This is a genomic window from Marinicrinis sediminis (assembly GCF_042685085.1).
Lineage (GTDB): Bacteria > Bacillota > Bacilli > Paenibacillales > KCTC-33676 > Marinicrinis > Marinicrinis sediminis.
This window is the reverse complement of sequence record NZ_JBHUMM010000045.1, coordinates 79974-137644: the sequence shown is the minus strand read 5'-3', so window position 1 is coordinate 137644 and position 57671 is coordinate 79974. Positions and strand designations below refer to the sequence as shown.

The following is a 57671-nucleotide window of genomic DNA, read 5'->3' as shown; positions in this document are numbered from 1 at the left end:
TCATACGATCGGGACATCCATGCGTTGTTCATTGAGAAGTATCAGACGCTGTACAGCATGTGCAATCTCCATAAAGGGGAAGACTTATACCGAACTTATGAACAGTCGGTGCGCCGACTGTTGTTTCCAAATCAGAACAACCGTAATACGGCGAGCGCGGAAAAATTCATCCGTGCATGGTACAAGCCGCAGTTGCAGAAGCTGGAAGAATTCATGGAGCAGCTTATGTTTGATCAGATCAGTAGAGTGGAAAAGCAGCCAGAACGAGACAATGAATATTACGTTTTCCCAGCAGCCAGGGACGCCAAGCTCGGCCAATACCCTCATCCATTTGAAGCGTTTGGAACTCGGTCGGTGAAGAACAGCCTTCGTGTATTAATGATGGCAGGTGTTCGGACAGCGGACAACATTCTTGATGAGGTAGTGCAAAAAGGAGCCAATGATGGATCGGCGACCATTGTTATTTTAGACTATGCTTTGCCACTGGCGCAGCGCCGAGCTTTAGCCAAATCAATCAAGCTTCGCTCTATTCCAGAAATAATTGTAGTTATTGATCGAGTGATGGCGTTATTTTTGGCTGGCTACAATCAGATCGAGAGGGGAAATGCCTTCCTGATGGCAGCACTGCCTTCGAGCAAAATCCAGCCTTATATTCCGGAGGGGGTTATTCCTTCCGAAATGTTTATTGGACGAACGGAGGAACTTGCGAAAATCCAGAACACGAACGGTCCAGTATTTGTTTACGGGGGCCGGCAGTTGGGGAAAACGGCCTTGCTCAGGGAGTCGAAGCATCGAGATCATGATCCGGATAACGGCAAATATGCGTATTATATTGATTTGAAGAAAAGGAACGTCAGCCAAGCGCTTGACAGAATCAGTGAAGAACTTGTTGAAAATCTGAGCTTGAATCAGCCGTGCAGGACATGGGAAGAATTGACGTCAACTCTGCGCAAGCGGCTGGCTGATCAAGAGCGACCTATTCGCAAGCTGATGCTTCTGCTCGATGAAGCGGATTCTTTTATTGCTGATTGTGAGGCTTACGATTACCGCCCGCTTGAAATGCTGAAAGAACTGAAGGATGCTTATAACGATCGGTTCAAATTCGTGTTGGCAGGACTTCGCGATGTCGTGCGGTTCAATAAGCAACGATTGAGTAGAAACAGCGTGCTTGCCCATTTGGGTCATATTACGATTCGACCTTTGAAGTACCTTGATGCTCGAGATCTGCTGTTGCGTCCATTGCAGTATCTTGGATTCCGGATTGCCTCAAACGGAGAGGATATCATTAGTCTAATCCTGGCCAAGACGAACTATTATCCGGGGCTTGTTCACTTCTACTGTCAAAAGCTGATCGAGGTGATTGCCGACAGTTACCGGAACGGCAACTACAGCGAGGGAAATTGCCCACCGTATGTTTTAGACGAGAAGCATATCAAGACATTGCTTGGGCAATCGGAATTTCTGGCTGAGATTGATGAAAAGTTCCAGATTACGCTGCAATTGGACAGCGACAACTTGTATGATATTTTAGCTAATGCATTGGCATTTCACTATTATGAAAAGGGGATCGGAAAAGGAGCTGCAGCTTCGGATTTCATTCAAATTTGCAAGGAGTTCGGCATCGAGAAAATTAATCAGATGTCGGTTCAAAACGTAAAGGCATTGCTAGATGAAATGGAGGAGTTGAATATTTTTAGCAGGGAAACTCCAGATACCGAGCAGTATGTATTCAACCGGTTCAGTTTTTTCCAAATGCTTGGTAATCAGGAATTGGTATGGGAGCATCTTTTCAATTATAGCGAAGCGGGAGAGAACTGAGCATGGACATTGCATCTCTCTGGTGGAATTATGTTTCCGGAGCAGCTCGGTATTTGCATGATACGATATCAGCCAACATGCAATATCGTGTTTTGCTTATAGAGGAAGCACCTTATCCGGAATCCTATCTTCAAATGTATGAGGAAGCACTGATGCAATCCGACAGCAACCTGTTATTCGAAAAAGGTTTTGCGGACGATTGGACAGAGGGACAGGAGCTAAGTACTGTGATCATGAACCGATACGCGCCTCATGCGGATTATCATCCGATGGACGGCTCGCGGGCAGCGTTTATTGCAAAAAACCAGGTATTGGAAGGCAGAGTGCTGATCATCCGTCAGATTGAGGAGAGACAAGATTGGCTGGACTTTTCCGTCGAATATGCCAGACACTGCCCGATGTCTGGCGGACTGATTATTCTGACATATCGCGGTTCCACCCCTCTGACTTCTGCTCGCAAAGGCGTATCCGTGTTTAAGTGGAATTCGTACATTTCTAAATACGATATACAGTTGTTTGCTTCGAATTGTGTAGCTGATCAACTTGGGTTATCCGATCCGGAGCGCCATTATATTACGCAAATTGCCTCACGCCTGACGGGAACCGATCCAGAGTTATGCGAAGCGCTGGCAACCCGAGAACTGTTAGATTGTCCTCTCACATTATGCCAGCGCCTATCGGATGATTATGAAACCGCGAAACAATGGACTAATAAACCTCGGCTCGTCGATTCGATCGTCTGGGAAGCGCAAATCCATGTCGTTTTTCCAATCGTTGAACGAATGCGCAAGTATTATATCAAAACATATTACGACCGTTTACTTGCCGTTCTTCCTCAATTGGATGAATTCGAGAAAGAACTGTGCGAACCAGAGGATATGGAGCTACGTCATATGTGGTATTATTATTTTAAAACGAATGGCTTTCAAAGTAAGGAAGAACAACGAACATTCAACATGTTGTATAAGGCTCGCAACAGTTTGGCGCATCTTGATGCCCTAAGCTGTGATGAAGTTTTGGAAATCTTGAGGTTATGGGAACAACGTTGATTTTGTAAGTTTAATATTCCGCATCAACTGCGTTTATCTGTTCGAGATCATATTCATTGATGATTATAGTTTTGCATAGACGTCCGATACTCGAAGCCGTAGATATTTAAAAGAGAAATTTTCCATATTCTTGACTAGTAGAGAAGGCTTTGACTCGGATAGAATAAGGATGAACTAGTACAGCACTGCGATCTCTGAGTTGACTCCATAACGTGAGACAAATTAAAACTCCTTCAAGAAAAGACTACCATATCGTATGATGTGGAGGACAACTTGGAGGTGTTTTTGCGTTGGCAACTAGAGTTAGTTATTGGAATGAAGCCGCAAAATATGTACAGAAAAAACTTTTTGTATTCATTATATGCAGCTTCTAATATTTACAAACCGTTGGTCGGTATGTATAATAAAAAATAAACTGAAATAAACAACTGAAAAAATACGAAAAATCAGGCGGATTGGAAATGGATATGTAATAGCTTGGAGATGGATAGGAAGCAGCATGGAACAATGGTATGAAGCAGAAGGGAAGACGGATATCTGATGAAGCAGGAAGATCGAAGAAGGCAGACGACAGCACGTATACTCGAAACCACTTTAACACTGATCAAGCAAAAAGGGTGCGAGGCGGTAACTTTGAAAGATATTGTGGCGCATTCGGGCTTGTCCAAAGGAGCTATTTTTCACTATGTAAAGAGCAAGGAAGAAATATTCGCCTGGATTTTAAGGGAGCAGATTGAACAAACCAATACACGATTCCTGAACGAAGTCCATGAGGGTGGAAGCAGCTTCGCAGGACCGATGGAGAGGATCACCGAAGCGTTGCAAGCGATGGATGATCCCCGTAATCTGAGCAGTCAGGTGCTGATGTATTTGCTCGGCAAGGAAAAAGACCCCAAAGTCACCGAAGTGCTAAATCAGTTCTATGACACCCTGCTGAACATGGCGAAAAGTTGGATTGAAATCGGACAGCAGCATGGGGTGATTCAGCCCTCTGTAGATGCTGACACCACCGCCGAGATGTTCGTGCTGCTGGGATTCGGTATGCGGATGCGCGCTTCATTTTCAGCACAGGCCACACATTTTAATGCAGACAGATTGGCCCGCTTTATCGCACAAACGCTTCAATCTTAACGATACACATATGCACAAATCGACAGGAGAAGGAGGCAGTATGTATGATTCCATTTTTTGTACTGGTCATCAGTTTTGGTGTATGCCGTGCGATGGGGTATATCGGATGGACGTTCTTTGACGGCTGGCACCCCTCTTTGCAGGGTGCAGTGGCAATTATGTTATTTCTGACCGCCAGTGCTCATTGGGGAAAAAGAAGAGAGGACCTTATCAGAATGGTTCCCAGCCGTTTCCCAAATCCTGGTATGATCGTCACCCTTACTGGCCTGCTGGAGATCGTTGGCGCGCTGGGACTTCTGTATTCAGCAACCTCCCAGGCCGCGTCGATCGGTCTCGCTGTCCTGCTGGTTGCCATGTTTCCGGCGAATGTGAAAGCCGCGAGGGAAGGATTGACCATAGGCGGCAGACCGGTTCCATCCCTGCCTGCCCGCACGCTCTTGCAGCTCGTGTTTATCGGGGCCGTCTTACTGGCTGGCTGACACAAGTGCACGTGACGGTCATAGAGACAAAAATCACTTTTACAAAATTGGTTAAATCCGTTAATGTGAGAAGGAGATATCCAATGGGATAGAACAGAAACTTGGAAAGGACGAAATCTCATGAACCCCTTTTCGGATGCAGATAAGCTGGAATCGAAGCAATCTTTGGAATCGACAATCCGTAAACTGGAGAATGCCTGGTCCGGGATGACTCAACAGGGAGTCAATACGACCTTGGTGAAGAAGCGGCTTGATGCTATTCGCATCGGCTTGGCGATGCTGGAGAACAGTTGGCATGCATCTCCCCCAGTAACTCCCCATCCATACACGCAGCAAGATGTAGCAGAAGCCAGAAAGGTGATCGCTGGCTTGCTTCCATCCATTGAAAACCAATATGCCAAGGCCAAAGCGGGCAGTCCCCAGCGCACACTGCTGGAAAAAAGATTGAAATCGCTGGGACGAGCCATCCAAGCGCTGGACGAATGTTCTACCTCCTGAAGCCTGATATACCTGATATAAACGAGATGATGCGATGCGATAAGATGAGATAAACATGAAAGTATGTAGCGCCAATCCTAACAAAGAGGAGGAGGTTCTCAGGTGACAGACCGTCTTATGAATCCGAAGGTCGATGGATTTTTGAGAAAGGCCAAGAACTGGCGGGAAGAGTTTGAATTATTAAGACAGATTGTTCTGGACTGTGAGCTGACCGAGGATTTTAAATGGATGCATCCCTGTTATACGTATGAGGGGAGCAATGTCGTCCTGATTCATGGATTCAAATCATACTGTGCCCTGCTGTTTCACAAAGGAGCACTGCTGCAAGACCCGCACGGCATGCTGATTCAGCAGACCGAGCATGTTCAGGCAGCGCGGCAAATCCGCTTTACCCATGCAAACGAAATTGAAGAGATGGCTCCAGTCCTTAAAGCGTACATATTGGAAGCGATCAACGTTGAAAAGAACGGTTTGAAAATAGACTATAAGCAGACGAATGACTACGCTATGCCTGAAGAATTTCAACGCCAGCTGGATGACAATCCGGCACTGAAAGAAGCCTTTCAAGCTTTGACGCCAGGGCGACAGCGCGGCTACCTGCATCACTTCTCTCAGCCCAAGCAGTCCAAGACACGGGCATCAAGAGTCGAAAAATGGATACCGTCCATTCTTGAGGGAAAGGGATTGCAAGATGACAAAGGCAAGAGCAAAGTTTAGTTCTACTCTGATAATCATTGAATAGAGGAAGGAAACGGATGATCAGTTACAAGCCATTTCAAAAAATGCTGATAGACCGGGAAATAAAGAAAACAGAATTAATGAAACGGGCGCGCATATCATCTGCAACGATGGCAAAGCTCAACAAGAATGAGTATGTATCGTTAGAAGTCATTGATAAACTATGTGAAGTGCTGGATTGTCAGCCCGGAGATATGATGGAGTATGTGAAACGAAGCGAGGAAGAGGAAAGTGGATAGCTGTATACCAGTTGCAAAAGGGGAATACAGATGAAATCGAACAGGCTTCTGATCGTGGGAACCGTTCTTCTTGCAGCCTCTGTGGTATTCAATATTGTGCAGTGGATGGCTGAAGAGGACACGATACAAAATGAGATTGAGACCCGTTGAATGAAGAGCAGGCCAATCAATTGTTTATCCTGTTAAAGTCATCCTGAATCAGGATGTCATGGCGGCATATGCTTGGCAAGGGAGGATCACACTTCGATGTGGTCCTCTTTTTTTTATGCTTTGATAAGCCAGGCGCAAGGCTTCACTTTATTCCCAAACTTCCGTCAATATTGTCCGTATGATGAGATTTGTCACACTTTTATAATAAAAACAAATACAAGGCGAGGAGGTCAGGTGTGAATATCATCTATATCCATACGCATGATACCGGAACGTATATTCAGCCGTACGGTCACCAGGTGCCAACGCCTAATCTGATGAAGCTGGCGAAGGAAGGGCTGGTATTCAGGCAGATGTACAGCGCGGCGCCGACCTGTTCAGCCAGTCGCTCCGCTATGATGACCGGCATGTCGCCGCATTCATGCGGAATGAATGGACTCGCCCACCGCGGCTTTCGCTTACATGACTATGAGCAGCATATGGCCTCCTGGTTCAGGAAGGCAGGAGTAGATACGGTACTGTGCGGCATTCAGCACGAAGCGCCAGACCGTGAGATGATCGGCTACAGCCAGATCCTGAATGCGCCCTATAAACTCGATCAATCTGTCGAGTCTCTGGCGGAGATGGACCGGCACCATGCCAGCCTGGCGGCCGATTTCATCCAGCAGTCGCATGAACGGCCTTTCTTTCTCTCTCTCGGTCTGTATCAGACCCATCGGGAATTTCCACAAGTGAGCCCGGCATCGGCCCACTATGTGACACCGCCGTTTCCGCTCTATGATTCTCCGCAAAATCGGACGGATATGGCGGCATATATCGAATCAGCAAAAGGCATGGATGATTGCGTCGGCATTGTCCTTCGGGCACTGGAGAGTGCCGCTTGCCGAGCAGACACCCTGGTCGTATTCTCGACCGACCATGGTCTAGCCTTTCCTCGCATGAAGTGCAACTTGCTGGATACCGGCATTAAGGTGGCTTTCATGGTACGGTTCCCGGATGGACACCGGCAGGGCGAAGTCAGTGATGCCCTCGTATCACAGATCGATGTCTTTCCGACCTTTTGCCAGTGGCTGGGTGTGGATTCCCCACCGTGGCTGCAGGGCTCGTCCATGATGCCTCTCATGAACGGGGAGGTGGACGTGATTCGGGACCATTGCTTTGCAGAGGTGAGTTACCACGCGGCCTATGAACCGATGCGCATGATCCGATCCAAGCGATACAAGCTGATCCGCCGCTATGACCATTTGGCGCATCGCATCGCAGCGAATATCGATGACAGTGTGAGCAAGGATTTTCTGGTGGAACATGGTTATCTGAAAGGCACGGAACCTTCAGACATGCTGTTTGACCTGTATATGGACCCGGTGGAGCGTGTCAATGTGCGGGAGCAGGAAGACTATCGGGAGGTTTATGAAGATTTGAGCCAGCGCCTGGATCGATGGATGGAAGAGACAGCAGATCCGCTGCAGTATCACCCGGTTGTGCCATTGCCGAAGCAGGCCGTTGTCAATCGGCAGGATGCGATCAGTCCAAATGAAAGGCTGACCGATGTGTGGCCGGAGGAATCGGCATATTCCGATAAGTAGCATATGAGCGCTGAACCGATCCAGTCAAACGATCGGCAAGCTACAATCAACGAGCAATAGACCAGCTACAAACAAGTGAACTTTATAAAAGGAGTGATGGGGAATGAAGTTGTATTGGGGAGATTTGCATAATCATTGTGGCATCAGTTATGGATACGGGAGTCTGGAGAATGCGTTGAAGGCAGCGAAAAGTCAGCTGGATTTCGTATCCATTACCGGACATGCCTCCTGGCATGATATGCCGGAACGGACTGAGGAGCTTGAATTTCTCGTCGATTTTCATGAAAAGGGCTTTGCCAAACTGGCCGATCATTGGGAGCAGGTACGAAATACGGTAGCCGAGGCGAATGTACCGCATGAGTTTGTCACGTTCCAGGGGTATGAAGCGCATTCCAGTGAATATGGGGATCATCATATTGTTTCCTTGCATGATGACTTTCCGTTGATGGAAGGGGATTCTCCTGCTCACATTATCGAGAAGCTCGGGAGCAAGGAGGTCATCGCCGTTCCGCATCATGTCGGTTATACACCGGGCTACCGCGGAGGCAACTGGGAGTCCTTCAATCCGGAGATCAGTCCGATTATTGAAGTGTATTCCAAGCACGGCTGCGGCATGTCGGAGGATGCACCGTATCCGTATTATCACGATATGGGGCCAAGAGACCCGCGAAGCACGATCTTTGAAGCGATTCGTCGCGGACATCGCTTCGGCTTCGTCGGATCGACGGATCATCACGCTGGTTACCCGGGCTCTTACGGGGATGGCAGGCTCGCTGTACTGGCCGAAGAAAAGACGCGGGAAGCGATCTGGGAAGCCATTCGGGCGAGAAGAACCTATGCGATTACCGGAGACAAGATTCAGGCAGATTTCCGGATCAATGGGGCTCCATTTGGCAGTGAGATTCAGGCAGCAGATGCCCGCAAGCTGGAGCTGGACGTGCGAGGATGCGATACCATCGACAGAATCACCGTGTACAAAAATCTCAAGCCTTGGAAAATCATCAATGGCGATGAAATGAACGTGTCCAAACCACAGTCCGGCAAGTTCAAGATCCGCCTGGAAATGGGCTGGGGCAACGCCAAGGACGGTTATATCTGGAACGGACAAGTTTCCCTGGAAAACGGCGTGCTTCATGATGTGGAAACATGCTTCAGAGGAAGAAGCGTACTGGCACCGTCACCGGATATGAAGGAAGATCCGACGCTGAATGAACTGGCCAATGAGATCCTCGAACAGTCCGAGCAGCAAGTGTCATGGACTTGCACCAGCTTCAAAAATCCAACGACCCTGCATGCCCATACCGCAGCGCTCATTCTGGAGGTCGAGGGAGATGTGTCCTCGAAACTGCATATTGTACTGAACGGCAAGGAAATGTCTCTGACAATCGGTCAACTGCTGGAGGGCGGCATCAGCACCCATTTGCAGCCGCATAATTCCGAAGCATTCCTGGTGCACCGTGCAGTGCCGGAGCAAGCGTATACGTATCAGGGGGAATGGACAGACGAGCAGGCAGAGAATGAGACAGACGTCTATCATGTGGAGATTCGTCAGAAAAATCATCAGTTTGCCTGGATTTCTCCGATTTTTGTTAACGCATAAGCCTGTCCAAGCAAATGAAGCAAATGAAGCAAATCAAGCAGAGCAAGGTAAAACCACATACACAATCGATCTGATGGGAGAGAGTGCAGATGAGTAGAAAACTGAAGATTGGGATCATCGGGTGCGGGGGCATTGCGAATGCGAAGCATATGCCCAGCCTGTCCAAGCTGGATACGGTAGAAATGGTTGGTTTTACCGATCATGAGCAGGCCCGTGCGCAAAAAGCGGCCGATGAATATGGCAGTCTGGATGCCAAAATCTATCCAACCTATATGGACTTGTTGGCAGATGAGGCGATTGAAGTGGTACATGTGTGTACGAGCAATGCCAGTCATGCCGAGATCACAATCGCTGCCCTGGAAGCGGGTAAACATGTGATGTGCGAGAAGCCGATTGCCAAGACGGTCGCGGAAGCCAAGTTGATGGTGGAGACCGCCAAACGCACTGGAAAGAAACTGACGATCGGTTACAACAACCGCTTCCGTCCGGACAGCCAGTACTTGCACCGCTTGTGCCGAAAAGGAGAGTTCGGAGACATTTACTTTGCTAAGGCGCACGCGATTCGAAGACGCGGCGTTCCGACCTGGGGACAGTTTCTCGATCAGGAGGTGCAAGGAGGCGGACCGCTGATCGATATCGGGACGCATGCGCTCGATCTGACGCTATGGATGATGAACAATTACAAGCCGAAGGTTGTGCTCGGCACTTCTTACCACAAGCTGGGTCAGCGGGCGAATGCGGCGAATCCCTTCGGGCCGTGGGACCCGGAAAAGTTCAAGGTGGAAGATTCGGCATTCGGGATGATCACGATGGAGAATGGCGCAACCATCATGCTTGAATCTAGCTGGGCACTCAATATGCTGCAGGAAGGAACTGCGAAAGTGACGCTGTGCGGAACCGAAGCTGGAGCGGACATGTGGGACGGTCTACGAGTGAACGGAGAGAGAGACAGCGAATTGTATACGACGAGTATCGAGCTTAATCACGAGGGTGTCAATTTCTACAATACGCAGCAGCAGCCACCGGGCGAGCTGGAAGCCAGACTGTGGATCGAGGCGATACTGGAGGACAAGGACCCCGTCGTGACACCGGAGCAGGCGCTGGTTGTATCTCAGATTCTGGAAGCGATCTATGAATCATCGCGAACAGGCAAAGCGATATATTTCGATGAGAAGGAGTGAGCCGCAAGCATGAGAATCGCAGCTGTAGGAGCTGGCGCAGAAGCCAGCGCAAATCTGAATAAATGGGCCGCAGTAGACGGGATGGAGATCGCAGGCATTTACGATGAAAATGAGGCAGTGGCCAAACAGGCCGCTGCTGCTTGCCACACAACACCTTACACATGCATGAACACGATGCTGGAGGAAGTCAAACCGCAGCTCATCCTCGTACAGGGCGGGTCAGCATCAGGGATGGCGGAGCAGATACAGGCTGCCATCCGCTCAGGCGTCGATGTTCGCTGTGCTTCTGTGCTTGCCGAAGACTTGGAGCAGGCACAAGCACAACTGGATCAATGGCAACAGGCAGCAGGTCGTGTGATGGTCTTGTCATCCTCCCGGTTTGATCCGCGGTTTATCGATCTGAAGCAGGCTATTGCAGGCGGGAAGATTGGCCGATTCGGGGTCATGAACACGACGTGTTATATGCCAGACAATAACGCTAACCTGATCGAGGCGATGATTCGGGAACTGGGTATGGTGCTGGATCTGCTCGGAGAGGTGAAGACGATCTATGCGATGCAAAGACAGCAGGCGGGCGTCAACATGATGCTCATTACGCTGCGTATGGCATCAGGGGGCATCGTCAATATGGAAGTCTGTAGCGGTTATCCGGGTGAAGCAGTCAGAAAGGGCGAGATTGCGGGTAACAGAGGTGTACTGCGCTACAATGACAGCAAACATACGATGCAAGTCCAACAACACAACAGCAAGGTGGCGGTGACCCCGACCAGATTGGACATCCGGGCCCTGGAAGCTGACCAGCTTGCAGGTATCCTGACAGATGGGGAGCGAGCACAGCAGCTTCGTGCTCATGTGGATGAAGCCGTACGTCTCGCTTCAGCCGTACTGACATCCGTCGCACAGGGACAACCGGTAAAGTGGGGAGGGAATCACGATGAATAAGATCAAAATCGGCATGCTCAGCTTTGCACACATGCACGCATTCAGCTATTTTGAGGTGTTGATCGAGCGAGAGGATGCAGAGATTGTCGGCATATGGGATGCAGACCCGTCGCGCGTGAAGGACATCTGTGACACCCATCAGGTAACATTCTTTGATCGCTACGAGGATTTGCTGGAGACGGATTGCGATGTCATCATTATCAATTCTGAGAACGTCTTTCATGCGGAGCATACGATTGCCGCAGCCAAGGCGAAAAAGCATGTCATGTGTGAAAAGCCGCTGGGCACGAAGGTCGCAGACATGGAAGCCATGATTGAGGCATGCAAGGAGAACGGTGTCAAGCTGATGACGGCTTTCCCGAACCGTTATGTCCCGACCGTCGTAGAAGCGAAGCGCCTCATCGATCAGGGAGAAATCGGGGAGCTGGTCGCGGTCAAGGGAACGAACAAGGGAGCTATGCCCGGTGGATGGTTTGTAGATGCCTCCCTTTCCGGCGGCGGTGCGATGCTGGATCACAGTGTCCACGTAATGGATATCATGAACTGGGTCATCGGTTCGCCAGCGGTAGAGGTCTACGCGGAGAACGGCACGCTCTTCTATGATGAGCTGAATATCGACGATTCCGGGATGGTCAATGTGAAGTTCGCAAACGGTGTGATCGCTTCGCTCGATACGAGCTGGTCCAGAATTGAGCCCTACCCGTACAAGCGGGACCTGACCATCGAATGGATCGGAACGAAAGGAACGATTTCCATTGATTATTTCCAGCAAATCAATGAAATCTATAGCGGGGAGATCGGTCATGCGGAGTGGAGTTACTGGGGAGACAACAAGGACGATCTGCTCGTATCCGATCTCCTGCATGTCCTGAAAACAGGTGAAGACATGCCGATTACCGGAGAAGACGGCCTCCATTCTACACGTGTTGCGATTGCGGCTTATGAGTCAGCGCGAACCGGTCGTGTGGTCAAGATATAGCAAAATAGTGGAGCCTTCCTATCAGGAGGCTCCGCAGTCAAATCCGAAGTAAGCGCTTTATTTATTCACAAAAGTACCAAGAATAGATCAATTTCGTTCGTACAATGACATCGATCACACTTCTATAATAAAAGAAAGAAGGGAGGGAACAGCCAGATGAAAACCAAAACCAACTACAAGAAAATCGGAGAGTACTGGCTCTTTACCGGCCCTGCTGTATTCTTTTTCTTCCTGATTGTCGTCATCCCTTTTGTGATGGGGATGGGCTACTCCTTCACGGACTGGAACGGCGTATCCAGTGATCCGAATATGGTCGGTTTATCTAATTTCACACATATCTTCACGGACGATCCCTTGTTCCGGGACTCCTTCTCATTTACACTTCGGTTTACTGTGACGGCCGTGATCCTGACGAATGTCATCGGCTTTGGCCTGGCCTTGCTGGTGACGAGCTATTTGAAAACGCAAAATATGCTGAGAACCGCCTTTTTTATCCCGAATGTGATCGGGGGGCTGATTCTCGGATTTATCTGGCACTTTATTTTCACGAAAGGCTTTCCGAGCTTCGGCAACCTGACGGGGATCGAAGCGCTGAAAACCCCGTGGCTCGGTGATGCATCGACAGCTTTCTGGGGACTGGTCATCGTGTTTGCCTGGCAGTTAAGCGGATACATGATGGTCATCTATATCGCGGCCCTGCAAGGCATTGATCAGAGCCTGCTGGAGGCAGCCAAGATTGATGGAGCCAACAGTGTACAGCGATTGCGTGTCATCGTGATTCCGTTGATCGCACAGGCATTTACCATCTGCTTGTTTCTGACCATTTCACATGCGTTCAAGATTTTCGATATCAACTATGCGCTTACGGGTGGAGGTCCGTTCCAGTCTACGGAATCGCTGACGATCCACATTTACGAAGAAGCATTTCGCAACAATCGCTATGGCATCGGAGCGGCAAAAGCCTTTATCTTCTTCCTGGCTGTAGCGGCTATCACGATCATTCAAGTCTCGTTAACGAAGCGAAAGGAGGTTGAGATGTAATGGGTGAATCCAGATATTCCTGGAGCAAGCTGTTGCTGGAAATCATGGCGATTGCGCTCGCACTCGTCTTCCTCATCCCGTTTTACTTCGTTGCTGTCAACTCGGTCAAAAGCTTTGCCGAGATTCTCATGCATACCATCTCGTGGCCGAAGGAATTTGTGTTCAGCAATTATGCGGCTGCCTGGGAGCAGATCCAGTTTGCCTCGGCCTTTCGCAATTCTCTGCTGGTTACGTTCTTCAGTAATCTCGGCCTGATTATTATCAGTTCCATGGCAGCATGGAAGATGGCCCGAACGAAACGCAAGGCGAACCAGATTCTGTTTTTCATCTTCGTGTCTGCTATGGTAATCCCGTTCCAGTCACTGATGATTCCACTTGTGAAGTGGGGCAATACGCTGGGACTGATCGATACGATTTACGGTCTCGTGATCATGTATTTTGGATTCGGGGTTTCCCTGAACCTGTTCCTGTACCACGGTTTCGTGAAGTCGGTGCCACTGGAAATTGAGGAATCGGCCATCGTGGATGGCTGTAATCCGATGCGACTGTTCTGGAGCATTGTGTTTCCGCTCCTCAAGCCGATTACCGTTACGATCATTATTCTGAATTCATTGTGGATCTGGAATGACTTCATGTTGCCGCTCCTGATCCTGCACAGTCCGGAGTATCTCACGATTCCGCTGGTCATTAGCAAGCTGTTTGACCAGTTCATGAATAAATGGGATCTGGCTTTGCCGGCAATGGTCATGAGTGTCACCCCGGTTATCCTGTTGTATCTCGTTTTGCAGCGCTACATTATTCAGGGTATTACTGCTGGCGCACTAAAAGGTTGATTTATAGTCATTCCTATAGAATGATTGATAAATAAAATGATGAATGCGGGAGGTCATGAATATGAAAAAAGGTTGGATCGTTTCTTTGGTACTGGTGATGCTCGTCTCGCTGGTTGCAGCTTGTGGCGGCGGCAATGAGAATGCAACAAACAACAAAGGCAATAATGCGTCGAACAATGGCGCAGCCAGCGGCTCTGACAGCGGAGCAGACGCAGGAAATGGCGAGAAGAAGGAACTGCATGTCTTCCACTTCAAGGCAGCGATTGCCGAAGAGATGGAGGAGATGGAAAAAGCGTATGAAGCCGAACATCCGAATGTGGATCTTACCATTGAAACCGTCGGCGGCGGTGCGGATTGGTTGGCTAATCTGAAAACCAAGTTCGCGGCAGGCAAAGGACCGGATGTCTTTGTTGTCGAAGGAATTTCGCAGCTGGAGCTGTGGAAGGAATATTTGACCGATTTGTCTGACCAGCCATGGGTGGAGCATTCTCTCCCGTTTGCCAAGGAACAGATGATGCTGGATGGCAAGCTGTACGGCATGCCGATGAACATTGAAGGCTTCGGATTTATTTATAACAAAGACCTGTTTGCACAGGCTGGCATTGAACAGGCGCCAACGACGATGACGGAGCTGAAAGCAGCAGCTGCCAAGCTTCAGGATGCGGGTATCCTGCCATTCTCCAATGGCTTTGCTACCTGGTGGGTAGTCGGTTTGCATATGCCAAATGCGGCTTTTGCCCAGCAAGATGATCCGGCAGCTTTCGTTAAAGCGCTGAATGAAGGAACCGAAACCATTGCGGCGAATCCTAAATTCCAGGAATTTGGCGAGTTGATGGATTTCGTACTGGAAAATGGCAACCCGAGTCCGTTAACGACAGACATGGAAACACAGCTTACCTTGTTTGCGACAGGGGAAGCAGCCATGATGCACCAGGGGAACTGGGTGGAGCCGAAACTGGCTAAAATGAATCCGGATTTGAACCTGGGTCTGCTGCCAGTGCCGCTAAATGATGATCAATCCAAGACAGACCGGATTCAGGTCGGCATTCCAATGAACTGGGTCGTGAACAATCAGTCCCAGAATCTGGACGGAGCGAAGGAATTCCTGAACTGGCTGGCAATGTCGGAAACTGGTAAAGCATACATCACCGACAAGTTCAAAATGATTCCGGCTTTTGACCATATGGATGCAGTAGATCCGATGGGAGTCAGCCAAGACGTCATTCAATATTCCAAGGACGACAAGACACTGCGCTGGGTATTCCCGACATGGCCGGATGGCGTAGCCAACCAGTTCGCGGATAACGTGCAAGGATATATTGGCGATCAGCATGACTTCAATACGATGCTGGAGAAAATGGATCAGTCTTGGGAACAACTGAAGAAGTAAAGATCGCAGGACAAGCGGAAACAATAGAGGGATCGTGGATTCAGCTCTAGGGTATGATGCGCAATTCCGTTGATCCATCGCACAGGCGGGCAGGCTTCCCGGTCCTTTCAGGGCCGGGAGCTTTTTGTCACTGGACAGTCGGTCGGATTCGTTCGGCCATGAACCGATGTCTCCCTTTCGTTGCACCCTGGTGAAATGGACCGGTTAACGATTTTACGGGATGTGTTACGATAGAGGGGTTACATCATGACGAACAGGCAGGTGCATGCAGATGCCGGAATTTATGAGAAAGAGTATTCGCCTCAAGATGATTGCCTTATTGCTGATGATCACGATCATTCCGTTTGGTTCCTCCATTGTATGGACATACCACCATACGAAGGAATCGATGAAGGACACCTCCATTCAGGAGAATCTGAATCTGATTTATCAGGGCAAGACCAATCTGGAAAATTATATGGACAACATGAATCGATTGACCTTGTCCATTTACCATAACTCCAGATTGATGAATATTATGAAGACGAGCACGAGTGAAGAATATGCGTCCTTTGATGAAATACGCAATATGCTGGCTTCTTTTTCCCATTTTAATGATCATGTGGAGCAGGTGGTCTTCTATATTGAAAGCCGCAAGCAGGCTTTCTCCACCTCCAAGACCTATCATATGAATGCGAGAGATATGAACCCGGATCAGTATGCAGTCTACAGCGAAGCCAAGGAACAGCCTGGACATATGCTGATCGAATCGAATCATTTGCTGCATACGTACGGCTTAACCGAATATGAGTACCATTCCAACACGGTGGTGTTCTCGATCCATCGCGCCATTTTCGATTATCCGGATCGCACTTTTCTCGGCTATTTGTCGATCGATCTGGATACGAGGCAGATTGCCAAAATGACCAAGAAGCTGTTCAATCCGGGTCAGGAGCAATTTTATCTGGTGGATGTCGATGATGATGTCCTGATCTCGTCCAGTTCAGCCACTGGGGGCGATCCTTCCAAGTGGGCCAAGGCGGTAGGTTGGCAGGAAGCGTCCAGCGGATATTTGGATTGGGAGGATGAGGACTTCCAGGGCGTGATCGTGTATGACCGCTTGGCGCAGGAACTCGGGGGATGGACGTTGATCAAGATGATTCCCTACGATTTCCTTTATGAGGATGCGCGGGCCGTCGTGCTGATGAATATTGCTATCGGTTCGCTTGTGCTTCTGCTGGTCGTGCTGGCGACGCTGTTCGTCTCGTTCAAGATTACCAATCCGATTCGTATCCTGTCCGGTCAGATGGAAGAGGTCAAGCAGGGCGACCTGCAAATGCGCTTCAAGTCGTTTGGAGACGATGAGATCGGCAGACTGGGCAGAACCTTTCAGTCGATGGTCGAGACGATTAACGATTATATCAATCGGGAGTATCGCTGGAAGCTGCAGAACAAGACCAATCAGTTGAAGGTGCTGCAATCCCAGATCAACCCGCACTTTTTGCATAATACGCTGCAATCCATCGGCACGCTGGCGCTGCAAAACAACATGAAGCCCATTCATCGTCTTCTGCGGTCGCTGTCGGAGATTATGCGCTACAGCATGAATGCGGAAGAGGATATCGTGACGATCCAGAAAGAAGTGCACCATATCCAGGCCTATCTGAAGCTGCAGAAGCAGCGTTTCGGAGATCGCTTCTCCTATGAACTGGACATGGATGCGGCTGATCCGTATCTGATGGAGGCTCTCATTCCGAAGATGACCCTGCAGCCGCTGGTCGAGAATTACTTCAAGCATGGACTGGATCAGACCAGTGACGGCGGGATGCTCTGGATTCGGGTGAAAGGGCAAAAGGACCGCATTCATATCGAGATTGAAGACAATGGCGCGCACGTCGATGACGCCCATATAGAGAAGCTGCGCATCTGGCTGGCAGAGGATGATCTGAAGTTCGAACGTCCGGAAGATTCCGGAATCGGACTCATCAATGTCTACCGCCGATTAAAACTGTTCTATGACCACCATGCGGAATTTCATATCGGCAGAGGACAGGCTGACGGATTTAAGGTGTCGGTGTCGCTGCCTGTGACGACCAGGGAAGGAGATGCATCATGAAACTGCTGATCATTGATGATGAGGCCCACGTGCGTGAAGGGATCAAGCTGCTGATGGAAATGGATATGCTCGGGATTACAGAAGTGCTGGAAGCGTCAGATGGCATGAAAGCCGTCGATATGATTCAGGTGCATCGGCCCGAATTGATTATTACGGATATGAAAATGCCCAACATGGACGGGATTGAACTGCTGAAGTGGCTGAAAGACAATGCCTACTTATGCAAAGTCCTCGTGGTGAGCAGCTACGATGATTATGAATATACGAGAAAGACGATTCAATACGGCGGATTTGATTACTTGATGAAGCCGATTGATGAAGACGAGTTGAATGGTACGCTGCAAAAAGCGGTCCAGCAGTGGAAGCTCGAGCAGGAAGGGGAGCGCAAAAAAGTCCAGGAGGCGATCCATGCCAATGAAGTAAGGCCGCTATACATGGATCAGATGCTGACTCGTATGGTGGACGAAATGCCAGTAGGCGATCAGGAAGCGGAACAGGTGTGGAACAAGCTGGGCCTGACCGCATCGCAGGGTCCGTTCCGGGTTATCGCGATTCCGGTCTTCGAAAATCTGCCGCGTGTACGACAATGGTTCTCCAAGCGAATGGACAATCTCTTCTTTGCCATATTGAACATTGTCAATGAGTATGCCGGTCAGGAACAGGCAGGACGTGCGTTCAGATACCTTTCACATGCCGGGCTGATTGTGCTTGTTTGCAGAGACCAGCTCGATATCCGTTTCTGGACGGAGAAGCTGGAAACGAGGGTGCGCAAAACGCTGAAACTGCCGCTGGAATATTACATCAGCGCACCGATCGGGAAGCCGGCACAGATCAAGGCCTGTATCGACACGGCCGTCACGGCTATCCAGCAGCGCAACCTGTTTGACAGCACTTACGCCAGTGTATACGAACAACAGGGATATCCGCAGATGGAACTGCATTCGCTGTATGAAACGAAGTCGTTGCAGCTGGCGCTGTGGAGCGGACGTACCGACCATATCGCGCGCAACGTACAGCAGTTCTTGCAGCCCGTTGTTCAAAGCGCGACGGTCAACCGGGAGCAGATTGCCTGGTGGGAGAAGGAATTGAAATTGATGCAGGAGCGGGCGGAACGCGACTGGCGGAAAAATACGTCCTTGGAGCCGTTAGCGCCTGTTACGGGTGGCTTGTCTTATTGGGATGAGCAGGGCAGCTTTTCAATGAAAGCGCTGGAGGAGAGTCTGACTGCGCACCTCCAGCAGGTGGCGAAGATGAATCAGCAGCTGAAGCAGCGGGACGATCAGGCTTCTGTTGATTTGGTCAAAAGATTTCTTGAAGAAAACTTCGAGCAGTCGATCAGTCTGAAGGATGTGGCCGAACATTTTTATGTGAGCCGCGAATATATGTCCCGATTGTTCAAGCAGAAATTCGATACGACCATTAATGATTACATTACCAAGCTTCGGATGGACAAGGCGCGCTCCCTGCTGAGCAATCCGGCGTTAAAAGTCGGTCAGATCGCGCATCTGTGCGGATATGCGGATGAAAGCTATTTCGGCAAAGTGTTTAAAAAGGAAACCAGTCACTCACCAAATGAATATAGACGAATGGTGGAGACGCAACAACAATGAAGGATAGATTAACGCAGTAAAGGAAGTGTCAGGTATGCGTTTTATAACGGCAGTGGACAGGGAGAGACTGGAGAAAAAACTGGCGATGATGATCGCAGCTCAGGTAACCCGCAAGCCGGATTCGGTGCTGGGCCTGGCCACAGGGTCGTCACCGATGAATGTATATAAACGTCTGGTTGAGCTGTACAGGCAAGGGTATGTGGATTTTTCTGAAGCATCCTCCGTGAACCTGGATGAGTACACAGGGCTGCACCCATCCGATCCGCAATCCTACAGCTCTTACATGAATCAGCACTTGTTTCAGCATATCAATATTCAGCTTGAACGCACCCATATTCCGAGCAGTGATTCTGCCTGTATGGAAGCGGAATGTGCAAGGTATGAAGCGCTGATACAACGACTGGGAGGCATCGATATGCAACTGCTCGGTATCGGGCGCAACGGGCACATCGGCTTTAATGAACCGTCTGCGACCTTTCCGGTAGCGACCCATGTCGTGCATCTCGATGAGAGCACGATCCGCAGCAACGCGCAGTATTTCGAGTCTGCTGAAGCGATGCCCAGACAGGCGATAACGGTCGGCATCGGTACGATCATGCAGGCCAGGAAAGTAGTCTTGATGGCCTTTGGTGAACAGAAGGCCGATATTCTCCAACAGGCCTTTTTCGGTCAGGTCACCCCGGAGGTACCGGCTTCTATTCTGCAATTTCATCCGGATGTGACGATCGTAGCCGATCAGGCCGCCATGCAGACCATTGTGAGAAACAGCAAGGATCATAAGGACATAGAGGACATCGTTACAGTCTGATCTGGAGCTCGTCCGTAACGGAATCAAAGAGAAAATCCGCATGAACCAAAAGGATCATGCGGTTTTTTGTGGAATGAAATAGGCTGCTGGATAGGCAAGAGACGGGTATTGTTGTTTGTGAATGAGCTCGACGTGGCATTGAACGGAGAGAAATTGGATGCAAGAAGGTAGTCCAAGAAATCAGAAGATTGTCGAAGGACATGAAAGTGCTTCCATACTATACTTCTATGTAGGCTTGAAATTTTATAGTTTGAATCATACCACGTAGGAGGACTGTCCATGAAGAAGACATTGTGTATGGTATTGATGATTGCACTCGTTCTGTCGACTGCAGGATTGGGATGGCAGCAGGGAGAGGTGCAGGCCGAAGAGGTTGCTCAGGCTGATGCAACCGTATATGTAGATGCCAATGAGGTACTGGAGGATCACTACTTGGGGGTAGGGGTTCAGTGGGATCCGCAGGACCCGACGGTGACCGACTATACGTATGAACAATGGAATATGATTACCGATCGCGTTGGTTTTATGAAACCGCCGATTATCCGAACGATTTTGCAGGCCAGATGGTATGCGAAGCTGGACCCGTCCGATTCGCAGGACGGCATCCAATATTATTGGGAAGACCCGGCTAACTGGGGAAATGATGACATGGAGAGAGTGTATGCCATTCTCGACTATGCGCAGGCCAATGACATCGAAGTCATTTTGGGTGAGTGGTCCAAATCTACACAGGACCCGCTGCACTTCGATGATTCAACCGATCCGAGATGGATGGAGATGATGTCCGCTCTGATCGAGCATATGATTCATGAAAAAGGATATACGAACATTAAATACTGGAACTACATCAATGAGCCCAACGGAGAATGGGGCATCAGCGATGAAGGGAAAGACAGATGGACAGTATGGAGCATTGGTGTGCGCCGTCTCCATGAGAAGCTGAAGGAAAAAGGGCTGGAGGACGATATTCTGATTGTAGGTCCGGATTCCACGTCCGCAGATAACTGGGTAGATATGACGGCTGATCATCTCCCGGACGTGGTAGATGTATATGACATTCACCGCTATGCCACAGACAGCGATATTATGTCCGGAAACATCGAGAAGACGGTTGCTTCCAAGAAAGCCTATTACATGGAGAATGACCCTTATGGAGGGGTGGACAAGCCATTCATGATGGGGGAAGCCGGTTTGGCTGACGGGAAGAACCATCTGGATCAGCAGTTCAGGGTGTATGATTTTGAATATGGCGTGATGATGTCTGATTACATTAACCAGACCATGCGAGGCGGACAGGCCAGCATCATCTTGTGGAGTCTGGATGATTCCATGCACCGACTGGATGCTTTCGATCCATCTTCCACTTATAAAGTATGGGGATTCTGGCATACGCTCGGGACAGAAGAGGAACAGGCATTGCGTCCTTGGTATTATACGTCCTCGCTCTATGCACGAAACTTCCCGCGGGGCAGCCAGACGGTATTTGCGTCCAAATCAGGCATTAACAACGTGCATGTAGCCGCAGCTAAAATTCCGAATGGCAATGAATATGATCTTTCTTTTGCACTTGTGAACAATCAGCCGGAAGCGAAGACCATCAAGCTGGTTATGCCTGCTGCGACTGCTCCGGTCACGATGAACCAATACAACTATTTTGAAAATGATCGTCCGGTTGACGCGAATGGCTATCCGGTTGCTTCCGGGACGCTGACAGACGTAGATCTGACCCAGGGCATTGATATTACCCTTCCAGGTCGAGGCGTGATCCTCTTGTCCACGCTGGAAACCGGAACCTCCCCGATCGCGCTGGATGAAAACGCAACGATTCCGGTTACAGGAGGGGAAACGGTTCAGGGATATACCTCTGTGATTGAGGATGAACTGGAGAATTTCGAGCACATCTATGATCTTTCCGATGGCTGGCAAATGGATACTGGCAATGCCGATCTTTATTTTGAAGGGGATGCAAGCCGTATCAAGAGAGGTTGGGATAATGCCCAGCATGTGACGTATCAACTGAATGACATGGATCATTTTGAAGCCAAATTCTTTTACAATGCAGGTACACTACCTTTTGATGCAGAGCAGACGGTGAAATTCTACACTTCTCCGGATGGAACGACTTGGGAACCGATGCCTGCGCAGTTCAGCAACCCGTCTCCAACAGCAGACGGCTGGATGAAGATTGTGTATACACCAGGCGCCAAGATGCCTGCAAACACAGCTTATCTTAAGCTGGAGGTGCTCCCGGACGGCGATTCCGGTAATGACGGCAATTCATGGACGCCTCAGCTGGCCTATATGAAGCTGACGAGAACGCTAGTGGATACACTTGAAAACTTCAATAAAATGTATGACTATGGCGGTTTTCAGTCGGACAGCTCCAATCCAGATTATTTCAATGGCGATACATCGCGGATGAAACGAACTTCCAGCAGCTCGGAAGCGATTGTGTATCGACTCAATGATATTGGAGATTTCAAGGTCGATGCCGGTTATCAGGGGACGCTCGGAGATAAAGTCACCTTCGATATTTCCCCGGACGGCGAGAACTGGACACCAATCGGGGCAGATTTCACAGAGCCGCAGGTATTTACGGACTGGTATCTGACCAGCTTCACGCCGAATGAAGTGATTCCGGTCGGGACGAATTATTTGCGAATCTGGGCCAATGCGGGCGGAGAAGTGTGGGACCCGCAGATTATGAATGTCACGATTTCTCCGGTTGCCAAGAAGCTGGTCGATGGGCTGGATAACTGGCAACACATTGCCTCTCATTCAGATGGCTGGTCCTTCGATAACGGCAACGCGGAGACATACTTCGAAGGAGACGCTTCACGCTTGAAGAGAACTGCACTGGATCAACAGGAGATTGTCTATCACTTTACGGGACTCGACAGCTTCTCCGCGAACGTATACGGTGAAACAGGCAGTGTAGATGTGACCAGCGGGATTGATTTCTATACTTCCACGGACGGTGCGAACTGGTCTGTCGTAGATGCGGTATATGCGGACGGCCCTGTACCGACAGCGGACAACTGGGCTCGGTTCACCTTGAAATCCCAAGCGGCCATGCCGGAAGGGACGAATTATTTGAAATTGGTCTTCTCGGAAACAGGTGGAAATCCATGGAGTCCGCAACTGTCCGAAGTGACCTTGATTTCAGGCAAGAAGGAAGACAAGGCAGCGCCTACCGCTCCTGCCAATCTGCGCGCGGCCACCTATGGCGCCAGCTATGTCAACCTGGAATGGGATGCCTCTATCGATGATATCGGGGTGGAAGCCTATCAGGTATTTGACGGCGGGGTACTTGTTGCCACCGTGGCGGAGACTTCCGTCCAGCTGAGCGATCTGGAGGCAAATTCGGCGCACGACTATACGGTCGTGGCGGTGGATGGCACCGGCAAGACTTCGGCAGCCAGTGACGTGCTTCAGCTTACGCTGAAGAGTGTGGTATCCGTTGATCAGGTTTCCTTTACCGATTACAATGGCACGGAAGTGACGGATCTAAACGGACTGAGTTTTATAAAAGCTTCCGCTTCTGTAACGAACAATGAGCGCTCAGACGTATCAACTTCCATGATTGTTGCCTTGTATGATGCCGATGGCGCTGTACAGAGACTTTCCATTGTGGAGAAAACCCTTGGCGTCGATGAGACGTTGACATTCCAGGCTGGATTCGATCTGCCCTCGGATGTAACGGGACATGAGATCAAAGTATTTGTATGGGACAGCCTGGGTGGCATGACGCCTTACGCCGAACCTGTTGTCTTTCCGGCTTCCTCTTAGTCTTGACATTCACATAGGTGCTGCCGCTCTGGAAGGTGGGCGGCACCTTTTTCAATCATGAGGAATGAATACAATGAAGATGGAGGCATAAGCGATGAGACAGACAAATAAACGAAACAGACTATTGGGTTTGACCCTGAGCATGGGGCTGATGCTGAGTATGTATCCGGGACTCCCTGTCACGCCTGTTCAGGGGGCTGAGACCGGACAGGAAGCGAATGCGACGGCTCAGACAGCAGAGCTTACAGTTCAGGCAGGCGCAACCTCCAACGGAGTGGTCACCATTTCGGGCACCCATTCCCTTGGAAGCGGACAGTACGTGACGGTACAGGTGCTGAGTCCATCCGGTCAGATTGTGTATCTCGATCAGACTGTGAGTGAAGAAGGCGGAGCCTACACGTTCACATACCGACATGCGGACATGCAGACAGGGACGTATTCGGTCTATGTCAATGGGGCGGGCAGCAGTGAGCGTCAGCTCGCATCCTTTACGTTCCAGGCTACTTCGGGGCCGGTTGTTCCAACGAATCCACCCGGACAAACAGATGGCGGGTCTGCGGACCCGGAATCTGACGATCTTGCAACTGAACTGGAAGCGGGAACAGGAAAGGCAAAGGCGAGTGTATCGCGTGACGGACTGGAGAAGTTGTTTGACAAAGTACAAAGCGATGCACGGGGCAAGAAGAAAATTAAGCTGAAGCTTCAGCCTGTCCCAGGTGCCAAGCGCTATGAGCTGGAGCTGCCAGCTTCCGAATTCGTAGCGGGCAGCCGTGACCGGATGGTGGAGATCCAGACAGAGTTTGGCGCCGTGACGCTGCCAGGCAACTTGCTCACAGCGGAACAGGTATCTGGATCAGATACGTTTGCCTTTTCGATCGAACCGGTCGATTCGTCAGCTCGCAGTGAGCGTATGAAGGATAATCAGGCGCTGATAGGGGAAAGACCAGTCGTGGATCTGACTTTCCTGATCAATGGCAAGGATGCCAAGTGGCATAATAGGGACACAACCGTGCAGGTTGCCATTCCATATACACCGGGAGAAAATGAACAGGGCCTGGCAGAATTTCTGATGATCTGGTATGTCGCGGAAGATGGCCAGATGGTGCCCGTGAGCAGTGGTCACTATGACGCCAACGAGCAGATGATGAGGTTCCAAACCGATCACTTCAGCACGTATGCGGTCGGGTTTCAGCCTAAGAGCTTCGGGGATTTGAACGAGGCGGTTTGGGCCAAACACGCGATTGAAGTGATGGCGGCCAAGGGGATTGTGAACGGCGTGTCGGAGACGTCCTATCAGCCAATGAAAGAAGTGAAACGTGCAGACTTCCTCCTGCTGCTGATGCAAACATTGGGACTGAATATGACGTACACGGATCAGTTTGCGGATGTGGATCGTTCCGCTTATTATGCCGATGCAGTGGGTGCTGCGAAAAAGCTGGGCATTGTCCACGGTACGGGATCGGGCTTGTTCCATCCCCAGCAGCAAATCTCCAGACAGGACATGATGGTGATGATCAACCAGGCGATGGCAGTGGCCGGACACCTCTCATCCGAAGGGGACAGACAAGCACTCGATGCATTTAAGGATGTCGATCAGATCGCCGCTTATGCGCTTGACAGCGTCTCTGTTCTTGTAAAGGAAGGGATCGTAAGCGGAAGCAATGGACGGATTCTTCCAAAAGGACAGGCGACAAGAGCGGAAGCCGCGATGCTCATGTACCAGATTTATCAGCGGATCTATACCAATTAGGATACTCGCATATGTATACCAATCGTGGACACGGACTAGGTTTCGTGTTCACGATTTTTTGGTCTGTGAATGATGCACATCGCGCAGAGAGCGGAAGATCGAAGCAGGGTTTGGAATATCGAGGAAGGGATCATAAGATTGGAGTAGGGATCAGAAAATTGGACAGGAGAGAGAGCGCCAATCATGATAAAATAAGAACAGGCAGCATGCAGACTTGCATGTCGCTCTGCAGGCAGCCATACATATTGCAAGCAAACCTGGATATACCTTGGAGACGAACATCATGAAAGAGACGCAAAGGAGGAGTCCAAGATGTATGAAGTCATTGTGGCAGAAGATGAGGTTTGGATTCGACAGGCACTGGTGGAAATGATTCAGCGAACATCATCCTACCAGGTGATCGCAGAAGCGGTGAACGGGGAACAGGCCTGGGAATTGTTGCAGCAGCATACCCCTGCTATCCTCATTACCGACATTATGATGCCCGTTCAAGACGGGTTATGGCTTATGGAGAAGGTTCAGGGACTGCCTTACCCTGTTGAAACGATCGTAATCAGTGGCTATGACAACTTCAGATATGCCCAGAGCGCCATACGCTTCGGCATTCGGGAATATTTGCTCAAACCCGTCAAGGAAACGGAGCTGCTGACGGCCCTCGATCATGCGGTGGAGCGATTAGAGGCACATACCGGGTGGAGGAAGCAGTGGCAAGAAATTCAGGCATTTTTGGATACGCTTTCATCATCTTCCCGCTCTGCGTCCAGTCAGGAACTGCATCGTCTGCTTCGTTCTATTCTCTATGACGATGCATGGACAACGACAGAACGGAGAAATGTTCTGCGCCTTTTTTCAGGACGATTCAATCGGCTGATCTCGGAGCATGACAGGGAATTTAGCCCGCTGCCATTGGTGGACAGTACAGATTTGGAGCAGATGGTCAAGCATTTCAAGACCTTGCTCGAAACAATGGTTTCTGCGCGTTTCTACGCAACCGGTTATCGATCATAATACGGTGTTGATGCAGGAAATCTGTACCTATCTGTCCCAACATTATCGAACGTCCCATACCCTCAGTGAGATGGCTGCGAGAGCACATATGAGTATCTCTCACTTTTCCAGTGAATTCAAAAAATATACCGGGAAAACCCTGGTTCAATATGCCAATGATATCCGCATTGAGAAAGCGAAGGAACTGCTGCAGGAACCGGATATCAAGATTTATGATATAGCCGATCTGGTCGGTTACAGCACGATTTCGTATTTTAATCGAGTGTTCAAGGAGTCTGTCGGGATTTCCCCCAGTGATTTCAGACGGAAAGTCGGCTTATGCTAGGCCGGATTCGGTTTCTGCCCCGCCATTTTACCATCCGATCGAAGATGATCATCGCTTTTATTGCCGTCAGTCTCATTTCCGTGCTGATGATGTCGATCATTTCGAAAAATGTATATACCGACAATGCCGTTCAGGATTTCAAGCGAATTTCAGATTCTGCGGCGAGACAGCTTCATGATCAGCTCAATGATTATTTTCTGCAAATCAAATATACGACCGAGGGCTTTATCGGAGACCGACTGGTCCAGAACTGGCTGAACGGCAGCCTTCCTCCGATGTCGGCAAAAATGGAGAAGGCCGTGGAGGAGAAGATTGAAGAGGAATTGACGTTTTATTTGCTCTCCTCTTGTCGGGAATGCTTCGGTATTTTCCTCGTCACTCCGGATCAGCGCATGATTTCCTATACCCATTTGCCGGTCAAGCTGGCCAATACGGAACAGAATCATTGGATCAAGGAACCTTTTACGGATTCAACCAAAGTGCTGGCTATGCATGAATCCCACCTGCTATCCAACCGGGACATTCCGGTTTTGTCTCTGCTGCTGCCCGTTTTCAGTATTGAAAATGGCGCACTGATTGGCCGCATCGTCATTGATATTCATTTTGACGAAATTGCCCATATGTTCTCCAATTCCATACTGGGCCCGGCGGGGACGCAATTCGTGGTCGATGCGGATCATACCATCGTCTATCATCCCAGACAGGAGTGGATTGGACGGCACATCGCCGAGACAGAGCTGGCTGCGCTGGATATGGATGCCGCGATAGATCAGCAGAGCCTGCTCCAGCAGTGGAAGGGGAATCAGATGCTCGTTGGCGTGAGCAAGATGAAGCAGACGGGCTGGAAGCTGGTCTCCATGGCGCCTTTGTCAGAAATGGCACCAGGGATTGAGGCAGCCAATCAGGCGACGCTGTATGTGACGCTGTTCGTGATTATGCTGATTCTGATCGTCGTTCCGATTATGTCGAACCGGTTTGTCCGTCCGATCCATCGACTGGTGCGCGTACTGGGGAAGGTAGAGAAGGGTGACATGCAGGCGAGGGTGACGGTGCAGCGGGGCAGAGACGAGATGCAAATTCTGAACTATCGCTTCAATCGGATGCTCGATCAGCTGGATCATCTGGTCCATACCGTATCGGAAATGAAGGTGAAGGAAGTCGAACAGCTGCTTCGCCAGAAAGAAGCCCAGATTCAATCGCTGCAGCATCAGATCAACCCGCATTTTCTCTATAATACGCTGGATATTATCAAGAGCATTGCGTATCTTGGCAAAAATGAGATCGTGGTGGATATGACGCATCATTTGGCAGATTTTTATCGGTATACATCGAAATCGAAACAGATGGAAGTGCTGCTTCGCGATGAGCTCAATCATCTGAAAACGTATTTGGCCATCATTCATACCCGTTTCCCGACAGGCTTCCACAGTGAGATCATTGTCAATGAACGTTATCTCAACGGCTATGCGGTCAAGCTGACCCTGCAACCGATCGTGGAAAATGCGGTTAAATATGCGGTGGAACCGGCTGGTGGAATCGGAACGATTCGAATAAACGCATATGAAGTACAGAACGATCTGGTGTTGGAGATTTCAGACAATGGGAAGGGAATTCCGGCGGACAAGCTTAAGGAGCTGGAACAAAAGCTGGATGAAATGAACCAGCATCGATCGGGCCAGTACATTCAGGATCGCTCACTGGGCATAGCCAATGTCCATGCCCGAATTCGCTTGAAGTTTGGCCCGCCATACGGTGTACAGATTGCTTCCTTTCCCGACCGGGGGACGGTAGTGTCGCTGCGGATTCCGTATACGAAAGGGCAAGATGAGACAGAGAAGGACGCATAAGTGACCATGCGTCCTTTTCTGTGAAAAGAAGACTGAGAAATTGTACAAGAAATCAGAATATCATGGATTTGGCCGGACAGGGGTTTGCGCTATATTGAGAGTAACCAAACGTAAAGGAGCAGATGAACATGAAAAAGTGGAGCGCATTTCTGCTAGTCATCGTTTTCATGATGAGCGTGCTGTTGACCGCATGCGGAGGCAACAACAATAACAATGGGGCGAATAACAACTCGTCATCCAATGCAGGGGGCAATCAAGCAGATAGCAAAGAAGAGGTAGAGCTGAATATCATTAGCTGGCGTACAGAAGACAAAGCCTTTTATGATGAAGTTCATGACATGTTCATGGAAGAGTATCCACACATTAAACTGAATGTGGATGTCGTGCAGTTCAAGGATTATGATCAGTTGCTCAATGCCAGAATGGCGACGAATTCCGTCGATATCGTTTCTGGTAACTACAAGCAGGATGTGAAGAACCCGACCCGCAGTGAAATGTGGCTCGATCTTTCCGGGGAAGGCATTCTGGACAACTTCCAGGAAGATGTCGTTCAGTTGCTTGAATTTAACGGCAAGCAGCTTATGGTTCCATGGTTCAGCCTGACTTTCCCTACATTCTACAATACGCAGATTTTTGAGGAATTGGGACTGGATGTACCAACAACCTGGGATGAGTTCTTAAGCGTATCCGATCAAATTCAGGCAGCAGGGATTGACCCGATTGTGTTTGGCGGCAAGGACCAGTGGCCAGTTAATATGATTATCATTCAGCTGGAACAATCTCTGGTAAGAGGACCAAAACCGAATTTTTATGAGAACATGAGAAGTGAAGAAACCAAATTCAGTGATCCGGAATGGGTGAGTGTGTATGACCACCTGCAGCAGTTGAGTGCATACTTCCAGAAGAATGCAGCGGGTATGGCTTATTCCCAGGCTCCAGGTCTGTTCGCACAAGGTAAGGCAGCGATGATGATTGATGGCTCTTGGGCAGCTTCCTCCATCCAGGATGCGAATCCGGAATTTGAAGTAGGCGTCTTCAACTTCCCTGGCTCCGACAATAAAGAGTGGAATCAGAATATTTCAGTCAAAATCAACGATGGTTGGTTGATTAACAAAAATACCGAAAACAAGGAAGCGGCTCTGGCCTATCTGGAATTCTTCTCTCGCAAGGATATCTACCAGAAGTTCATTGACTTCACCAAAGCCTTCCCTGTACAAGCGGATGTAACGATGGACGATCCACTGGCTACGAAAATTCTCGACCTGATGAACAGTCACAATCAGATTACGAACTGGGAAGAGCTGAACGTGCCAGGTGCAACGATCAGTCCTGACAAACAGGGTATCCCGATTATTCTCAACGATATGACACCGGAAGAAGCAGCAGAGAAAATGCAGAAAGAGTTCATCAACAGCAAAGAGAATTGGGAATAGGCTCATCTGAGCACATTGCCAGCATGACAGCAGGAGGCCCCAGCAGGTGAAGGGCCTCCTGCAACCAGAGAGGGGTGGGGAAGATGGGCATAGGAAGTCGAATACAGAAATTTATGCCCCTGATGGCCATACTGCCTGCATTGACCTTGTTTACGATGTTTGTGTTGTTTCCGACCATCGGGAACCTGTATTTTTCATTTACGAACTACAACGGGAATATCGATTCATTTGACTGGGTCGGTCTGAAAAACTACGAGTATGCCTTTACAACAGATCTCATCAATGTTGGAGATACGATCAAGGTGACGGCAATCTTTTGTATTCTGGTCACGTTGATACAGAATGCGCTTGCGGTAGTATTGGCTGTACTTGTCAATATGAAATTGCGTCTAAGAACGTTTTACCGATCAGTTATTTTTATGCCGAATATCTTGGGTGTCGTGGTCACGGGCTTGATCTGGACGCTGTTGTTCGATCCGTATTCTGGTCCCGTCGTCAAGGGTTTTGAAATGTTTGGCAAGGATACCGCATTGCTCGGTGATCCCGAAATGGCGATTTATCTTGTCGTCTTCGTTCAGGTGTGGATGTCCGTCGGGTATGCGATGATCCTCTACATTGCGGGCTTGCAGGGCATTTCGGCGACCTTGTATGAATCGGCGCGCATAGACGGCGCCTCTTCGTGGAAGTCGTTCCTCCATATTACACTGCCGATGCTGTGGCCGATCATTACGGTCAATCTGATGCTCAGTGTGATTGGAAGTCTGAAGTTGTTTGACATTATTCTGGTGCTGACCAATGGCGGACCGGGGATGTCGACGATGACGATCGGGATGTATATTTTCGACAACCTGTTCAAATCGAATTTGACGCAGGGCTATGCAGCCGCTTTGTCCTTCATCCACTTCTTCATCATTGCGGTGGTTGTGGCGATCTTCTATCGATTCCTGTCAGCAAGGGGGAAAGGATATGGCTGGTAATAAACGTCTCATATCGGTCTCTGTCAATGCCGTCCTCCTGTTTGTTTCGGCCATTATGGTGGTGCCGCTGCTCCTGTTCCTCAATATCTCCCTGAAAACGAAAGAGGAGTTTTTGAAATTTCCTTATGAGTTGGCTTCTTCGTTTCAGTGGAGCAACTTTACTGAGGCCTGGCAGCAAGCGGAACTGGGCATCTACTTTCAGAACAGTTTTATTTACGCGCTGGGATCAGCGGCATTGATTGCCATTACGGCATCGCTGGCTGCTTTCCCGATTGCCAGACAGCATTTTAAGGGAGCCAATCTGCTCTATGCCATCTTCATGATTGCACTGTTTCTGCCGGGAGCGATTGTGCCGACGCTGTTTCTGATGAACAAGCTGGCGCTCATCAACACGATGCACGGCTTTATTTTACTCCAGGCCGGTGGTGGCCTGTCGATTGCAGTCTTTATCTTCGTCAGCTTCGTGAAGAGCCTGCCAAAGGATTTGGATGAAGCGGCCTGGATGGATGGCTGCGGTTACTTTCGTTATATATTCCGAATTATCTTCCCGCTGATGAAGCCGGCTATTGCCACGGTGACGATGCTGCAATGCATCGGTTCCTGGAATGACTTCATCAATCCATACTTGTACCTGCATGACAAGGAGCTACGGCCCCTTACATCTGGTGTGTATCTGTTTGTCGGCAAATTCACGGTCAACTGGCCGCTCTTGGCTGCCGCCATTATTCTCGTAGCTTGTCCGCTTATTCTGCTGTTCATCTTCCTGCAGCGATTCATTATCTCAGGGATTACGAGCGGATCTGTAAAAGGATAACAACCAGATACACCACAAAGGTGGCAGGCATCGCAAACCTATAAAAAAAGGAGAGAACCTAACGATGAAACTAAAAAAATACGAACAAAATCCGATTCTTTCTCCCAATGCGGCGAACGACTGGGAAAGTCTAGTCGTTACAAACCCAGGCGCCTATTACAAGGACGGCACCTACTACCTGCTGTATCGTGCGGCTGGAGACGATGCGGAGCATTACATTCATTTCGGTCTGGCAGAGAGCAAGGATGGCTATCATTTTGAACGGGTCTCTGACAAACCTGTACTGTCTCCAAGTCCGGACGGACCGGATGCGGGCTGTGTGGAAGACGCGCGCATTGTCGAATTTGACGATCAATTTTATGTGACGTATGCCTATCGTCCATTTCCTCCAGGCCGCTACTGGGAATTTGGCCCGGATGAGGTGCTCAGCTTTGATGTTGGGGAGCATGCGCCGTCGGTGCTGAAGAAAAACACAGCCAATTCTGGCCTGTTGATCTCCAAGGATCTGCGTACGTATCAGCGGCTTGGACGGATTACCCAATCAAGACTCGACAATCGGGATGTCATCATTTTCCCGGAAAAGATCAACGATCAATATTATATGCTGCATCGTCCGAAGGAATGGATCGGCGAGGAATACGGTTGTGAATATCCAGGTATCTGGATTTCCTGGTCCGATGATCTGATGGAATGGCGCCACGATAAACTTCTGCTCAAAGGCGAATATGACTGGGAGAGAAAAATTGGCGGCAGCACGCCACCGCTTCGTACGGATGAAGGCTGGCTTACGTTGTATCACGGAGTGGACGACGAAGGCATTTATCGGGTAGGTGTATTCCTGCTTGACCTGGCAGATCCAACGAAGGTCATTGCCCGTGCGCCACATTTTATTATGGAGCCGGAGCATGATTATGAGTGGGAAGGATTTTATAAAGGATGTGTCTTCCCGACAGGGAATGTGATTGTCGAGGATACGTTGTATGTGTATTATGGCGGCGCAGACAAGTATGTGGGCGTAGCGACTTGTCCCGTACAGGAAATTCTCGATTTCGTGAAGAAATATCCCGTGTAAGTGAGCCTGACCGGGAATGAGATTGTGGAAATGGCATCGTTGTGAATGAAATGATTGAAACAGGAAGAGAAGTCTCTGCGGGGACTTCTCTTTTTCTGTACGCAAACGGACAAGCAGCGGGGATCAGGACTGGACAACATAACGGCCATGCTCGGGAATCGCCTTTTCTTCGAAATGCTGGGCGAGTTGATCCAGTCCTTCGATTAACGCCTGTCCGGTCACTGGCTTGCCATGTCCGGTAATGGCAACTTCCGGCAGAAGAGCCGCCAGGCGTCTGACAGAGTCCCCTGCGGCGTCCCAGTTAGGCGTGAAATATGTGGGAGGTCCGTGAATTTCTTCTTGCTGCAACAGCACCGCCAGAGCAGATTCCTGCTTCACCGTAATAAAGGCATCCCCGGCTATTATGGTGCGGTCTCGTTCCCGGAACAGGGCAATATGTCCGTCGGTATGACCCGGTGTTTCAATGACAGTCCATTCGGGCAGAGTTGGGACAGACCCATCCTCCGGCAGCGCTTCAACCCTACCTCCCAGATCAATTCCTTTATGGGGATAGAGAGGGGCAAGCTCAGCCATGAGACCACCGCCTACAGTGGGATCAGCAGGCAGATAATCGGCGTCACCTTGCAGGAAAGGCAGCTCCAGGCGGTGCGCATAGACGGGAACATCCTCCCACCTAGTCAACAAGGCTTTCAGTGAACCCACATGATCAAAATGTCCGTGAGTCAGAATGATGCTTGACGGTTTTTCGGTGCCGAATCGTTGCTTGGCAGCATGGGCAATCCGGTCTGCGAATCCCGGAATGCCGGTATCGATCAAGGTCCATTGTCCCTGACTGGCTTCACCAATCATGAGAAGGTTGACGATCATGGCTCGCATGTAGTGGATATCGGAAGGGATGGAACGGGGCTGCATGTCTCTACCTCCATGAATCAGATTCTTGCATAGAATGAGCCAGATGGAGAAGGAGTATGCAGGCTGGATGGCGTTTGAGACAAGGAACGATTCGTTGACGAAAGGAGACAGTCGTTCTATGCTAGATACAGCTGAGATATTGCACCTCGTCCTCTGAAAGGCACGAGGGAGAAGGAGCGACGATGGAGCCAACTATGGAACATAGACCTGAACGAATTGAAGAAACGATTGCCTATCGGATGTACCGGACTTCCAGACTGATCCGGCATCTGCACTATATGACCTTGCAACAAAACGGATTCGATCTGTCTCCCGAGCAGTGGTTCATTCTCAACAAATTGCATGTCAAAAGTCCCCAAACGCAAATTGAGCTGGGTGAGAGTCTGATTGATGATCGACCGAATATGACCCGCTTGCTAAACGCGATGGAGAAGAAAGGCTGGGTTAAGCGGCAGCCCGATACTCGTGACCGACGCAAAATGCAGGTGCATGTGACAGAGGAAGGACTGGCGCTGATCGAAGCTTGTCTGCCTCCTGTCAAAAAGGCAAGGGAAGCGATGCGGCATGAGCTGGATGCGGCGGATTTAGCTGCGTTCTGGCGTACGCTGGATCAGCTGGATGCCAATCTGGGTAAACGGATTAAGCAGAAATGACCCGCCTCGCAGGCCGCTGCTCAAACACCAAAAAGAAAGGGAGGAGACATTTTTTCATAAATAGTTGCTTTAGCAACTAAATGGTGCTATGATGATGGCAATATCCACCTGTGATCAAGCTGTACGGCTTATAGAAAAGTAAATGGAAATGAGGGCTGAAGGATGCGTCAACTTACTTTCGCGGATCGGACCCGCCGCTATTCCTCTTCCGCTGTGCGGGATATTTTGAAAAGAACGATGGTACCGGACATGATTTCTTTTGCTGGCGGGCTGCCCGCAGATGAGTGGTTCCCGAGGGAGGCATTGCAGGAAGCGTATGCCCGAATCTTCCGGGATTCCGCATCTACGCTGCAATACGGCATCACGGACGGGTACACACCGCTTCGTGAACAACTGTGCAATTGGATGCTGCATAAAGGTGTTTCCGTGCAACCGGATCAGATGCTGCTCACAACCGGTTCTCAGCAAGCGATTGATCTTGCAGCTAGAATTTGGTTGAATCCCGGGGATGTCGTCATAACGGAGAGTCCTACCTATCTGGCTGCGCTGCAAGTATTCCAGGCTGCGGAAGCGAAAGTCATCGGAATTCCGTCCGACGAGGATGGAATGGATCTGGCACGTCTGCAGGAGGTCATGGAGCAGGTGAAGCCGAAGCTGCTGTATGTGTCGCCTACCTTTGCCAATCCAACCGGAAAATGCTGGAGCAAGTCTCGCAAACAAGCTCTGCTGGATCTGTGTCAGCAGAACGAGCTGACCATTTTGGAGGATGATCCATACGGAGAACTGACCTTTGAAAGTGGGACTCATATGGAAAGCCTGCTTTCGATGTCTGGTGAACTGGACATGGGTTCCATCATGTACACCTCGACCTTTTCCAAAACGGTTGTGCCTGCTTTGCGCACCGGATGGGTGATAGCGAATCGAGCTATTATTCAGGAGATGTCCAAAGCCAAGCAAGCCTGTGACCTGCATTCCAGCCTCATGGATCAGCAGGCCCTGAATCAATTGATGAGACATTATGATCTTCGTGCCCATATTGCGCAGCTTCGTGAGGGGTACAAGGAGCGGATGCAGGTGATGGCGGGTGAGCTTCAAGCTCTTGCCGGACCGATGTCGCCCGCTTTTGAGATTCCGAAAGGCGGCATGTTTATATGGGTCAATCTGAATCAAGCATACCGAACGGATGAGTTGCTGTCCTTTGCGATAGAGGAAGGCGTTGCCTTTGTCCCCGGCAGCAGTTTTTATCCCGATGCACCTAATCACCAGTCGATGCGGCTTAATTTCAGCCACAGTTCGCCTGAACGCATTCGAGAAGGCATGCAGCGTTTGAGAAAAGCCATGGACACGTATGCACGACAAGGGCAATCTCTCTATCATCTGTGAAGAAAGCCTGGAACAAACGAATGAGAAAGCTGTGAAGCAAGAGTTATAGCGTCATAGAGAGCCGGAGACTCGATGAAAATCGGGATTTCCGGTTTTTGATTGGCCATCTCTTTGTTGAATGAGAGCGCTTCCAGTCGATTGGACAGAACTTATGGAGAAGGGATTGATTCGCGATCAACGATATAGTATGATAAAATACAAAATTAGAAACCGCTTACAAACGATAGTTTCGCAGCGGTGACGGTTTGGACGATATGTACCGTTGGCTCTGGCAGAATGGGAAGAGCCATGTTTGAGGAAGGCGATTTGCACAGTATGAGGTGTGCAAAAAAGCTAATCAAAAGAGTCAGAATTTTCTGTGTATTAAATAAAGGAGGGATGCCACGCGATATAAATTTTTATTTTACCCGTTATTGAAAACGGTTGCACAACTGCATCCAGAACTTGCAGAAGGAAAGGAAGGTCTAAGATTATTTCATATTGATGGAGGGGGATTCACCTTTGCGCAAACGATTGAAATCTCGCGTGTCTTTGATGCTGGCCTTTATGATGCTCTTTTCGTTAATGACTGGCTTCGGAGCCGTGCAATAAGCAGAAGCAGCGCCACAGCCAGATGAAGAAACCGTTGAGAAAAACATAACCCGACTAATCGTCCATTACCAGCCAGATCCGGAGGACACAAGGGACTGGAATATATGGGGTTGGGCAACTGAGCCGGAAGCGGTTGAAGGCAAAATATTTGAGTTTGAAGAGGTAGGGGATGAGTTCGGCGAGGTCGGCTTCGTGGATATCACGGGTGACTATGACCGTCTTGGCTTCATCATCCGCACCGATACGTGGGAAAAGGATGGCGGGGACCGTTTTGTAGACGTAACCAGCTCCAATGTAACGGAAGTATGGGTGAAGAGCGGGGACGATACCGTCTATTTGTCTCCACCGGATGGCGAGTATCGGGATGTTGTGAATCATAGCGACATTGAGGTCAAGCTCCACTACTATCGCTACGATGAAAACTATAGTGACTGGGATGTATGGATGTGGACACGAAATCTGGCCGGTCAAAATGCCAATGGTCAGGCTGTCACGTTCGAAGAGGATGAGTATGGCGTGGTTGCCACGCTGAGTCTCTCAGAGGTAGAAGCCAACCGGATTGGTTTTATCGTCCGTCAGAATGAATGGAGCGGAACGCGTGAGCCTGGCGGAGACCGCTATATTACCAGACTGGATGCGACCGGACAGGCAGAGGTGTGGATACTTCAAGACAGCGAGAAGATTTACTATCACGAACCTTTTGTGGATCGTACTCCAAGAGTGCTGGATGCGATGGTGGATGATTTTGATGAGGTTCACCTCACGTTGAACCGCCGTGTGTCGGTGAGTGAAGCCGTATACATTCAGGATACATCGGTGACCGAGGCGGTCTATCTGGATATTGAAGAGATTGAGCTGATCGATTCCGAGGATGGTCTGGAGTCTAATCAGTTAAAAGTGAGCTTGAGTGAGGATCTGGATCTGTCCAAGGCATACACCGTTTCCCTGGACGGATTTGAGAGCGCCACCTTGCAGCATGGCAAGATCGTTAGAAGTGAGTACTATGACGAGACTTTCTATTACGATGGTGATGACTTGGGCAACACCTATTCAGCGAGTGAGACGTCATTCCGGGTATGGGCTCCTTCTGCGGCAGAAGCGAAGCTGGTTACGTACGAAAGCTGGGATTCGACGAGTGGAACGGAATATGAGATGACCCGAGACGTCAAGGGTACGTGGACGTACACACTGGATGGCGATCAGGAAGGACTGCTCTATACGTACAAAGTAAAAATTGGCGATGAATGGAATGAGGCAGTGGACCCTTATGCCAGAGCGGTTGCGGTGAACGGAGACATGGGAGCAGTGGTAGATCTGGCTTCAACCGATCCGGCAGGATTTGATGGGCATGATCGTCCGGCCTTCTCGACCGAGCAGGAAGATGCCATTATCTATGAGCTTCATGTACGCGACCTGTCGATTCATCCTGATAGTGGAATCGAGAACAAAGGAAAGTTCCTGGGTCTGACCGAGACGGGTACCACAGGTCCGGACGGGGTAAAGACCGGACTGGATCATATCAAAGACTTGGGCGTGACGCACGTGCAGTTGCTGCCAATCTATGACTACAACAGTCTGGATGAGGAAAATCATGAGCAGCCACAGTTCAACTGGGGATACGATCCGAAAAACTACAATGCCCCAGAAGGTACGTATTCGACTGATCCATATACGCCGACCACGCGCATCAATGAATTGAAGCAGGCGGTACAGGCGATGCATGACAATGGACTTCGTGTCATTATGGATGTCGTTTACAATCATATGTACAGTGCGGTAGACTCCAACTTCCACAAGCTGGTACCCGGCTATTACTATCGCTACGATGAGAATGGCAACTTCTTCAACGGGACCGGTGTGGGTAATGATACCGCTTCTGACCGCAAGATGATGAGCAAGTTTATTGTGGATTCCATCGAATACTGGACAACGGAATACAAGCTTGACGGCTACCGTTTTGACCTGATGGGTATCCATGATGTAGATACGATGAACAAGGTTCGCGAAACGCTGGATGAGATTGATCCGTCAATTGTGGTTCTCGGAGAGGGCTGGAATATGGGGAACCATCCGGAGGAAATTCGTTCCAATCAGGGTAACGCTGAAGATATGCCGGGCATTGCCCATTTTAATGACGACATGCGGGATGCCATCAAGGGCAGCGTGTTTAATGACGATGAGAGTGGATTCGTCAGTGGTGCTGAAGGCCTGGAGGATCGAATCAGAGCAGGTATCAAGGGTGGAATCGACAATTATGAGTTCGGGTATGAGACCTACCAGGACCCGGAGCAGGTTGTAACCTATACCGAGGCACATGACAACTTTACCATTTGGGATAAGCTGTCCAATTCCAATCCGGAAGCAACAGATGAAGAAAAGAAGAAGATGCACAAGCTGGCTTCTTCCCTCATTTTGACTTCACAAGGGGTCTCCTTCATTCATGCCGGACAGGAATTCATGCGTACCAAATATTATGAAGGCATTCAGGTAGATTGTGATAACGTTTGTCCGGAAAACAGTTACCGTTCCACGGATGAGGTTAATCGCCTGGATTGGCATCGCCGTGCTGAATTTGAAGATGAAGTCGAATACATGAAAGGTCTGATTGAATTGCGTCAGGCACATCCGGCGCTGCGCATGCGTACGGCGGAAGACATTCGCGAACACATTCATTTCCTGGATACCCCGGAGCAGGTTGTTGGCTATACGATCAACGACTATGCCAACGGTGATTCAGCCAAATATCTGGCGGTTGTATTTAATGCCAGTAATCAGGCCGTAAACGTGACCTTGCCGATCTCTTCTTACTGGGATGTACTGGTAGACGGGAATCAGGCCGGAACCGAAGTGCTGACAACATTGAAAGGAAGACAAATCAGTATTCCTTCGCTCAGCACGTATGTCATGGAGTCAGACGGAACCATTTATACAAGACCGAATACTCCGCCACCTTCTGGAGGCAACGAGCAGGATGACGAGCAGACGGAAGTGGTCAAGAACCCGACCGTGAAGGATGGCAAAATCAAGGTTTCTGTCAACAAAGGCAAGAGCAAAGTTGTATTGCCAGCAAATGCAGATGCCGTCTCCAAAGGAAATGCCTTGTCTATTGAAGGCGATGGATTCCAGGCTGAGGTACCAGCGGATGTGCTGAAGCAACTGTTGGAACTGTTGCCAGCAGAGGAAAGGGACGATGCCAGTATTTCATTCACATTTGAACAAAACACGGATGTGGATGAGCTGCTGGAGATGGCAGGGGAGAAGCAACAAACCGATCTTCAGTCCGTAGGGGCTGTGTATACCTTCAAGCTATCTATCGGTGGAGAAGATGAAGACGGAACCACCTTGTCTCAATTTGGTACTCCGATCATTATCTCGATACCTGTAGAGGAAGGCGCAGATGCGAATCTGACGGGCATCTACTATGTGGGTCAGGATGGTACACTGGAATATGTAGGCGGCACGATGGAGAACGGGATGATCACCGCCGAAATTAGCCATTTCAGTACGTACGCGGTACTGGAAATGCGTAAATCTTATTCAGATGTGCCAGCCAGTCACTGGGCTGCGGATGTCATTGCAGAATTGTCGGCGAAACAAATTGTATTTGGCATCCAGCCAACTGAGTTTGCACCGAATCAATCGGTGACAAGAGCAGAATTTACCGCATTGCTTGCCCGCGCCCTGGATTTAGAGGCGGACGGAGAAGCGGAATTCCAGGATGTTTCTGCTGACGCATGGTATGCCGACAGTGTGGCAGCGGCGGCAGAAGCTGGCATTGTGAGTGGCGTAGGCAATGGTTTGTTCGCTCCGAATGCCACCCTTTCCCGGGAAGAGATGGCTGTCATGCTGATAAACGCCTATGTGTCTCTGAACCTGACAGGGGAAGAGAAAGCGATGACTCCGTTTGCAGATGCGGATGAAATGAGCGATTGGGCCGTTGACCATGTGGAGCGTGCGGCCAGACTTGGTTTACTAAGTGGCAGAGGAGAGAATAGATTTGCTCCACAGGCGGAAATGACAAGAGCAGAAAGCACACAAGTGATTCACACACTCATTCATCTGCCATAGCAGGCTGCACGAAGGTTTTATTTCTAAGCTAGTCGGCTATAGCTTAGAAAGACGAAAGACGAAAGATAATCGTAGAACATGATGAAATCCGCTGTAACCCGCTGTGCCTGTTTAACAGGCTGCAGCGGGTTTTTTTCTGTTCAAAAAAGCAAAAACAAAAAGCAATGGATGATAAAACGTGTGAAAAATCACAGGATTCATCGTTTATTCACAAATCACCTGATTCAATCGAGAAGGAATCCATTACAATAGCAATAAACAACAAAGACGAGCGCGATAACGTGAAGAACAGGAAAGGGGATGGAAGGAATGCTTCCGATCGAAAGACAACAACAAATCATGGAGTGGCTGAAGGATGAGAAAACACTTAGGGTCTCCGACTTGAGCGAGCGGCTGGAGGTTTCGGAGATGACGATTTATCGGGATCTGAAGCCGTTAATGGACGAAGGAAAAGTAGAGAAGACTTCAGGTGGAATCGCCCTGGCCTCGGTGCCGAAGCAACCTGCCAGTCTGGCCTGTGTGTATTGCTATAAGTCATCTGCTTCCCGGCATGCGGTACAGGTGATTCGGACGGACCAGACCGTAGAGCATGCCTGTTGCGCACACTGTGCCTTGCTACGCTACGCCGACATGGAGTCAGAGATTTCTCATCTGCTGTGCAAGGACTTTATTCTGGATACGACGCTCAGTGCACAGATGGCGACGTTTTTATTCAATCCTTCTGTACACATTAACTGCTGTCAGCCACAGGTTCTCGCATTTCAGTCCAGACAGGATGCATTGAAATTTCAGACCGGCTTTGGCGGAGAGGTGTATGGTTTCAAACAGGCGGTCTCGACCATTGTCCAGACGATGCATCATCCGTCCTCATCTTGTTGCGGTAAAAATGGACAAAATCATTCGTGATTCGTGATGAAGGAATTTGAAATGTCATCATATGTAATCGCAAACATATTAATTAGAGGAGCATTCAATCGATGAACGAGGAAATAAATCCATCCCGCCCTGCAAGTTCTGCGCAAGGGCAAACTGAAAATAAAGCTGAAAAAACAACGGAACGTAGGAATGAGCATCAGAATGAGCAACAAACCGAGCATAAAATCGAGAAGAAAAAAAGTCCATTATATGCTTCCGTTTGGAGATGGCACTTTTACGCGGGTCTCATTTTCACTCCTTTTCTACTGATCCTCGCGATTAGCGGAGGCATTTATCTGTTCAAGGATGAGGTAGAAAATTATATGCACCATGATCAGTATTTTGTTTCACCTCAAACCGTCACGGAGGAGAAGCTGCCGCCATCGGACATGGTAGAGAAAGTTCAGGCTGGTCATCCGGGTGCCGTGGTCATCTCCATGACCCAATATGATAATCCGGAGCGTTCGGTAAAAATGGGACTGATCGAACAGGGACAAATGTCATTCGCCTTCATCAATCCTTATAATGGTGAACTGTCAGGCAAGCTGTCCAGCGATGACATGCTGATGAACCAGGTGCGCGATCTTCACAGCCAATTGCTTGTCGGCGGAACCTGGGCCAATCGGCTCGTGGAACTTGCTGCTGGCTGGGCGTTGATTTTGCTGCTTACAGGCCTCTATATTTGGTGGCCGCGCAATAAAGGCGGGATCTGGGGGACTTTGCTACCGCGGTTTCGTGCCAGGGGAAGAACATTCTGGAGAGATTTGCACGCCGTACCTGCCTTCTGGTTGTCTGCGGGGTTGCTCCTGCTCATTCTGACCGGGCTGCCATGGTCCGGGGTTATGGGGGAGCAGATTCAGAAGTTCTCCACCTCTACCAATACCGGATATCCCGCCTTTGCACTCAGCTTCGGAGAGAAACCGCAGTCGGTTACGTATACAAAGGATGTCGCTCAGGATATTCCATGGGCCACAGAGAAGCTGCCGGTGCCAACTTCTGATGATACCAAAGGACTGATTCCGCTCGGAATCAACGAGGTTCAGCATCTGGTAGACAGTCAGTCTATCGATAAGCCCTATACGCTGTCTTTCCCGAGCGGAGCGAGTGGTGTGTATACGGTGGCAACCACTGGGCAGCATCCGACCGACCTGACAACCATACACCTTGATCAGTACAGCGGCACCGTACTGACAGATGTGCGATTTGCTGATCTCGGCATAACGGCCCAGGCCATTTCATTGGGGATTGCCCTTCATGAGGGAAGACTGTTCGGATTGCCCAATCAATTGCTTGGTCTGCTCGTATGTGCGGGGTTAGTGCTCATGATCATCAGTGCGATCGTCATGTGGCTCAAGCGTCGTCCGGCAGGCAAGCTAGGAGCTCCTTCCAAACCTGCATCGCCGCGACCTGTTAAGCAGACCATTGTGGTGTGGGCCATCACACTGATTCTTGGCATTCTCATGCCGCTGGTGGGTCTCTCTATCGTGGCGGTCTTGCTGCTGGACTTACTCGTCATCCGCAGAATAAAAGCGCTGAAATCCTGGTTTTCAGCATAAGGGGGATATCGATATGATAAAGTCATACCAACCAGACTCGCATCGCCTCGGTAGACGACGCACATCCGCCTGGTCCATGATCGTCCTGATAACTAGCGTGGCTCTACTGTCTGCATGCCAGGCGAGTGATATTTCTGTCGCACAAGGCGACGCAATTGAAATTACGATGTACGCAGAAGAACAGTTGGCAATCAATCAGCCGGTTGAACTGGCTGTGGCACTGACTCAACAACAGCAACCTGTCGAGGATGCAGGTGACGTACAGATAGAGCTATGGAAGAAAGGGGAGCGGGACGGGTCCAGGCTTGTGCAGGCTGATTCGCTCGGCGATGGATGGTACGGGGTTACGACCACATTCGAATCAAACGGGATCTACGTGATGCAGACCCATATTACCGCCCGCGGCACCCATCTCATGCCCAAACGCCATCTTGTAGTCGGAGAGGTCAGTGAAGAAGAGTTGAAGCAACTGGATCAGACGGTTTCAGAGGATGACGGACATGGTGGAGGCGGACATGACCACTAGAACCGATTGCTCGATGGTCTTGTCATCGTGACGGTCTCAGGCGCATGATCTCGGATCACACATGGATCACACATGGATCACGGATCGCGCCTGATCACCGCCAAAGCTTCATCTATGGTATCAAAAGCATAGGAATGAAAGGAATACTGGGACCAGTCAGAGCGCTGAAACAAGTCTTTGACGGGTCCTTTTAGTTGTGCAAATAAAAGGGTAACGCCCCCCTCTTGCAGTTCATGTCTGAATTGCAGCAAGGAAGAGAGTGCAACGGCATCAATGGCATTGGCACTGGAGCCGTCCAGAATGATCCACCGAATGTCCCGTCGCATTTCCAGCCTTTCATGTAACTGCTTTTCCAGATAACCCATGTTAGCAAAATAAAAAGAGGCGTCCATCCGAAAAATGAGCACACCGGGCATTGTTTTGGCTTCCGGATAGCGAAGCACATTGCGATAAAGCTGCTTTTGTGGCAGATAGCCAAGCTCAGCCGTATGTGGATAGGCGCTTCGCTTAATAAAGAGCATAAGCGAAAACACCACCCCGAGTAGAATGCCTTTCATGACACCTAGCAACAGCGTACCGGCAAAGGCCACGACCCACACCCATCCGTCGCTTTTTTTGATGCGAAAATAGGAGGAAGGTGTTCGAAATTCAATGAGTGGCGCCACCCCGACGATAATCATGGCGGCCAGGGCGGACATCGGCAAGTAATAAAAGGCGGAAGTAAAAAATAGAAGCGTAGCCGAAATTAGCACTGCAGTTATAATTGAAGCAAGCTGGGTTTGTGCGCCTGATTGCCGATTCATGGCAGAGCGGGACAATCCGCCAGTAACTGGAAGAGCAGACACGAGAGAAGATGAAAGGTTGGCAAGTCCCAGCCCGATTAAATCACGATTGGGACGACTTTGGTCTCTTGATGAGGTGGCCAGGGAGCGGGCAATGGAAGTAGACTCCACAAAGCTGACAAGTGCAATGGTGAGCGCAAGCGGGATTAAGCTGGTGTAGGTATCCATGTCATGCTGTAGCATCGGTAATCGAACAGAGGGGAAACCGGAAGCCACTGGCCCGGCGATTCCGAGACCTTTCTGATCCAGTCTGAACAGGTAGGTAAGCAGTGTAGCAAGCGGAATCAGCAGCAAGGGGCCCGGAACGGGGAAACGCCATTTTTTGACTGCGATCAACAGGAGCATAGAAGCTGCACCGAATAGCAGAGTCAGGCCATGAATGTCCTGCCATTGCTGCATCAACTGCCCCATCGTGGACAGGAATGAGCCACCGGATGTGAGCGCAATCCCGAGGATATGCTTGAGTTGACTCAGGATGATTAAAATGGCTGCCGCAGCAGTAAAGGCGCGAATCACGCCATGGGATAAAAAAGTCGCAATAAACCCGAAACGAAGCAAGCCCATCAGCAATTGGGAGGCACCGATCAGAAAGGTGAGGAGGACGGCAAGTGCCAGATAGGAAGGACTCTCTGGCGTAGCAAGCGGGGCAAGGCTGGAAAATACCAGCAGGCTTACCGTAGCAGCGGGCCCCACAGACAGCTGTCTCGAGCTTCCAAACAACGCATACAGGACAAGGGGAATCGTTGAGGCATACAGGCCATAGATGGGAGGAAGACCTGCGAGCATCGCATAGGCCAACGCCTGGGGGATGAGAATGACCGCCACAACCATTCCGGCAGTTAGATCCCCGCGAAGGTTAGTTCGTGTGTAGGGCCATAACCCGCTCATACCCGTTTCCTCCCTTTACTTGCTTGCCTGGCCTGCCTTTCTTGATCAGGGATTTCGGACATCGTCCTGTCGTCCCAGAGACTTGTCTTCAACTAGCGGACCGCACAGCGGTTGGGCCCAAGCTCCATTTCACTTTGTTCTGCTTCCTCTGGTGTCATCCGTCCCATATTGGTTTGCCTGATCTGCTCATAGCTGTTGGGCTGAGGGGGCAGATTTTCGGTTACCGTTTTCCTGAAAGTCTGTGCATCTTCAATATTCAGTCCGTGATTTTCTTCAAATAAAGCTCGAAGTAGCTTTCTTACACTGCCGTCGGCATTCATTTCATGAAGCGTCATAAAGTGGGCAGGCAACACTTCAAGCCGATTGTATATGGCAAGTGCTTTGTATCGTTCATATAAGGACGTACGCAGGTCATCTACCCAGTCGCTTGCCTTGCCAGCCAGATCAGGTCTGCCGATCGAGTCAATAAACAGGATGTCTCCGGTAAGCAGGTATTGGTCCTCAATCAGGAAAGAAGTGCTGCCGATCGTATGACCGGGTGAATAGAGCGCCTTGATCGTCACTTCTCCGATGTGAAGCGTCATTTGATCCTCCAGTGGCGTATAATCGAATACCACCTGATCGGCGTCGCGGGGAGGCAGGTAGTAACGGGTATGGTGCTGCTCCGCCATTCGTCTGCCGCCTGAAATGTGGTCGGCGTGCAGATGCGTATCCAGCACCGCTTTCAGCTCAGCCTGATACTGCTCCAGTGCCTGTTCATAGGGTTCTATCGTTCGACTGATGTCGATGAGGGCGGCTTCGCCATTGGAGACGACCATATAAGAGAGGCACCCTTTGCCGATACGTACGAACTGAATGAGCGCACCGTTCCCAGCCAGATCGGCCAGATGTACAGGTACGATATGCTCTCCCCATGCGGCCATGCCTCCTTCCACGGACGTAGCGCCCGTGAAACCTTCTTCCATGAATCGTTTCGTTGCCAGTTCTGACGTTTTTCCTTTTGAACAGATTACATAGAAGAGTGCATCCTTCTCCAGCTGCTGGTGAAAATACGCCATCGACGCATCCAACTCTGCATGGGGCATGTGCAACACCCGAATGCCTTCCCCTTCAATTTTCCAGTCATCGAATCTTTCTTTTGGCCGCACATCAACAAGTGTCAAAGGTTCCCGAGCGATCACTTTGCGTGCAAGCTCCGCTACTGGAATTGTCTGAATCTGAATGGAAGTTGTCATCATTTTATACCCCTTTCCACGCTTATATATGGCGATGCTTGTCTGTACGTTATGAGTCAGGATCACGGCTTGTACACGATCCCTTTCCTGCCGATATCCTACATGTACATTACCCACCAGAGTGCCAAGCTATTCACCTTAAAACAAATCAATATAGTGGAACTCATCAAATAGGATAAGTGGAATTCATCAAATAGTATGGAAGAAGAGAGTCCGGTTTCTCAGACTTAATCAGCACACCTCCTGGCCGTTGCTAACGGAGCAGACAGAGTGGAGTAAATGAAAGATAGGGGCAGAAATGGAACATAGATTGATCAAAAGAAATTGACAAGACAAAAATGAAGAGAACCCAAGTGAAAGCGGGTTACAGACCTGGAAGTAGGCGTAAGGAAAGAAGTGAAAAAGTAGCGTAGTAGTGAAAGAAAAAGAAAGTAAAGCGGTAAAGAAAGATGGGGAAGAAAAGATGTGAAAGCATTCTGGTAACAGAAAAGTAGTGAAAGAGGGAGTGGAGGGTGAAAAGGATGAAGAGAGAACTGAAGAGAGGGAAATGAATGAGCGGAGATTGGAAAGGTACTGTAGAGAGAAAAGAAAGAGAGAGGAATAGAAAGATAGAGAAATAGAAATAGAATGAGAAAGAGAGAAAGAGAGACAAATAGAAAGAAACAGAGATAAAGAGTTTGAGCTGAAGAAGCAATAGAAAAGAGAGAATAAACGCGTAAGGTAAAGAAATCAGAAAAGTGAGAAATGAAGAGACCAACAGGCCAGCAGATGAAGAGATTAAGAGAAGAGAGAGAAGAGACAATTGCAAAGAACAAAGGATGTCGAATTCAGGGAGATAAAGGCGCTTAAATAGATAAATAAAGAAAAACTATCAAAATCTCTTATCAATGATAAAATATAGTTGATTAATAGATTTTGATTTGCTACAATATCCATGAAACCGCTTTCTATTTTCAATAAAAAAAATCACTTGAAAACGGTTGCACTTCTATCTTACCACCGGTCAGAATACTTGGCAAGAGGCGATCGGAACACCGAAAAAGGGAGGGGATACGCCAATATCGGGCTCTGCGTTTTATCCTTGGACAGGATTGAGCTTGTGCAAGTCAGCAATACCATTTTAAGGAGGTAGTTAATGAAATGAGAGGCCTGAAGAAAAAAGTTGTCACTTCCATCGCCATGCTTGCAACCGCTTCCATGATCATCGTCCCTCAGGGCGGAAACAATGTTCAAAAAGCGGAAGCAGCCGCACAAAATGGCACCATGATGCAATATTTCGAATGGTATGTTCCGAACGACGGAAACCACTGGAACCGTCTGAAAAATGATGCGACCAACCTGCAAAACTTGGGGATTACAGCTGTATGGATTCCACCTGCGTGGAAAGGACAGAGTCAAGGGGACGTCGGTTATGGTGTCTATGATCTCTATGACCTTGGGGAGTTCAATCAGAAGGGGACTACGCGTACAAAATACGGAACGAAGAGCCAGCTGACATCTGCAATCAGTACCCTGAAGGGCAAGAGTATCCAAGTATACGGGGATGTCGTCATGAATCATCGTCTGGGTGCAGATGGTACAGAAGATGTAACGGCTGTGGAAGTCAACCCGAGTAACCGCAACCAGGAAATTTCCGGTGATTACACGATCAAGGCGTGGACAAAACTTGATTTCCCTGGACGTGGCAATACGTACTCCAGCTTTAAATGGAGATGGTACCATTTCGACGGCACAGATTGGAACCAAAATACACAGCAAAGCGGAAAGATCTACAAATTCCGCGGAACAGGAAAGAACTGGGATTGGGAAGTTGACACGGAAAACGGGAACTATGACTACCTGATGGGAGCAGACGTAGACGTTGACCATCCGGATGTCGCGAACGAGCTTCGCAACTGGGGTGTTTGGTACGCCAATACCTTGAACCTGGATGGCTTCCGAATCGATGCGGTCAAACATATCAAATTTGATTTCTTGAAAAACTGGCTGAACCATGTTCGCAGTACAACAGGCAAATCCCTGTTCTCTGTTGCTGAATACTGGAACGGCGATATGGGCAAGCTGAACAATTACCTGCAAAAAACAAGCTACAACCATTCGATCTTTGATGTACCGCTTCACTACAACCTGTACAATGCTTCCAATGGCGGCGGCGGATACAACATGGCCAACATTTTGAACAACACTGTCGTTTCCCAGCATCCTGGTCTGGCTGTAACCTTCGTTGACAACCATGACTCCCAGCCGGGACAATCGCTGCAATCGACTGTCCAAAGCTGGTTCAAACCTTTGGCGTATGCCCTTATTATGACTCGTGAAGCTGGATATCCTGCTCTGTTCTACGGAGATTACTATGGAACAGGCAACGGCGGCATCAGCTCCCACAAGAATAAAATTGATCCGATTTTGAACGCAAGAAAGAACCGCGCGTATGGTACTCAGCATGACTACCTGAATGACAGCAATATCATTGGCTGGACACGTGAAGGAACGAATTCATTCAACAAATCCGGTCTGGCTACGATCATGTCTGATGGCGCTGGCGGCGGCAAGTGGATGTATGTTGGAACACGCAACAAAAATGAAACCTGGTACGATATCACTGGCAACAAGGGTGGTACCGTAACAATCGACAACAATGGTTGGGGTTACTTCACTTGTAATGGCGGTTCCGTATCTATCTGGGTTCAGCAATAAGGATTTCGCTGGAACGAAACGGTTTAAACAAAGAATGGTGGTCTCAGGGTTTAGTCCTGGGCCACCATTCTTTGTTTCCGTGCCGATTGTGTCAGTGTAAACGAACTTGAATCCATACGTATGAATCAATGCGTATGAAATGAAGCTGCCCTTAGGCTCCAGCATGATGCCTGGATGCTACTGGGGCAGCTTCACTGTTTCCTGATTGTTGAGGTCAGGACTTTACTGCTTCATAATGATATTCAATTTCTTCCGTAGCTGCATTGTAATCAACCTCCAGATTGTGAGTCTCAAAATACCAGAGGTCGCTGTCTTCGATATAATATTCGATGCCATTTACGTTGGAACTGGCGCCAACCTTTGTTGGTTCTTCTGTAGAAATGCCAAGGGAAAAACTCGTTTGAATGGTGCTGTGACCGCCATATTTCACATGGAAACGGACGAAATCACCCGATTGCAAATCCAATTCATCCTGTAAATGGGAAGCTGCCTGTGAAGTGATGGATAGCTTCATCTTCAACCCGCCTTTCTTCTTCCATTCATTGAATTGCCTGTCTTCTCCCATTATGTCAGACCATGTGCCGGTTGACAAGATGAGCAAGCCGGAGATCTGTTCTGATTCGATTCTGTTCAGGCAGAGTGGGGTAAAAAAAAGATAACCGCAATAAATGTGATAAATATTTATTTGTCAAGCAGGAAAGTAAGCGCTTTCTTTGGAATTGAATAGAATAGAAGTGAATGGAATGGTATATGATATCGACATCGAGAGGGGGAAACAGCTATGTATCCTTTCGTTCCTATACGAAAACGAAAATATGGTCTTAAACGGTTCGTTCTGTTGCTGCTCATGATGCTGCTGGTTTTGAGTGGGTGCGGTGCCCGATATGCTTCTCCAATGATGGCTACGTCGGACGCGCCTTATCGGATACAGAGCGTCATTGACGAAAAAGCTTTCTTCGACCGCAGTCGGGATGAGGGTCAGCTTGCCATTCGATACTTTCACCTGACCGATCGGGAGAAGAGCGGAGACGCGATTTTGATAGAGAGCCCGGATGGCGAGAAGATGCTCATTGATGCCGGGTATGTCCCGACTGGCAAGAAGCTGGATCAATACCTGAACAGGCTAGACGTATCCAAACTGGATGTCGCCGTGGCTACCCATCCTCATCATGACCATATTGGGGGTTACCTGGAACTATTGCAAACTCAGGAAATCGGGCAGTTGCTCATGCCTGATTTGAGCAACCGAACGTCGACTTATCAGAAGTTCATGAAACTTGTGGAGAAAAACGACATTGAGGTTCATTACGCTGAAGAAGGTACGAACTTTATGCTCGGCTCCTCGGTGCAGATAGAGGTACTAAATCCTCCCAAGGGTACGACCGGCAAATGGGCGGGTTCTCTGAATACAGCGCAGATGAACAATCGTTGTCTGGTCATGAAACTCACTTATGGAGACCGGACGTTCCTGTTTACCTGTGACATTTACAGGCAGGCGGAACATGCATTGACCGCAAAGTATACGGATCAGCTGAATGTGGATGTGTTGCACGCTCCGCATCATGGAGACAATACCTCTTCTTCGATTCCGTTTATTTATACCGTACAGCCTAAAGTTACACTGATCAGCTCGCATGAACGTTACAGCAGCCGCGTATATTCGTCCTATGAAGAAGCGGGAAGCCGTGTATTCATGACCGGGGAACACGGAAATTTGCTCATCCTGACAGATGGCTATGATATCCAGATCGTCTCTCAGCAAGACCCTGATTGAAAATCGTAGTCTTGACGTATCAAATACGAGTCATGACGGGATGGCGCAGGTACTTGCGTATTACGCTGATTTGTCCAGCAGATGATATTGTCCGATGAGCGGAAGCGGTTTTTTCTCACCCTGCAAGGCATGAATGATCCCATAAATGGCGAGTATCAGCACAGCCAGATTGCCAAAAGGCAAAATAAAGAGCCAGCCGATCAGGGGAACAAAGGCACCGATGATGTTGACGACAATCGCAACCAGCAGCAGCATCAGCCCCTGATTGGCATGGAACAGGGAATAGCGGCTGGGTGGTTGATTGAGAAGTGGCAGAAAAAAGAGCACATAAGCCAGCGCAGCGAAAACTCTGTCTTGCTGAGGAATACCCTCGACCCCTTTATGAAAGGGGTTTTTTTGTGGTTCAACCATGGTTCCGAGACCTCCATTCAGATAGATTCATTCCCAATGTATGTAGGGAACCGTTCTCCCATGACAAGGAGATGAAACGGAAGGAGTGAATTTGCGTAAAAAAGGAAAACGAGTACCATGCACGAAGCAGGAGGTTGAGATGGAGGATCAAGACAAGGGTTATCACATTCATATTGAAAGCGCGGGCTATGAGAAGAAGCAGCCCATCCTGACCGACCTCTCTTTCCATGTAAGCCCGGGAGAAATGATCGGTCTGATCGGTCCAAATGGCGCTGGAAAAAGTACGGCGATCAAGGCGATGCTTGGACGACTTCCTTACCTGAAGGGAACGAGCTTTGCTCAACTTTCTAATTTGTCTCATTCATCTCCTCTCTCTGATCTGACGAAGGAGCAGGAAGACGAGACGGAAAAGGAACCGGTCAGCTGGAGCTACATTCCGGAGCATCCGGTCTATTATGATCATCTTACGTTATGGGAGCACTTCGAATTGATGGCTGCGCTTCACAGGCTGTCGCCAACTGTCCTGGAGGAGAGAGGCAATCAGTTGCTGAAGCAATACAGATTGCAGGCGGTTAAGCATCATTATCCTGCATCCTTTTCCAAAGGCATGCGGCAGAAGATGATGCTTATGCTCGGTCTGATCATCAGGCCTGATCTGTATCTGATTGACGAGCCCTTTATCGGACTGGACCCGCGAGGCATGCATTTGCTGCTGGAACAGCTACAGGAGGAACAGAAACGCGGCGCGGGCATCTTGCTGTGTACGCATGTGCTGGATACCGCCGAACGGATATGCAGCCGCTTTGTGCTCCTTCATCAAGGTTCTTTACTGGCCCAGGGAACGCTTGACGATCTGCGTGAGCGCTGCCAGTCGGCCTCGGACCAGTATCGATCTTTTACCCTGAGCCAGTGCTTTCATTATTTAACGGAGGAGATGGAAGAAGCATGACGAAGCGTTTGCATACTCGTTCATTCTCCATCTCGGTGGAATACCGTAAACGGATGCAGCACAAATGGAAGGCGCAATGGAAGTTTTTCACGCTGCTGATCGATTGGGTCACCGCCTTGTATTTGATTGTGCCCGCCATACTGTTTGCAGGTTTCCAGTATGTATCATGGTGGCAGGGCTTGCCTGGCTGGATGTCGGCGTGGACACTTGGGGTGTTGTTGCCCGTTAGCGTCATGTATACCGGAGCCGGAGCGCTCCGCTTGCCCCTATACCCCGCAGATGAATGGATGCTGAGCGACCACCCGCGCTGGTTGCGTGGACTAATAAGCAGAGTGATCACGTATGAACTGGGCAAAAATGCGGTATGGCTTCTTGGATTGGTAGCCGGACTGGCCCCCATCTATGGACACTTGTACGGGCACGGGTCTACTGCAGTCTGGAATGGCGTACTCTGGCTGTTGTCTTTATGGCTGTTTAGATTAGTTCGGCAGTTGGGACAGCATGCCATTGAAGGCACATGGATGGGCTGGACGAAGCGAGGACTGAAAGGGCTATATTTGTTGATCATATCGGTTTGCACAGGGCTGATTACGTATGTGATGAGCGAAGCCAACCAGCAGGACCAATTTGCGCTGTCCCTTTCCTTTATGATGATCGTGCTAGCCGGACTGTCAGTCTGGTTGCTCCGAATGCGATTGCGTCAGACAAGCTGGTTTACGGCCGATTTGCACAGGGAGAACCGACTGGCCGGACAAATGTACGGGATTGCACTCGGTAATATCACGGACAGCAAGCCGCTGATTCGCCTGAAACGTCCCGTATATATGGTTTTTCAAAAAGGATGGTTTCGTAAGCGCACACCGGACCATATGGCAGCCGAACTGCTGGTTAAGCATATCGCGCGCAAATTCACCCATGTCATCACATATGGACAATTTACAGGCATCAGTATGATGGCGGTGTTCCTCTCGCCGATATGGATCAAGGTTGCGTGCTGGTTCGTGCTGCCATGCCTGCTTGGCTACTGGATCATCCTGCAATTTCGCCAGTTTAAGGAGGAGACGGTTCTTAGCCTGACCAGTGGCCTGATGCCGGTTGAAGCCACTTCAACCGCTTTGCTCACCCTGATTGCGCCCTACCAGATTTGTTTGACATTGGCGGTGTTAGGGAGCCTTTTCTTGACATAAACGAAAAAATGTGATTGCTTTTGAAGCAAGCAGGTATAAGAGCGGGGAGATTAGGGTTAAGCTAACGACGAAGTCAAGAGACAGAAAGGATCGTACGTATGCTGGAAGCCAATACGCTGGTCTTTCGTTTTGAGGATCGCCGTGATGCTTATTTTGCTTTTGATACATTGCTGGAGCTTGGATATCAGCCCGTCTTCCACCCGGATGAAGCAGAGCCGATGCTCCATATCCATATTGAGAAGAATGATCTCACCTCCGCCCTGGAAATTGCTCAGGCTCATGGCGGGGAACTGGTTGATGAACCAGCCGGGAAACAATATGCTACCTTTCAATCCGCTTATGAGATGGGCGAGGAAATTGCCATTCCCGCGCACATGGTGACCGAGGATATGAATGAGACTTATATGGCAGGGCTGGAACAGAAGGAAGACGAGGATGAGAATGAGCTTGATTATGCAGGTCTCGCTGAGGAAGAGGCGTTAAATGCCTTCTCGGCAGATCGGATGTAAGGTGCAGGTAAGTGGACAGTGACAGTGCGAAGAGGACTGGAGAGAAACGGAGAGTATCCCGGAAATGATAAATCGGGATACTCTTTTCATTTGCAGGGAGAGGGAAAGGCTGAAGTCAGCTCAATGGCCTAGTGTTCCTGTGCCGTTTGAAGCGCTGCATGCATGCCCGCGGTGTAGCCGGTGGAAAAGGCCGCTGTAATGTTATAACCGCCTGTATAGCCATGAATATCGAGGATTTCGCCGCAGAAGAACAAGCCAGGCATGATTTTCGATTCCATCGTTCCCGGGTGGACTTCCTTGAGGTGAATGCCGCCACCGGTTACAAAGGCTTCTTCCAGGGAAAGGGTACCGTTAATCTGAACCGGGAAAGCCTTCATTTTCTCACACAGCTCTCGCCATTGCTGTTTCGGAATATGGTCGTACGTAATGTGCTCGGCCAGCTGGCTTTTCTTGAGCAACAGCGGGATGATTCGTTCGGGCAGAAGGGTTTTCAGGGCATTTTTGATCGTTTTCCGGTTTTCCTGCTCCATCATCTTCAGTGACTCCTGATAAAGCTGTTCCAGTGACTTACCCGGGAACAAATCGATGGTCAGGAGAACAGTCGGGGTTTGCTCTTTCTTCAGCGTCTTGACCACATATTGGCTGCAGCGCAGTGCCGCCGGGCCTGACAGTCCGAAGTGGGTAAACAGCACGTCTCCGGCGTGTTCGATGATCGGCTTCCCTTTCCGGTTCCACACTTTCAGCGTAATGCCCCGCAGCGCAAGCCCCTGGAGCGACTTGTCCTGAATCCACGCTTCTGCGGAAGTGAGCGGGACTTCGGTCGGAAACAGCTCCGTAATCGTATGTCCGGCGTCCTCGGCCCACTTGAATCCGTCTCCGGTCGAACCCGTATGCGGAACTGATTTGCCTCCGGTCGCCAAAATGACAGCAGGAGCATTCAGGCGGGTTCCATCCTTGCACAGCACACCTGCCGTCTGTTGCTGCTCATACAGAACCTGCTGCACAGGTGAATCCACCCGGATATCCACACCCTGTCTCTTCACCGCATGAATCAGGGCATCCACTACCGTTTTGGCCTTGTCCGACACGGGGAACATCCGGCCGTCGTCCTCTTCCTTGAGCGCGATGCCTAGTTCTTCGAAGAAACGGATAATATCGTGATTGTTGAAATGAGAGAAAGAACTGTGCAGAAACCTGCCATTGCCGGGAATATGACGGATCAGTTCATCCAATTGTTTGGCATTGGTGACGTTGCACCTGCCGCCTCCTGAAATGCCCAGCTTCCGTCCGAGCTTGTTGCCTTTGTCCAACAGGAGAACCCTGGCGCCATGCTTGCTTGCGGCAATGGCCGCCATCAGGCCGGAGGGCCCTCCACCGATGATAATCGTATCGTAATTCATTCGTTGACTCCTTCGTCGTCTGTGCCTGTAAACGTGGTATACTGGGGTAAGCAGCCGTAAGAGGCTGTTCAGTTATTTATAAGACGAAACGGGTTGTATTTGTAGCTATTGTACCGAAAACGAAACCGGATTGCATCTCGCAGATCGGAAAGGGGTAGGAATGCATTGCCTGAATTATTACAGATCGGTTCATTTATGATACAGTCGAAGCTGCTGATTGCCTTTACTGCTGGAATCAGCGCCTATTACGCCATGTTGTGGAAGCTGAAGCAGTCAGAGGTGCTGCGGCTCTCACCGCGCTTTCTGGAGATATTGATGAATGGAGCCTGGATCGTGATTCTCATCTGGAAGTTTGGCCCGCTCCTGACCCATCCCTCTCTTGTTGTTGAACATCCTTTGATGATTTTGCTTATAAACGGGGGGAGGGAGGATCTGCTGATCGGTCTTCTCGCAGCTTCCATCTATCTCATTTACCGTATATATCGGGAGTCCATGTCTTACCGATCCGCGGGTGATTTGCTCAGTTATGGCGCCATCGTGTTTGTCACGATCTTGATGACTCCATTTTGGGAATATGGACGCGCTACAGATGTGCCATGGGGCATTACCGTGCAGACGGGGGGCGAAGCATACCATCCCGTAAACGTGTATATGCTGCTGGCAGGACTGATCGTCCTGGGAAGACTGCTCATGCCGAAACCTCCCATTGGAAGCGGGCGCCATTTGAAGGCATTTCTGATCACCTTCGGCATCCTGCTGTTCGGCATTTCCCTGACGCTTCCACCTGCTGAAGGCTGGGTGCTGTCACCGCTGCAGCTGGTCAGTCTGGTCATGGCGGGCGTCGGATATGTTTTGCCTCCTTTACGCATAATAGCAGCGAAAGGAGATGATGAGGATATGGAACCAAATGGCACACAGGATTCGATGGCTCAAAAAAGACAGCAGAAAGAAAACCAAAACCAGACCCAGAACCATGGCAAGGATAAAAACTTCTTTGTAGACAAGCATTTGGACGGTCCAAATCGTCCATCTACGTAAGCGGGCGGTGATCCTATGAAGGATCAGAGAAATCGCGACAACCGCAACAAGGAGAGATTGGAAGCGCTGGGAAGCCCGGAAATGGACCCGTATGAAATTGCCTTTCGGGAGGAATTTCTGGAGAACGGTCATCATACCCGCCAAGCGTTTGTCAATGAGCATGGCGTAATCATCGGAGATCATGAATACCAGTCAGCGAACTCTCCGCTGGAGCAATGGACGAAGGATACTGACCCAGCCATCATGTCGGGCGATGGCTGGGTGCATCCGTTCAAGGACATCGGATTTCATGCCGATGAGAACAAGGCGTACTTTGAAGATGGTGTTCCGCTCTCCAATGGCAGACTTGCCCATCCCAATCAGGATGCGGCCCACGATATGATTTTTCAGGACAAACCGGATAAGAAGAACAGGAAGAAAAGGCATCATTCTCGCCCGCAGGAACCGTAGTCGTGTGAGTTTGTTCATTGACTTTTCCTTCGATTGGCTTTCCTTTCCCTGCAAGGTATAATACAATGATAGAAATCACCTTGCGAAGGAGTGAATTCAAGGTATGTCCATGTCATTTGAAATGTATATGTCTGATATGGTTCAACCGATGAGGGATGAACTGACAAGATTGGGAATTACAGAATTGCGGACTGCTGAGCAGGTTGCAGAAGCACTGGATCAGGCAAAAGGAACGATGATGATCGTTGTCAATTCCGTGTGCGGTTGTGCGGCAGGACAATGCCGTCCTGGTGTAGCCAAAGCGCTGGAGCACGATGCGGTTCCAGATCAACTATATACGGTATTTGCAGGTCAGGATCGTGAAGCGACGGCGAAGGCGAGAGAATATTTCGCGCCGTACCCGCCATCTTCGCCATCCATTGCCATCCTCAAGGACGGGGAGCTCGTTCATTTCATCGAGCGTCAGCAGATTGAAGACCGTTCCGCTGAGGCCATTGCCGCTGAA

47 protein-coding genes (1 of these 47 only partly in view) are annotated in these 57671 nt (G+C 49.6%); 41 read left to right on the top strand and 6 right to left on the bottom strand.

Features of this window, described 5'->3' with window-relative positions; all coding sequences use genetic code 11:
- The 27 genes from ACFSUC_RS19005 to ACFSUC_RS18875 form a co-directional block, all read left to right on the top strand.
- On the top strand, positions 1–1818 hold the final stretch of the coding sequence (locus ACFSUC_RS19005) for an AAA family ATPase (protein WP_379931229.1). Its footprint begins 3591 nt before the window's first position; the window shows 1818 of its 5409 coding nt (coding positions 3592–5409); its start codon lies off the left edge, out of view; it ends in the stop codon at positions 1816–1818.
- Positions 1819–1871: 53 nt separating this feature from the next.
- On the top strand, positions 1872–2867 hold the full coding sequence (locus ACFSUC_RS19000; protein ID WP_379931228.1) for a hypothetical protein: 996 nt from the start codon (positions 1872–1874) through the stop codon (positions 2865–2867).
- A 540-nt stretch (positions 2868–3407) separates the two neighbouring features.
- Positions 3408–3998 (top strand): TetR/AcrR family transcriptional regulator, encoded by a 591-nt coding sequence (locus ACFSUC_RS18995; RefSeq protein ID WP_379931227.1) that lies wholly within the window; start codon positions 3408–3410, stop codon positions 3996–3998.
- Between the two features lie 44 nt (positions 3999–4042).
- Positions 4043–4477 (top strand): DoxX family protein, encoded by a 435-nt coding sequence (locus ACFSUC_RS18990; RefSeq protein WP_379931226.1) that lies wholly within the window; start codon positions 4043–4045, stop codon positions 4475–4477.
- Between the two features lie 120 nt (positions 4478–4597).
- A complete protein-coding gene (locus ACFSUC_RS18985; RefSeq protein ID WP_379931225.1) occupies positions 4598–4975 on the top strand; it encodes a hypothetical protein in 378 nt (125 codons plus the stop codon).
- Between the two features lie 102 nt (positions 4976–5077).
- On the top strand, positions 5078–5692 hold the full coding sequence (locus ACFSUC_RS18980; RefSeq protein WP_379931224.1) for a YdeI/OmpD-associated family protein: 615 nt from the start codon (positions 5078–5080) through the stop codon (positions 5690–5692).
- A gap of 38 nt (positions 5693–5730) precedes the next feature.
- A complete protein-coding gene (locus tag ACFSUC_RS18975; protein ID WP_379931223.1) occupies positions 5731–5952 on the top strand; it encodes a helix-turn-helix domain-containing protein in 222 nt (73 codons plus the stop codon).
- Positions 5953–6338: 386 nt separating this feature from the next.
- Positions 6339–7688, top strand: coding sequence for a sulfatase family protein (locus ACFSUC_RS18970; RefSeq protein ID WP_379931222.1), 1350 nt, complete (start codon positions 6339–6341; stop codon positions 7686–7688).
- Positions 7689–7791: 103 nt separating this feature from the next.
- On the top strand, positions 7792–9288 hold the full coding sequence (locus ACFSUC_RS18965; RefSeq protein ID WP_379931221.1) for a DUF3604 domain-containing protein: 1497 nt from the start codon (positions 7792–7794) through the stop codon (positions 9286–9288).
- A gap of 89 nt (positions 9289–9377) precedes the next feature.
- Positions 9378–10469 carry a Gfo/Idh/MocA family protein gene (locus ACFSUC_RS18960; RefSeq protein ID WP_379931220.1) on the top strand — a complete coding sequence of 364 codons (1092 nt, stop codon included), beginning with the start codon at positions 9378–9380 and terminating at the stop codon, positions 10467–10469.
- Between the two features lie 9 nt (positions 10470–10478).
- Positions 10479–11411 carry a Gfo/Idh/MocA family protein gene (locus ACFSUC_RS18955; protein WP_379931219.1) on the top strand — a complete coding sequence of 311 codons (933 nt, stop codon included), beginning with the start codon at positions 10479–10481 and terminating at the stop codon, positions 11409–11411.
- Positions 11404–12390 (top strand): Gfo/Idh/MocA family protein, encoded by a 987-nt coding sequence (locus tag ACFSUC_RS18950; protein WP_379931218.1) that lies wholly within the window; start codon positions 11404–11406, stop codon positions 12388–12390. The genes ACFSUC_RS18955 and ACFSUC_RS18950 overlap by 8 nt, the downstream gene beginning before the upstream one ends.
- Before the next feature lie 156 nt (positions 12391–12546).
- On the top strand, positions 12547–13431 hold the full coding sequence (locus tag ACFSUC_RS18945) for a carbohydrate ABC transporter permease (protein ID WP_379931217.1): 885 nt from the start codon (positions 12547–12549) through the stop codon (positions 13429–13431).
- Positions 13431–14264 carry a carbohydrate ABC transporter permease gene (locus ACFSUC_RS18940; protein ID WP_379931216.1) on the top strand — a complete coding sequence of 278 codons (834 nt, stop codon included), beginning with the start codon at positions 13431–13433 and terminating at the stop codon, positions 14262–14264. Before ACFSUC_RS18945 ends, ACFSUC_RS18940 begins: the two co-directional genes overlap by 1 nt.
- Positions 14265–14325: 61 nt before the next feature.
- On the top strand, positions 14326–15654 hold the full coding sequence (locus tag ACFSUC_RS18935) for an ABC transporter substrate-binding protein (protein WP_379931215.1): 1329 nt from the start codon (positions 14326–14328) through the stop codon (positions 15652–15654).
- Positions 15655–15925: 271 nt separating this feature from the next.
- A complete protein-coding gene (locus ACFSUC_RS18930) occupies positions 15926–17749 on the top strand; it encodes a cache domain-containing sensor histidine kinase (RefSeq protein ID WP_379931214.1) in 1824 nt (607 codons plus the stop codon).
- A complete protein-coding gene (locus ACFSUC_RS18925; protein WP_379931213.1) occupies positions 17746–19359 on the top strand; it encodes a response regulator in 1614 nt (537 codons plus the stop codon). The genes ACFSUC_RS18930 and ACFSUC_RS18925 overlap by 4 nt, the downstream gene beginning before the upstream one ends.
- 34 nt (positions 19360–19393) lie before the next feature.
- Positions 19394–20167: a glucosamine-6-phosphate deaminase gene (gene nagB, locus ACFSUC_RS18920; RefSeq protein ID WP_379931212.1), complete on the top strand. Its 774-nt coding sequence runs from the start codon at positions 19394–19396 to the stop codon at positions 20165–20167.
- Between the two features lie 279 nt (positions 20168–20446).
- Positions 20447–23956 carry a cellulase family glycosylhydrolase gene (locus ACFSUC_RS18915; RefSeq protein ID WP_379931211.1) on the top strand — a complete coding sequence of 1170 codons (3510 nt, stop codon included), beginning with the start codon at positions 20447–20449 and terminating at the stop codon, positions 23954–23956.
- Positions 23957–24050: 94 nt separating this feature from the next.
- Positions 24051–25706 carry an S-layer homology domain-containing protein gene (locus ACFSUC_RS18910; protein WP_379931210.1) on the top strand — a complete coding sequence of 552 codons (1656 nt, stop codon included), beginning with the start codon at positions 24051–24053 and terminating at the stop codon, positions 25704–25706.
- Between the two features lie 312 nt (positions 25707–26018).
- Positions 26019–26714 (top strand): response regulator, encoded by a 696-nt coding sequence (locus ACFSUC_RS18905; protein ID WP_379931209.1) that lies wholly within the window; start codon positions 26019–26021, stop codon positions 26712–26714.
- A 10-nt stretch (positions 26715–26724) separates the two neighbouring features.
- Positions 26725–27039: a helix-turn-helix transcriptional regulator gene (locus tag ACFSUC_RS18900; protein WP_379931208.1), complete on the top strand. Its 315-nt coding sequence runs from the start codon at positions 26725–26727 to the stop codon at positions 27037–27039.
- Positions 27033–28886, top strand: a complete 1854-nt coding sequence (locus ACFSUC_RS18895) for a sensor histidine kinase (protein ID WP_379931207.1) — start codon at positions 27033–27035, stop codon at positions 28884–28886. The genes ACFSUC_RS18900 and ACFSUC_RS18895 overlap by 7 nt, the downstream gene beginning before the upstream one ends.
- Before the next feature lie 128 nt (positions 28887–29014).
- Positions 29015–30319, top strand: a complete 1305-nt coding sequence (locus ACFSUC_RS18890) for an ABC transporter substrate-binding protein (protein ID WP_379931206.1) — start codon at positions 29015–29017, stop codon at positions 30317–30319.
- An 83-nt stretch (positions 30320–30402) separates the two neighbouring features.
- Entirely contained in the window at positions 30403–31296 is an 894-nt protein-coding gene (locus tag ACFSUC_RS18885) for a carbohydrate ABC transporter permease (protein WP_379931205.1), read from the top strand.
- Positions 31286–32110 carry a carbohydrate ABC transporter permease gene (locus tag ACFSUC_RS18880; RefSeq protein WP_379931204.1) on the top strand — a complete coding sequence of 275 codons (825 nt, stop codon included), beginning with the start codon at positions 31286–31288 and terminating at the stop codon, positions 32108–32110. Before ACFSUC_RS18885 ends, ACFSUC_RS18880 begins: the two co-directional genes overlap by 11 nt.
- A gap of 64 nt (positions 32111–32174) precedes the next feature.
- Positions 32175–33182: a glycoside hydrolase family 130 protein gene (locus tag ACFSUC_RS18875; protein ID WP_379931203.1), complete on the top strand. Its 1008-nt coding sequence runs from the start codon at positions 32175–32177 to the stop codon at positions 33180–33182.
- A gap of 123 nt (positions 33183–33305) precedes the next feature.
- Here ACFSUC_RS18875 and ACFSUC_RS18870 read toward each other — a convergent pair whose 3' ends face one another.
- Positions 33306–34094 (bottom strand): MBL fold metallo-hydrolase, encoded by a 789-nt coding sequence (locus ACFSUC_RS18870; protein ID WP_379931202.1) that lies wholly within the window; start codon positions 34092–34094, stop codon positions 33306–33308.
- A gap of 182 nt (positions 34095–34276) precedes the next feature.
- Here ACFSUC_RS18870 and ACFSUC_RS18865 point away from each other — a divergent pair, with 182 nt between their 5' ends.
- From ACFSUC_RS18865 to ACFSUC_RS18840, 6 genes are all read left to right on the top strand, one after another.
- Positions 34277–34747 carry a MarR family winged helix-turn-helix transcriptional regulator gene (locus tag ACFSUC_RS18865; protein WP_379931201.1) on the top strand — a complete coding sequence of 157 codons (471 nt, stop codon included), beginning with the start codon at positions 34277–34279 and terminating at the stop codon, positions 34745–34747.
- A 162-nt stretch (positions 34748–34909) separates the two neighbouring features.
- Positions 34910–36130, top strand: a complete 1221-nt coding sequence (locus ACFSUC_RS18860; protein ID WP_379931200.1) for an aminotransferase-like domain-containing protein — start codon at positions 34910–34912, stop codon at positions 36128–36130.
- Positions 36131–36766: 636 nt separating this feature from the next.
- Complete coding sequence (gene pulA / locus ACFSUC_RS18855) at positions 36767–40789, top strand: type I pullulanase (RefSeq protein WP_379931281.1); 4023 nt, start codon at positions 36767–36769, stop codon at positions 40787–40789.
- A 309-nt stretch (positions 40790–41098) separates the two neighbouring features.
- Positions 41099–41695, top strand: coding sequence for a DeoR family transcriptional regulator (locus ACFSUC_RS18850; RefSeq protein ID WP_379931199.1), 597 nt, complete (start codon positions 41099–41101; stop codon positions 41693–41695).
- Between the two features lie 71 nt (positions 41696–41766).
- Positions 41767–43260 (top strand): PepSY-associated TM helix domain-containing protein, encoded by a 1494-nt coding sequence (locus ACFSUC_RS18845; protein WP_379931198.1) that lies wholly within the window; start codon positions 41767–41769, stop codon positions 43258–43260.
- A gap of 13 nt (positions 43261–43273) precedes the next feature.
- A complete protein-coding gene (locus ACFSUC_RS18840; protein ID WP_379931197.1) occupies positions 43274–43786 on the top strand; it encodes a FixH family protein in 513 nt (170 codons plus the stop codon).
- 77 nt (positions 43787–43863) lie between these two features.
- Here ACFSUC_RS18840 and ACFSUC_RS18835 read toward each other — a convergent pair whose 3' ends face one another.
- Both ACFSUC_RS18835 and ACFSUC_RS18830 read right to left on the bottom strand, forming a co-directional pair.
- Positions 43864–45516, bottom strand: a complete 1653-nt coding sequence (locus tag ACFSUC_RS18835; RefSeq protein ID WP_379931196.1) for a SulP family inorganic anion transporter — start codon at positions 45514–45516, stop codon at positions 43864–43866.
- Positions 45517–45608: 92 nt separating this feature from the next.
- The gene (locus ACFSUC_RS18830) at positions 45609–46751 is read right to left on the bottom strand and encodes an MBL fold metallo-hydrolase (RefSeq protein ID WP_379931195.1); all 1143 of its coding nucleotides are present in this window, start codon (positions 46749–46751) and stop codon (positions 45609–45611) included.
- 1140 nt (positions 46752–47891) lie between these two features.
- Between ACFSUC_RS18830 and amyS the strand changes: the two genes are divergently transcribed.
- Positions 47892–49448, top strand: coding sequence for an alpha-amylase (gene amyS / locus ACFSUC_RS18825; RefSeq protein WP_379931194.1), 1557 nt, complete (start codon positions 47892–47894; stop codon positions 49446–49448).
- Positions 49449–49662: 214 nt separating this feature from the next.
- On the opposite strand, the gene ACFSUC_RS18820 is transcribed toward amyS, so the two are convergent.
- Complete coding sequence (locus tag ACFSUC_RS18820; protein ID WP_379931193.1) at positions 49663–49962, bottom strand: HesB/YadR/YfhF family protein; 300 nt, start codon at positions 49960–49962, stop codon at positions 49663–49665.
- A 267-nt stretch (positions 49963–50229) separates the two neighbouring features.
- On the opposite strand from ACFSUC_RS18820, the gene ACFSUC_RS18815 reads away from it, so the two are divergent.
- Positions 50230–51222, top strand: a complete 993-nt coding sequence (locus ACFSUC_RS18815; protein ID WP_379931192.1) for a ComEC/Rec2 family competence protein — start codon at positions 50230–50232, stop codon at positions 51220–51222.
- 60 nt (positions 51223–51282) lie between these two features.
- On the opposite strand, the gene ACFSUC_RS18810 is transcribed toward ACFSUC_RS18815, so the two are convergent.
- A complete protein-coding gene (locus tag ACFSUC_RS18810; protein ID WP_379931191.1) occupies positions 51283–51633 on the bottom strand; it encodes a DUF4870 domain-containing protein in 351 nt (116 codons plus the stop codon).
- 139 nt (positions 51634–51772) lie between these two features.
- On the opposite strand from ACFSUC_RS18810, the gene ACFSUC_RS18805 reads away from it, so the two are divergent.
- From ACFSUC_RS18805 to ACFSUC_RS18795, 3 genes are all read left to right on the top strand, one after another.
- Entirely contained in the window at positions 51773–52582 is an 810-nt protein-coding gene (locus ACFSUC_RS18805) for an ABC transporter ATP-binding protein (RefSeq protein WP_379931190.1), read from the top strand.
- Positions 52579–53769, top strand: coding sequence for an ABC transporter permease (locus ACFSUC_RS18800; RefSeq protein ID WP_379931189.1), 1191 nt, complete (start codon positions 52579–52581; stop codon positions 53767–53769). Before ACFSUC_RS18805 ends, ACFSUC_RS18800 begins: the two co-directional genes overlap by 4 nt.
- 98 nt (positions 53770–53867) lie before the next feature.
- Positions 53868–54278, top strand: coding sequence for a DNA/RNA helicase (locus ACFSUC_RS18795; protein ID WP_379931188.1), 411 nt, complete (start codon positions 53868–53870; stop codon positions 54276–54278).
- Positions 54279–54406: 128 nt separating this feature from the next.
- On the opposite strand, the gene ACFSUC_RS18790 is transcribed toward ACFSUC_RS18795, so the two are convergent.
- Positions 54407–55678 carry a BaiN/RdsA family NAD(P)/FAD-dependent oxidoreductase gene (locus ACFSUC_RS18790; RefSeq protein ID WP_379931187.1) on the bottom strand — a complete coding sequence of 424 codons (1272 nt, stop codon included), beginning with the start codon at positions 55676–55678 and terminating at the stop codon, positions 54407–54409.
- Positions 55679–55843: 165 nt separating this feature from the next.
- Here ACFSUC_RS18790 and ACFSUC_RS18785 point away from each other — a divergent pair, with 165 nt between their 5' ends.
- From ACFSUC_RS18785 to ACFSUC_RS18775, 3 genes are all read left to right on the top strand, one after another.
- On the top strand, positions 55844–56716 hold the full coding sequence (locus tag ACFSUC_RS18785; RefSeq protein ID WP_379931186.1) for a hypothetical protein: 873 nt from the start codon (positions 55844–55846) through the stop codon (positions 56714–56716).
- A 15-nt stretch (positions 56717–56731) separates the two neighbouring features.
- A complete protein-coding gene (locus ACFSUC_RS18780; RefSeq protein WP_379931185.1) occupies positions 56732–57166 on the top strand; it encodes a DUF3905 domain-containing protein in 435 nt (144 codons plus the stop codon).
- A gap of 103 nt (positions 57167–57269) precedes the next feature.
- Positions 57270–57671, top strand: a 402-nt coding sequence (locus tag ACFSUC_RS18775) for a BrxA/BrxB family bacilliredoxin (protein ID WP_379931184.1), incomplete at its 3' end; no start/stop codon positions are given.

Bases quoted from the DNA above. Each gene is read 5' to 3' on its own strand.
- ACFSUC_RS18895 (WP_379931207.1), top strand. From the start codon at position 27,033: ATGCTAGGCCGGATTCGGTTTCTGCCCCGCCATTTTACCATCCGATCG.
- ACFSUC_RS18780 (WP_379931185.1), top strand. From the start codon at position 56,732: ATGAAGGATCAGAGAAATCGCGACAACCGCAACAAGGAGAGATTGGAA.
- ACFSUC_RS18800 (WP_379931189.1), top strand. From the start codon at position 52,579: ATGACGAAGCGTTTGCATACTCGTTCATTCTCCATCTCGGTGGAATAC.
- ACFSUC_RS18990 (WP_379931226.1), top strand. From the start codon at position 4,043: ATGATTCCATTTTTTGTACTGGTCATCAGTTTTGGTGTATGCCGTGCG.
- ACFSUC_RS18940 (WP_379931216.1), top strand. From the start codon at position 13,431: ATGGGTGAATCCAGATATTCCTGGAGCAAGCTGTTGCTGGAAATCATG.
- ACFSUC_RS18885 (WP_379931205.1), top strand. From the start codon at position 30,403: ATGGGCATAGGAAGTCGAATACAGAAATTTATGCCCCTGATGGCCATA.
- ACFSUC_RS18835 (WP_379931196.1), bottom strand. From the start codon at position 45,516: ATGAGCGGGTTATGGCCCTACACACGAACTAACCTTCGCGGGGATCTA.
- ACFSUC_RS18790 (WP_379931187.1), bottom strand. From the start codon at position 55,678: ATGAATTACGATACGATTATCATCGGTGGAGGGCCCTCCGGCCTGATG.
- ACFSUC_RS18900 (WP_379931208.1), top strand. From the start codon at position 26,725: ATGCAGGAAATCTGTACCTATCTGTCCCAACATTATCGAACGTCCCAT.
- amyS (WP_379931194.1), top strand. From the start codon at position 47,892: ATGAGAGGCCTGAAGAAAAAAGTTGTCACTTCCATCGCCATGCTTGCA.
- ACFSUC_RS18875 (WP_379931203.1), top strand. From the start codon at position 32,175: ATGAAACTAAAAAAATACGAACAAAATCCGATTCTTTCTCCCAATGCG.
- ACFSUC_RS18910 (WP_379931210.1), top strand. From the start codon at position 24,051: ATGAGACAGACAAATAAACGAAACAGACTATTGGGTTTGACCCTGAGC.
- ACFSUC_RS18995 (WP_379931227.1), top strand. From the start codon at position 3,408: ATGAAGCAGGAAGATCGAAGAAGGCAGACGACAGCACGTATACTCGAA.
- ACFSUC_RS18935 (WP_379931215.1), top strand. From the start codon at position 14,326: ATGAAAAAAGGTTGGATCGTTTCTTTGGTACTGGTGATGCTCGTCTCG.
- ACFSUC_RS18845 (WP_379931198.1), top strand. From the start codon at position 41,767: ATGAACGAGGAAATAAATCCATCCCGCCCTGCAAGTTCTGCGCAAGGG.
- ACFSUC_RS18810 (WP_379931191.1), bottom strand. From the start codon at position 51,633: ATGGTTGAACCACAAAAAAACCCCTTTCATAAAGGGGTCGAGGGTATT.
- ACFSUC_RS18960 (WP_379931220.1), top strand. From the start codon at position 9,378: ATGAGTAGAAAACTGAAGATTGGGATCATCGGGTGCGGGGGCATTGCG.
- ACFSUC_RS18890 (WP_379931206.1), top strand. From the start codon at position 29,015: ATGAAAAAGTGGAGCGCATTTCTGCTAGTCATCGTTTTCATGATGAGC.
- ACFSUC_RS18930 (WP_379931214.1), top strand. From the start codon at position 15,926: ATGCCGGAATTTATGAGAAAGAGTATTCGCCTCAAGATGATTGCCTTA.
- ACFSUC_RS18975 (WP_379931223.1), top strand. From the start codon at position 5,731: ATGATCAGTTACAAGCCATTTCAAAAAATGCTGATAGACCGGGAAATA.
- ACFSUC_RS18915 (WP_379931211.1), top strand. From the start codon at position 20,447: ATGAAGAAGACATTGTGTATGGTATTGATGATTGCACTCGTTCTGTCG.
- ACFSUC_RS18965 (WP_379931221.1), top strand. From the start codon at position 7,792: ATGAAGTTGTATTGGGGAGATTTGCATAATCATTGTGGCATCAGTTAT.
- ACFSUC_RS18945 (WP_379931217.1), top strand. From the start codon at position 12,547: ATGAAAACCAAAACCAACTACAAGAAAATCGGAGAGTACTGGCTCTTT.
- nagB (WP_379931212.1), top strand. From the start codon at position 19,394: ATGCGTTTTATAACGGCAGTGGACAGGGAGAGACTGGAGAAAAAACTG.
- ACFSUC_RS18905 (WP_379931209.1), top strand. From the start codon at position 26,019: ATGTATGAAGTCATTGTGGCAGAAGATGAGGTTTGGATTCGACAGGCA.
- ACFSUC_RS18850 (WP_379931199.1), top strand. From the start codon at position 41,099: ATGCTTCCGATCGAAAGACAACAACAAATCATGGAGTGGCTGAAGGAT.
- ACFSUC_RS18865 (WP_379931201.1), top strand. From the start codon at position 34,277: ATGGAGCCAACTATGGAACATAGACCTGAACGAATTGAAGAAACGATT.
- ACFSUC_RS18830 (WP_379931195.1), bottom strand. From the start codon at position 46,751: ATGACAACTTCCATTCAGATTCAGACAATTCCAGTAGCGGAGCTTGCA.
- ACFSUC_RS18950 (WP_379931218.1), top strand. From the start codon at position 11,404: ATGAATAAGATCAAAATCGGCATGCTCAGCTTTGCACACATGCACGCA.
- ACFSUC_RS18860 (WP_379931200.1), top strand. From the start codon at position 34,910: ATGCGTCAACTTACTTTCGCGGATCGGACCCGCCGCTATTCCTCTTCC.
- ACFSUC_RS18805 (WP_379931190.1), top strand. From the start codon at position 51,773: ATGGAGGATCAAGACAAGGGTTATCACATTCATATTGAAAGCGCGGGC.
- ACFSUC_RS18925 (WP_379931213.1), top strand. From the start codon at position 17,746: ATGAAACTGCTGATCATTGATGATGAGGCCCACGTGCGTGAAGGGATC.
- ACFSUC_RS18870 (WP_379931202.1), bottom strand. From the start codon at position 34,094: ATGCAGCCCCGTTCCATCCCTTCCGATATCCACTACATGCGAGCCATG.
- ACFSUC_RS18815 (WP_379931192.1), top strand. From the start codon at position 50,230: ATGTATCCTTTCGTTCCTATACGAAAACGAAAATATGGTCTTAAACGG.
- ACFSUC_RS18985 (WP_379931225.1), top strand. From the start codon at position 4,598: ATGAACCCCTTTTCGGATGCAGATAAGCTGGAATCGAAGCAATCTTTG.
- ACFSUC_RS18820 (WP_379931193.1), bottom strand. From the start codon at position 49,962: ATGAAGCTATCCATCACTTCACAGGCAGCTTCCCATTTACAGGATGAA.
- ACFSUC_RS18955 (WP_379931219.1), top strand. From the start codon at position 10,479: ATGAGAATCGCAGCTGTAGGAGCTGGCGCAGAAGCCAGCGCAAATCTG.
- ACFSUC_RS18795 (WP_379931188.1), top strand. From the start codon at position 53,868: ATGCTGGAAGCCAATACGCTGGTCTTTCGTTTTGAGGATCGCCGTGAT.
- ACFSUC_RS18880 (WP_379931204.1), top strand. From the start codon at position 31,286: ATGGCTGGTAATAAACGTCTCATATCGGTCTCTGTCAATGCCGTCCTC.
- ACFSUC_RS18840 (WP_379931197.1), top strand. From the start codon at position 43,274: ATGATAAAGTCATACCAACCAGACTCGCATCGCCTCGGTAGACGACGC.